This window comes from Jiangella sp. DSM 45060 (assembly GCF_900105175.1).
GTDB lineage: Bacteria > Actinomycetota > Actinomycetes > Jiangellales > Jiangellaceae > Jiangella.
Window position 1 is genome coordinate 1 of sequence record NZ_LT629771.1, and the last position, 55,188, is coordinate 55,188.

The 55,188-nt window shown below is 72.5% G+C and carries 58 protein-coding genes and 3 pseudogenes (1 of these 61 only partly in view); 42 read left to right on the forward strand and 19 right to left on the reverse strand.

Going from position 1 to position 55,188, the window contains the following annotated elements:
• A pseudogene (locus BLU82_RS00005) lies at positions 1-537 on the reverse strand (hypothetical protein); the annotation flags it as partial.
• Positions 538-796: 259 nt separating this feature from the next.
• Positions 797-1,661, reverse strand: a pseudogene (locus BLU82_RS00010) (A/G-specific adenine glycosylase).
• A 212-nt stretch (positions 1,662-1,873) separates the two neighbouring features.
• Here BLU82_RS00010 and BLU82_RS00015 point away from each other — a divergent pair.
• Entirely contained in the window at positions 1,874-3,100 is a 1,227-nt protein-coding gene (locus BLU82_RS00015) for a hypothetical protein (RefSeq protein ID WP_157740439.1), read from the forward strand.
• A 344-nt stretch (positions 3,101-3,444) separates the two neighbouring features.
• Here the strand turns inward: BLU82_RS00015 and BLU82_RS33865 are convergent, their stop codons facing one another.
• The 6 genes and pseudogenes from BLU82_RS33865 to BLU82_RS36200 form a co-directional block, all read right to left on the reverse strand.
• Positions 3,445-3,762, reverse strand: a complete 318-nt coding sequence (locus BLU82_RS33865) for a hypothetical protein (protein WP_157740440.1) — start codon at positions 3,760-3,762, stop codon at positions 3,445-3,447.
• A 247-nt stretch (positions 3,763-4,009) separates the two neighbouring features.
• Positions 4,010-5,232, reverse strand: a pseudogene (locus tag BLU82_RS00025) (IS256 family transposase).
• Positions 5,233-6,120: 888 nt separating this feature from the next.
• Complete coding sequence (gene disA, locus BLU82_RS00030; RefSeq protein WP_370246347.1) at positions 6,121-7,251, reverse strand: DNA integrity scanning diadenylate cyclase DisA; 1,131 nt, start codon at positions 7,249-7,251, stop codon at positions 6,121-6,123.
• A 120-nt stretch (positions 7,252-7,371) separates the two neighbouring features.
• Positions 7,372-8,763 (reverse strand): DNA repair protein RadA, encoded by a 1,392-nt coding sequence (radA, locus tag BLU82_RS00035; protein ID WP_092614061.1) that lies wholly within the window; start codon positions 8,761-8,763, stop codon positions 7,372-7,374.
• A 92-nt stretch (positions 8,764-8,855) separates the two neighbouring features.
• Positions 8,856-9,560, reverse strand: a complete 705-nt coding sequence (locus tag BLU82_RS00040) for a class I SAM-dependent methyltransferase (RefSeq protein WP_197682644.1) — start codon at positions 9,558-9,560, stop codon at positions 8,856-8,858.
• A gap of 125 nt (positions 9,561-9,685) precedes the next feature.
• Positions 9,686-11,191, reverse strand: a complete 1,506-nt coding sequence (locus BLU82_RS36200) for a pentapeptide repeat-containing protein (RefSeq protein WP_370246350.1) — start codon at positions 11,189-11,191, stop codon at positions 9,686-9,688.
• On the opposite strand from BLU82_RS36200, the gene BLU82_RS36205 reads away from it, so the two are divergent.
• Entirely contained in the window at positions 11,165-11,272 is a 108-nt protein-coding gene (locus BLU82_RS36205; RefSeq protein ID WP_370246349.1) for an LPXTG cell wall anchor domain-containing protein, read from the forward strand. The two genes, BLU82_RS36200 and BLU82_RS36205, sit on opposite strands and share 27 nt — an antisense overlap.
• A 116-nt stretch (positions 11,273-11,388) precedes the next feature.
• Here BLU82_RS36205 and BLU82_RS00050 read toward each other — a convergent pair whose 3' ends face one another.
• The gene (locus BLU82_RS00050) at positions 11,389-12,108 is read right to left on the reverse strand and encodes a hypothetical protein (RefSeq protein WP_092614066.1); all 720 of its coding nucleotides are present in this window, start codon (positions 12,106-12,108) and stop codon (positions 11,389-11,391) included.
• A 54-nt stretch (positions 12,109-12,162) separates the two neighbouring features.
• Between BLU82_RS00050 and BLU82_RS00055 the strand changes: the two genes are divergently transcribed.
• From BLU82_RS00055 to BLU82_RS00065, 3 genes are read left to right on the forward strand one after another with little or no spacing between them, the layout of a single operon-like run.
• Positions 12,163-13,122 (forward strand): Ppx/GppA phosphatase family protein, encoded by a 960-nt coding sequence (locus BLU82_RS00055; protein ID WP_092614068.1) that lies wholly within the window; start codon positions 12,163-12,165, stop codon positions 13,120-13,122.
• Positions 13,123-13,170: 48 nt separating this feature from the next.
• Entirely contained in the window at positions 13,171-13,965 is a 795-nt protein-coding gene (locus tag BLU82_RS00060; protein WP_092614070.1) for a D-alanyl-D-alanine carboxypeptidase family protein, read from the forward strand.
• 58 nt (positions 13,966-14,023) lie between these two features.
• On the forward strand, positions 14,024-14,884 hold the full coding sequence (locus tag BLU82_RS00065; protein ID WP_092614072.1) for a sugar phosphate isomerase/epimerase family protein: 861 nt from the start codon (positions 14,024-14,026) through the stop codon (positions 14,882-14,884).
• Positions 14,885-15,362: 478 nt separating this feature from the next.
• Here the strand turns inward: BLU82_RS00065 and BLU82_RS00070 are convergent, their stop codons facing one another.
• Both BLU82_RS00070 and BLU82_RS00075 read right to left on the reverse strand, forming a co-directional pair.
• Positions 15,363-16,592 carry an IS256 family transposase gene (locus BLU82_RS00070; RefSeq protein WP_092614075.1) on the reverse strand — a complete coding sequence of 410 codons (1,230 nt, stop codon included), beginning with the start codon at positions 16,590-16,592 and terminating at the stop codon, positions 15,363-15,365.
• Between the two features lie 283 nt (positions 16,593-16,875).
• Positions 16,876-17,352 (reverse strand): hypothetical protein, encoded by a 477-nt coding sequence (locus BLU82_RS00075; RefSeq protein WP_092614077.1) that lies wholly within the window; start codon positions 17,350-17,352, stop codon positions 16,876-16,878.
• Positions 17,353-17,659: 307 nt separating this feature from the next.
• Between BLU82_RS00075 and BLU82_RS00080 the strand changes: the two genes are divergently transcribed.
• The 10 genes from BLU82_RS00080 to BLU82_RS00125 all read left to right on the forward strand — a co-directional run bounded on the left by BLU82_RS00080 (position 17,660) and on the right by BLU82_RS00125 (position 25,546).
• Positions 17,660-18,274, forward strand: a complete 615-nt coding sequence (locus BLU82_RS00080) for a TetR family transcriptional regulator (RefSeq protein ID WP_092614079.1) — start codon at positions 17,660-17,662, stop codon at positions 18,272-18,274.
• A 59-nt stretch (positions 18,275-18,333) separates the two neighbouring features.
• A complete protein-coding gene (locus BLU82_RS00085; protein ID WP_092614081.1) occupies positions 18,334-19,062 on the forward strand; it encodes an ABC transporter ATP-binding protein in 729 nt (242 codons plus the stop codon).
• Positions 19,059-19,787 (forward strand): ABC transporter permease, encoded by a 729-nt coding sequence (locus BLU82_RS00090; protein WP_092614083.1) that lies wholly within the window; start codon positions 19,059-19,061, stop codon positions 19,785-19,787. Before BLU82_RS00085 ends, BLU82_RS00090 begins: the two co-directional genes overlap by 4 nt.
• Before the next feature lie 67 nt (positions 19,788-19,854).
• Positions 19,855-20,784, forward strand: coding sequence for a proline dehydrogenase family protein (locus BLU82_RS00095; protein WP_092614085.1), 930 nt, complete (start codon positions 19,855-19,857; stop codon positions 20,782-20,784).
• Positions 20,781-21,584 carry a pyrroline-5-carboxylate reductase gene (gene proC, locus BLU82_RS00100; RefSeq protein WP_092614087.1) on the forward strand — a complete coding sequence of 268 codons (804 nt, stop codon included), beginning with the start codon at positions 20,781-20,783 and terminating at the stop codon, positions 21,582-21,584. Before BLU82_RS00095 ends, proC begins: the two co-directional genes overlap by 4 nt.
• Before the next feature lie 2 nt (positions 21,585-21,586).
• Positions 21,587-22,765: an acetoin utilization protein AcuC gene (locus BLU82_RS00105; protein ID WP_092614089.1), complete on the forward strand. Its 1,179-nt coding sequence runs from the start codon at positions 21,587-21,589 to the stop codon at positions 22,763-22,765.
• 358 nt (positions 22,766-23,123) lie between these two features.
• On the forward strand, positions 23,124-23,342 hold the full coding sequence (locus BLU82_RS00110) for a helix-turn-helix domain-containing protein (protein WP_053206210.1): 219 nt from the start codon (positions 23,124-23,126) through the stop codon (positions 23,340-23,342).
• Between the two features lie 98 nt (positions 23,343-23,440).
• The gene (locus tag BLU82_RS00115) at positions 23,441-23,542 is read left to right on the forward strand and encodes a 30S ribosomal protein bS22 (RefSeq protein WP_074946526.1); all 102 of its coding nucleotides are present in this window, start codon (positions 23,441-23,443) and stop codon (positions 23,540-23,542) included.
• A 209-nt stretch (positions 23,543-23,751) separates the two neighbouring features.
• Positions 23,752-24,642, forward strand: coding sequence for an NAD-dependent epimerase/dehydratase family protein (locus BLU82_RS00120; protein ID WP_231947660.1), 891 nt, complete (start codon positions 23,752-23,754; stop codon positions 24,640-24,642).
• 49 nt (positions 24,643-24,691) lie between these two features.
• Positions 24,692-25,546 (forward strand): lysophospholipid acyltransferase family protein, encoded by an 855-nt coding sequence (locus tag BLU82_RS00125; protein ID WP_370246351.1) that lies wholly within the window; start codon positions 24,692-24,694, stop codon positions 25,544-25,546.
• Positions 25,547-25,724: 178 nt separating this feature from the next.
• Here BLU82_RS00125 and BLU82_RS00130 read toward each other — a convergent pair whose 3' ends face one another.
• Complete coding sequence (locus BLU82_RS00130) at positions 25,725-26,585, reverse strand: HAD family phosphatase (protein WP_092625219.1); 861 nt, start codon at positions 26,583-26,585, stop codon at positions 25,725-25,727.
• A gap of 136 nt (positions 26,586-26,721) precedes the next feature.
• Here BLU82_RS00130 and BLU82_RS00135 point away from each other — a divergent pair, with 136 nt between their 5' ends.
• From BLU82_RS00135 to ccsB, 17 genes are all read left to right on the forward strand, one after another.
• A complete protein-coding gene (locus BLU82_RS00135; RefSeq protein ID WP_092614093.1) occupies positions 26,722-26,973 on the forward strand; it encodes a glutaredoxin family protein in 252 nt (83 codons plus the stop codon).
• 137 nt (positions 26,974-27,110) lie between these two features.
• Entirely contained in the window at positions 27,111-27,845 is a 735-nt protein-coding gene (locus BLU82_RS00140) for a redox-sensing transcriptional repressor Rex (protein WP_092614095.1), read from the forward strand.
• Entirely contained in the window at positions 27,842-29,206 is a 1,365-nt protein-coding gene (locus BLU82_RS00145; RefSeq protein ID WP_092614097.1) for a glutamyl-tRNA reductase, read from the forward strand. The genes BLU82_RS00140 and BLU82_RS00145 overlap by 4 nt, the downstream gene beginning before the upstream one ends.
• On the forward strand, positions 29,203-30,147 hold the full coding sequence (gene hemC / locus BLU82_RS00150; protein ID WP_092614099.1) for a hydroxymethylbilane synthase: 945 nt from the start codon (positions 29,203-29,205) through the stop codon (positions 30,145-30,147). Before BLU82_RS00145 ends, hemC begins: the two co-directional genes overlap by 4 nt.
• Positions 30,125-31,762: a bifunctional uroporphyrinogen-III C-methyltransferase/uroporphyrinogen-III synthase gene (locus BLU82_RS00155; protein WP_092614101.1), complete on the forward strand. Its 1,638-nt coding sequence runs from the start codon at positions 30,125-30,127 to the stop codon at positions 31,760-31,762. The genes hemC and BLU82_RS00155 overlap by 23 nt, the downstream gene beginning before the upstream one ends.
• A 14-nt stretch (positions 31,763-31,776) precedes the next feature.
• Positions 31,777-32,760: a porphobilinogen synthase gene (gene hemB, locus BLU82_RS00160; protein WP_092614103.1), complete on the forward strand. Its 984-nt coding sequence runs from the start codon at positions 31,777-31,779 to the stop codon at positions 32,758-32,760.
• 61 nt (positions 32,761-32,821) lie between these two features.
• Positions 32,822-34,351 carry a sodium-dependent transporter gene (locus BLU82_RS00165; protein WP_092614105.1) on the forward strand — a complete coding sequence of 510 codons (1,530 nt, stop codon included), beginning with the start codon at positions 32,822-32,824 and terminating at the stop codon, positions 34,349-34,351.
• Positions 34,348-34,467 (forward strand): methionine/alanine import family NSS transporter small subunit, encoded by a 120-nt coding sequence (locus tag BLU82_RS00170; protein ID WP_092614107.1) that lies wholly within the window; start codon positions 34,348-34,350, stop codon positions 34,465-34,467. The genes BLU82_RS00165 and BLU82_RS00170 overlap by 4 nt, the downstream gene beginning before the upstream one ends.
• 67 nt (positions 34,468-34,534) lie before the next feature.
• Positions 34,535-34,981 (forward strand): Fur family transcriptional regulator, encoded by a 447-nt coding sequence (locus BLU82_RS00175; RefSeq protein WP_092614109.1) that lies wholly within the window; start codon positions 34,535-34,537, stop codon positions 34,979-34,981.
• On the forward strand, positions 34,978-36,426 hold the full coding sequence (locus BLU82_RS00180; protein ID WP_092614111.1) for a catalase: 1,449 nt from the start codon (positions 34,978-34,980) through the stop codon (positions 36,424-36,426). The genes BLU82_RS00175 and BLU82_RS00180 overlap by 4 nt, the downstream gene beginning before the upstream one ends.
• A 138-nt stretch (positions 36,427-36,564) precedes the next feature.
• Positions 36,565-38,100: a M28 family peptidase gene (locus BLU82_RS00185; RefSeq protein ID WP_092614113.1), complete on the forward strand. Its 1,536-nt coding sequence runs from the start codon at positions 36,565-36,567 to the stop codon at positions 38,098-38,100.
• Positions 38,101-38,178: 78 nt separating this feature from the next.
• Positions 38,179-39,489 carry a glutamate-1-semialdehyde 2,1-aminomutase gene (gene hemL, locus BLU82_RS00190; RefSeq protein WP_092614115.1) on the forward strand — a complete coding sequence of 437 codons (1,311 nt, stop codon included), beginning with the start codon at positions 38,179-38,181 and terminating at the stop codon, positions 39,487-39,489.
• Positions 39,486-40,133 carry a histidine phosphatase family protein gene (locus BLU82_RS00195; protein WP_092614117.1) on the forward strand — a complete coding sequence of 216 codons (648 nt, stop codon included), beginning with the start codon at positions 39,486-39,488 and terminating at the stop codon, positions 40,131-40,133. The genes hemL and BLU82_RS00195 overlap by 4 nt, the downstream gene beginning before the upstream one ends.
• Complete coding sequence (locus tag BLU82_RS00200; RefSeq protein ID WP_092614119.1) at positions 40,133-40,741, forward strand: TlpA disulfide reductase family protein; 609 nt, start codon at positions 40,133-40,135, stop codon at positions 40,739-40,741. Before BLU82_RS00195 ends, BLU82_RS00200 begins: the two co-directional genes overlap by 1 nt.
• Entirely contained in the window at positions 40,738-41,481 is a 744-nt protein-coding gene (locus tag BLU82_RS00205; RefSeq protein ID WP_092614121.1) for a cytochrome c biogenesis CcdA family protein, read from the forward strand. Before BLU82_RS00200 ends, BLU82_RS00205 begins: the two co-directional genes overlap by 4 nt.
• Before the next feature lie 13 nt (positions 41,482-41,494).
• Positions 41,495-43,102 carry a cytochrome c biogenesis protein ResB gene (locus tag BLU82_RS00210; RefSeq protein WP_092614123.1) on the forward strand — a complete coding sequence of 536 codons (1,608 nt, stop codon included), beginning with the start codon at positions 41,495-41,497 and terminating at the stop codon, positions 43,100-43,102.
• A complete protein-coding gene (gene ccsB, locus BLU82_RS00215; RefSeq protein ID WP_092614125.1) occupies positions 43,102-44,106 on the forward strand; it encodes a c-type cytochrome biogenesis protein CcsB in 1,005 nt (334 codons plus the stop codon). Before BLU82_RS00210 ends, ccsB begins: the two co-directional genes overlap by 1 nt.
• Positions 44,107-44,916: 810 nt before the next feature.
• Here ccsB and BLU82_RS00220 read toward each other — a convergent pair.
• Complete coding sequence (locus tag BLU82_RS00220) at positions 44,917-45,351, reverse strand: PLD nuclease N-terminal domain-containing protein (RefSeq protein ID WP_197682650.1); 435 nt, start codon at positions 45,349-45,351, stop codon at positions 44,917-44,919.
• 417 nt (positions 45,352-45,768) lie between these two features.
• On the opposite strand from BLU82_RS00220, the gene BLU82_RS00225 reads away from it, so the two are divergent.
• The 3 genes from BLU82_RS00225 to BLU82_RS00235 all read left to right on the forward strand — a co-directional run bounded on the left by BLU82_RS00225 (position 45,769) and on the right by BLU82_RS00235 (position 47,760).
• Complete coding sequence (locus tag BLU82_RS00225; protein ID WP_069114910.1) at positions 45,769-46,227, forward strand: Lrp/AsnC family transcriptional regulator; 459 nt, start codon at positions 45,769-45,771, stop codon at positions 46,225-46,227.
• A gap of 65 nt (positions 46,228-46,292) precedes the next feature.
• A complete protein-coding gene (locus BLU82_RS00230; protein WP_092614129.1) occupies positions 46,293-46,763 on the forward strand; it encodes a Dps family protein in 471 nt (156 codons plus the stop codon).
• 37 nt (positions 46,764-46,800) lie between these two features.
• On the forward strand, positions 46,801-47,760 hold the full coding sequence (locus BLU82_RS00235) for a threonine/serine dehydratase (RefSeq protein ID WP_092625221.1): 960 nt from the start codon (positions 46,801-46,803) through the stop codon (positions 47,758-47,760).
• Here BLU82_RS00235 and BLU82_RS00240 read toward each other — a convergent pair.
• Positions 47,747-48,133, reverse strand: a complete 387-nt coding sequence (locus BLU82_RS00240; protein ID WP_092614131.1) for a rhodanese-like domain-containing protein — start codon at positions 48,131-48,133, stop codon at positions 47,747-47,749. The two genes, BLU82_RS00235 and BLU82_RS00240, sit on opposite strands and share 14 nt — an antisense overlap.
• A gap of 95 nt (positions 48,134-48,228) precedes the next feature.
• Here BLU82_RS00240 and BLU82_RS00245 point away from each other — a divergent pair, with 95 nt between their 5' ends.
• The gene (locus tag BLU82_RS00245; protein WP_092614133.1) at positions 48,229-48,747 is read left to right on the forward strand and encodes an Lrp/AsnC family transcriptional regulator; all 519 of its coding nucleotides are present in this window, start codon (positions 48,229-48,231) and stop codon (positions 48,745-48,747) included.
• Here the strand turns inward: BLU82_RS00245 and BLU82_RS00250 are convergent.
• Positions 48,690-49,712, reverse strand: a complete 1,023-nt coding sequence (locus tag BLU82_RS00250) for an LLM class F420-dependent oxidoreductase (protein ID WP_092614135.1) — start codon at positions 49,710-49,712, stop codon at positions 48,690-48,692. The two genes, BLU82_RS00245 and BLU82_RS00250, sit on opposite strands and share 58 nt — an antisense overlap.
• Before the next feature lie 88 nt (positions 49,713-49,800).
• On the opposite strand from BLU82_RS00250, the gene BLU82_RS00255 reads away from it, so the two are divergent.
• From BLU82_RS00255 to BLU82_RS33870, 5 genes are all read left to right on the forward strand, one after another.
• Positions 49,801-50,208, forward strand: a complete 408-nt coding sequence (locus BLU82_RS00255; RefSeq protein ID WP_092614137.1) for a DUF3806 domain-containing protein — start codon at positions 49,801-49,803, stop codon at positions 50,206-50,208.
• On the forward strand, positions 50,205-50,606 hold the full coding sequence (locus tag BLU82_RS00260; RefSeq protein ID WP_092614139.1) for a cytidine deaminase: 402 nt from the start codon (positions 50,205-50,207) through the stop codon (positions 50,604-50,606). The genes BLU82_RS00255 and BLU82_RS00260 overlap by 4 nt, the downstream gene beginning before the upstream one ends.
• Positions 50,607-50,823: 217 nt before the next feature.
• Positions 50,824-51,117 carry a DUF4229 domain-containing protein gene (locus tag BLU82_RS00265; protein WP_092614141.1) on the forward strand — a complete coding sequence of 98 codons (294 nt, stop codon included), beginning with the start codon at positions 50,824-50,826 and terminating at the stop codon, positions 51,115-51,117.
• Between the two features lie 61 nt (positions 51,118-51,178).
• The gene (locus BLU82_RS00270; RefSeq protein WP_092614143.1) at positions 51,179-51,409 is read left to right on the forward strand and encodes a hypothetical protein; all 231 of its coding nucleotides are present in this window, start codon (positions 51,179-51,181) and stop codon (positions 51,407-51,409) included.
• A 107-nt stretch (positions 51,410-51,516) separates the two neighbouring features.
• Positions 51,517-51,690 (forward strand): hypothetical protein, encoded by a 174-nt coding sequence (locus BLU82_RS33870; protein WP_157740442.1) that lies wholly within the window; start codon positions 51,517-51,519, stop codon positions 51,688-51,690.
• 100 nt (positions 51,691-51,790) lie between these two features.
• Here BLU82_RS33870 and BLU82_RS00275 read toward each other — a convergent pair whose 3' ends face one another.
• Both BLU82_RS00275 and menE read right to left on the reverse strand, forming a co-directional pair.
• Positions 51,791-52,666, reverse strand: a complete 876-nt coding sequence (locus BLU82_RS00275) for a 1,4-dihydroxy-2-naphthoate polyprenyltransferase (protein ID WP_092614145.1) — start codon at positions 52,664-52,666, stop codon at positions 51,791-51,793.
• Complete coding sequence (gene menE, locus BLU82_RS00280; RefSeq protein ID WP_092614148.1) at positions 52,666-53,850, reverse strand: o-succinylbenzoate--CoA ligase; 1,185 nt, start codon at positions 53,848-53,850, stop codon at positions 52,666-52,668. Before menE ends, BLU82_RS00275 begins: the two co-directional genes overlap by 1 nt.
• An 84-nt stretch (positions 53,851-53,934) precedes the next feature.
• Here menE and BLU82_RS00285 point away from each other — a divergent pair, with 84 nt between their 5' ends.
• The gene (locus tag BLU82_RS00285; RefSeq protein ID WP_092614150.1) at positions 53,935-54,459 is read left to right on the forward strand and encodes a hypothetical protein; all 525 of its coding nucleotides are present in this window, start codon (positions 53,935-53,937) and stop codon (positions 54,457-54,459) included.
• 24 nt (positions 54,460-54,483) lie between these two features.
• Here the strand turns inward: BLU82_RS00285 and BLU82_RS00290 are convergent, their stop codons facing one another.
• Both BLU82_RS00290 and BLU82_RS00295 read right to left on the reverse strand, forming a co-directional pair.
• Positions 54,484-54,825 carry a hypothetical protein gene (locus tag BLU82_RS00290; protein WP_092614152.1) on the reverse strand — a complete coding sequence of 114 codons (342 nt, stop codon included), beginning with the start codon at positions 54,823-54,825 and terminating at the stop codon, positions 54,484-54,486.
• Positions 54,826-54,854: 29 nt separating this feature from the next.
• Positions 54,855-55,188, reverse strand: partial view of a 1,4-dihydroxy-2-naphthoyl-CoA synthase gene (locus BLU82_RS00295; protein ID WP_370246264.1) — the final stretch only. The gene runs 587 nt beyond the window's last position; the window shows 334 of its 921 coding nt (coding positions 588-921); its start codon lies off the right edge, out of view; the stop codon is at positions 54,855-54,857.

Below are 55,188 nucleotides of genomic sequence, written 5' to 3' on the forward strand. Positions count from 1 at the left end.
TCGCGGTGATCTTCGCGGCCTCGCGGGCGGCGTTCGTGCTTCCGGCGGCGGCGACGCGCCCTGGCGCCGGGGAACTGCGTCGCCGGGGCCGGCATGCGGGCGACCGATGCCGGTCTCCTGGTCGGTGCTGATGATCAGTGGCGGCCCGCCGTCCTCCGTCGCCGTCTGCTGGAGGCCGTTGGAGAGCTTGCGCGACCTGCCGCGGGTTGGCGACGTTGCCTGACCAGGCGAAGTAGATGACGCCGCCGAGGTGGTACTTCTCCCACCACGTCCAGCGGGGGTGTCGACGCCGTAGGCGGCCTGGTTACTGGTCCGCTGCGCGTCGGTGACGGTGTGCGCGTCGGCCCCGTACACCTGCACCACGAACAGCTGGCCGACCTTCTCCTCCAGCGTCATGCCGTCCAACTGGGCGGCCACCCACTCCTCTCCCTCGTCGTCCGCGGCCGCCGGCGCGGCCAGCGTCGGGGCGGCGATCAGCGCGGCGGCGGTCGTGGCCGCGGCGACACGTAACAGGCTGCGACGGTGCATCCGGGGCATGCGGGCCTCCCGAGTGGGATGGGCGGTTGCCGTTTTCAGCGAGCCGGCTTGTGGCGGAACGTAGCGAAATGATTACCGCCGGTCAAGAGTGGTCACGCCCCGACGTCGTCCCGTTCGTCGTGCGGCGGGTGCTGCGCCCGGCTCCGCTTCGCGGCGGTGAAGCATGACGCGCGCGCTCCTGACACCGGCTCCGCACCCGCCGCCGCCTTCTCATGGCGCGCTCGTGGCGCCGGCTCCGCGTCCCTTCCCTCGCGCCCGCTCAGTCCGTCGGGCTGGAGGCGGGGAGGCGGTAGCGGTTGCCCGCCAAGGGCTCGACGAGGCCGTCGGAGACCAGGGCGTCGAGGGCGCGTTCGCGCTGCACGGCTCGGCCCACGCCGCGTCCAGCAGGCGCTTGGGCACCGGGCCGTCCGAGTCGCGCAGGATCGCCATCAGCCGGCCGCGGACCTGGCGGTCGGTGCCGTGCCATGCCTGGCCGCGGCGCGGGGGGCCGTCGTCCGGAGGAGAGCCGGCGAGGCGCCATGCGCAGGAGGCGGCCAGGGGGCACGAGGAGCATCGCGGCGAGCGCGCCGTGCAGACCAGCGCCCCGAGCTCCATGACGGCGACGGCCCAGCGCGGCGCGGTCTCGGCGTCCGGGACGAGGTCCAGCGCCATGCGCCGCTCGGCCGCCGTGGGCGCCGGCGGGTACTGGGTCCCGGCGACGGCGCGGGCGAACACGCGCCGGACGTTGGTGTCGAGGACGGCGTGCCGGGCGCCGAACGCGAACGATGCGACGGCGGCGGCCGTGTAGTCGCCGATGCCGGGCAGGGCGATGAGCTCGTCGTAGCTGGACGGCACCGCGCCACCGTGCCGGTCGACGATCGCGGCGGAGGCCGCGTGCAACCGCAGCGCCCGCCGCGGATACCCGAGCCGCCCCCAGGCGCGGATCGCCTCGCCGGCTCCTCGGCGGCGAGGTCGGCCGGCCGGGGCCACCGTCGCATCCAGGCCTGCCACCGGCTCGACCCGGACGACCGGCGTCTGCTGGAGCATGATCTCGCTCACGAGCACGCCCCACGGCGTCCGGTCCGGCGCGCCCACGGAAGGTCGCGGGCGTGCGCGGAGTACCAGGAGAGGACGGCGGCGTGCATCAGCGCCGAGTCTAAACGCCTCCGGCCGGCCGGTCGTAAAGGGTCGAAAAGGACATTCGAAAAATCATCCGATGACGTTCCGTCATTGGTCGTTGACTCATGATCACTCTCGTAGTTAGCGTCTCTCGCGCGTGATCATCTCATTGCGCACGGATAAATCCGGACTCTGTTCTCATCGAGGCCGGAATTGGGTAAGTGGAGAAGGAGCAAGCATGACTCTGGAAGCGACTGACCGGCGGCGTGTGCGTCGTGGTGCGGTCAAGGTGGCAGCGGGTGTGGCCGGCGCTGCGCTGGCCTGCTCGGCCGCCGGACTGCAGGCACAGGCCGCCGAGTCCGGCCAGGCCTCCGGGCCGGACCAGCGCTCCGGCGAGTTCAGGATCGCGGCGGACGGCTACTACGCCACCGCTCAGGTGCGGACCGGCGCGCAGGCGCCGATCCCGGTGCAGGTGCCGGAGCTCGACGCGCACGTGACCGTCGGGCAGATCGAGTCCGAGGCCAACTCGGCCGGCGTCGAGGGCGAGGACGAGGGCGTCTTCTCCCGGGCGTTCGGCACCATCGCCAGCATCGGCGGCGCGGGCGCCGAGTTCGACGTCCCGTACCTGGTCGAGCAGGTCGCGCTGCCGGAGGAGGCCGAGTCGGCGACGTACGGCCTGCACGAGCTCGAGGTCCCGATCCTCGGCAACCTCGACGCGATCTCCGGCGAGGTCAAGGCCAACTGGAACGACGACCTCGTCACCGAGGGCGGCGAGGGCGGCGTGCTGACGTCGCTGTACTCCGGCGTCGGCGAGGTCGACCTGATCGACGTCGCGGACCTGGGCGCGGTGACGGAGCTGCTGCCGATCGAGCTGCCGGCCGGCAGCCCGGTCGTCACGGTCGGCGCCGGCCAGCTGCTGCAGGAGACCGGCACCTTCCCGAAGGAGGACGGTTCCCTGGGTGCGTACGCCGAGGTCAGCGGCCGGTTCGCCGACCTGAGCGTGCTGGGTGGTGCGGCCAACGGCGGCATCTCGCTCGGCTTCGCGGGCTCCGACGACGGCGAGACGCCGAACGCGTGGGGCCGGCTGGAGGCGACCGGCGAGCCGGGCGGCGCGGCGTTCGACTACGAGCTGCCGGCCCTCGAGCTGCACGTCGGCGACAACGACGTCGTCCACGTCGAGCCGGGCTTCGACGAGACGTTCGACCTGGGCGGCCTGTCGGTGAACCTGAACTTCGCCGACTACCGCGACTCCGACACCGTCCTCGCCGAGGACGGCACGGTCGCGTCCGCGTCGGGCGGCGGCCTGTCGGTGCGCGTGACGGTCAGCGTCCCGGTGCCGGTCGTCGGCGACGTCGAGGTGGCCAGCGCCGAGGTCGGCCTGCTGAGCTTCCCCGAGCTGAGCGTCGAGGTGCCGCAGGGCGGCATCACCGGCGGCGCCGCCGCGGAGGCCGCGCGCTCGCTGTGAGACCTGGCACGGCGGCTCCACCCGTCGCCGTGACTGGAGAATGAGAATGACCTCGTGGGTCCGGTCCCTTCGTGAGAGGCGGCCGGGCCCACGAGTCCGTCTGCGGCAGAATGCGGCGGATGACGACGCTGCTGCTGGTCCACGGCGGGCTCTGGGAAGCGGGCATGGACGCCGACGCGTTCTGGCGGCGCCCCGGCGTCGTCGATGCGCTGGAGGACCGCGGGTTCGACGTCCTCGCGCCGGACCGGCCGGTGCACGCGGCGTCCTGGGCGGACGAGGCGGAGCACCTGGCCCGGGCGCTGCCGACGGGCCCATGCACCGTCGTCGCCGGGTCGAACGGCTGCTCAGCGGCGGTGCGGGCTGGCGCTGGCCGTCCGGACGCGGTCGCCCGGCTGCTGCTCGCCTGGCCCGCGACGGCGGGCGATCCCGCCGTCGACGCCCGGACGGCGGCCGCCCTCACGGCGTCGGGCGCCGCGCCGGAGGTCGTCGCGGGGCTGCTGGCCGGCGACACGCTGCGCGGCGTGACCGACGCGCGCGCTCGCCGGGCTGACGGCGCCGCTCGGGTTGCTGCCGGCCGAGCCGGAGAACCCGTTCCACCAGCGGCGGACGGTGGACGCGCTGGCAGGACTGGTTCCGGGCGCGACCGTGCTGCCCGGGTGCACCGAGCCGCCCCGCCCGGACTTCGCCGCCGACCTCGGCCGGTGCGCCGACGCGATGGCGGCGTTCGCCCGCTGACGCGCCTGGCGCCGGGGTGGGCTGACGTGGTGGCGGTTGTTCGCGCGGAGTGCGGTCCCCGCCCGGCTGGGAGGGCTTCCCACCCTACGGGCGGGCACTGACAGTCGCCGTTCGACGGTGACGTCCCGCTGGGTGGTGGAGTTCTTCGACCACTGTGCGGGGTCAGTGTGCTGATCATGCCGTCATGAGTTCGGGTTTGGCCACCTCCTTGTTGGTTGCCGGCGCGTTGAGCAGGGCCATGGAGGTTTCGGAGAGGTAGCGGCGTTCGGCGGTGACTTGCCATTCGTCGTGGGCCTCCACGAGGACCGATCCGGCCAGGCGGAGCAGGGCGGCGGGGTTGGGGAACACTCCGACGACGTCGGTGCGGCGTTTGACCTCCTTGTTCAGCCGTTCCAGCGGGTTGGTGGACCAGATCTTCTTCCAGTGGCTGATCGGGAACGTGGTGAACGCGAGGAGATCGTCCTTGGCGTCGCGCAGCATCTGTTCGACCTTGGGTAGTTGCCGGCCGAGCATGGTGGCGATGACGTCGAACTGCTCGTGCACGTGCTCGGCGTCGGGCTGGGCGAAGATCGTGCGGATCGCCGCGGCCACCATCTCGGCGTTGCCCTTGGGGACCTGGGCGAGCACGTTGCGTAGGAAGTGCACCCGGCAGCGCTGCCAGGCCGCGCCGATCAGCACCGAGGCGATGGCGTGCTTGAGGCCGGTGTGGGCGTCGGAGATGACCAGCTGGACACCGCCCAGCCCGCGGGCCTTCAACGAGCGCAGGAACGCGGTCCAGAACGCGCCGTCCTCGCTGTCGCCGACGTCGAACCCGAGCACCTCGCGCCGCCCGTCGGCGGTGACGCCGGTAGCGATGACCGCCTGGGACACCACGCGGCGGTTCACCCGGGCCTTGCAGTAGGTCGCGTCGAGGAACACGTACGGATAGGTCGTCTCGCCCAGCGACCGGTCCCGGAACGCACCCACTTCTTCGTCGAGATCGGCGCAGATCCGCGACACCTCCGACTTGGAGATCCCGCTGTCCGCGCCCAGCGCCTTGACCAGGTCATCGACCTTGCGGGTCACCCCATGCAGATACGCCTCCATGACCGCGAACAGGGCCTGGTCCACCGCCCGGCGCCGCTCCAACAGCGACGGGAAGAACGACCCCGTGCGCAGCTTCGGGATCCGCAACTCCAGATCCCCCGCGGTCGTGGTCAGGACCCTGGGTCGCGAGCCGTTGCGCTGCGCGGTCCGCTCCGCGCTGCGCTCCCACGGGCCAGCACCGATCACCGCCGTCGCCTCGGCATCGATCAACGCCTGATACATCCCTGCGCCGCGGTACGGACCCGATCATCCACATCAGCGGCCCGCATCACCTCGAGCACCTCAAGTAGGGCAGCATGGTCCAAGGCCATCGTGCGTCGTGTCCTTCCGTGAGTTCCATCGCTAGGTCTCACTGACCGTCGCACGATGGCCGCCCAACACCACCGTCGACACGACGACGCTCAAGCGGGCCACGAACTCCACCACTCCACGGGACGCCACCCGTTCGACCAGCGCCAGGGCGGCCGGAGGCGCGAGGCGAGGGGCGGCGACGGGTGGTGGCGCGTGGGCCACCCGAACGACGGCGTGCGCTGAAGTGCTGGCGGCGGTTCGCGCTGAGTGCGGTCCCCGCCCGGCTGGGAGGGCTTCCCACCCTATGGGCGGGCACTGACAGTCGCGGTTCGCGTGGCGCCCGGACGGCCGGCGGCGCGAGGTGGCGGGCGGTGACGGCGCGGCCCGCTGTTCGCGCGGTGTTCGGTCCCCGCCCGGCTGGGAGGGCTTCCCACCCTATGGGCGGGCGCTGACAGTCGCGGTTCGCGTGGCGCCTGGACGGCCGGCGGCGCGAGGTGGCGGGCGGTGACGGCGCGGCCCGCTGTTCGCGCGGTGTTCGGTTCCCGCCCGGCTGGGAGGGCTTCCCACCCTATGGGCGGGCGCTGACAGTCGCGGTTCGCGTGGCGCCTGGACGGCCGGCGGCGCGAGGTGGCGGGCGGTGACGGCGCGGCCCGCTGTTCGCGCGGAGTGCGGTTCCCGCCCGGCTGGGAGGGCTTCCCACCCTATGGGCGGGCGCTGACAGTCGCGGTTCGCGTGGCGCCTGGACGGCCGGCGGCGCGAGGTGGCGGGCGGTGACGGCACGGCCCGCTGTTCGCGCGGTGTTCGGTCCCCGCCCGGCTGGGAGGGCTTCCCACCCTACGGGCGGGCACTGACAGTCGCCGTTCGGCAGGCGCCGGGAGCGGCGGGCGGCGACCCGACGCGACCGCGCGTCAGACGTAGCGTTCGAGGATGCTGGACTCGGCCAGCCGGGACAGTCCCTCGCGGACGCTGCGGGCGCGGGACTCGCCCACGCCCTCGACGGCTTGGAGGTCGTCGACGCTGGCGGCGAGCAGTTTCTGCAGGCCGCCGAAGTGCTCGACCAGGCGGTCGATGACGCTGTCGGGGAGCCGCGGCACGCGCGCCAGCAGCCGGAACCCGCGTGGGCTCACCGCGGCGTCGAGCTGCTCGCCACCGCCGGGGAAGCCGAGCGCCCGGGCCACCGCGCCGAGGTCGAGCAGCTCGGTGCCGGACAGGGTGTCGAGCGCGCTGATGGCCTCGCCGAGGCTGCGCTTGCGGCGTCCGGACGGTGCCGGCAGGTAGTCGCGGATGACCAGCTCGCGGTCGGAGTCGACGCCGGCGACCAGTTCGTCGAGCTGCAGGCTGAGCAGCCGGCCGTCGGTGCCCAACTCGACGACGTAGCCGTCGATCTCGACCGAGATGCGCCGCACCATCTCGAGTCGCTGCGCCACCGAGACGACGTCGCGGACGGTGACGAGGTCCTCGATCTCCAGCGCCGACAGCGTGCCGGACACTTCGTCGAGGCGCAGCTTGTACCGCTCGAGCGTGGCCGGCGCCTGGTTGGCGCGCGACAGGATCTGCCCGGCGTCCTCGAGCACGTAACGGATGTCGTCGACGTAGATGGCGACGATGCGCATGGACTGGCTGACCGAGATGACCGGGAAGCCGGTCTGCTTGGCCACCCGCTCCGCGGTGCGGTGCCGGGTGCCGGACTCCGTCGTCGGGATGGACGGGTCGGGCACCAGCTGGGTGGCGCACTTGAGGATCTTCGTGCAGTCGCGGTCGACGACGATGGCGCCGTCCATCTTCGCCAGCTCGCGCAGCCGGGTGGCGCTGAACTCGACGTCGAGGCTGAAACCGCCGGTGGACATGGCCTCGATGGTCTTGTCGTAGCCGAGCACGACCAGGGCGCCGGTGCGGCCGCGCAGGATGCGCTCGAGGCCCTCGCGCAGGTTGGTGCCGGGCGCGACGGCTGCGAGAGCCAGGCGCAGTTTCGCGTCGGCGCCGGCTCGATCGATGCCTTGCACGTGACCCCTGTCGTGACCCGGACGGCTTGTCGTGATGAACAGTGTACGGTCGCGCGGCGCCGGCCCGGGGAGGGTGCGGCAACGACGCTGGATAGAACAGTCTAGGGCGTGATGTGCCGGTGCGCGGCGACGTTCACGTCAATACCACGCAACGATTCAGGTGCGCTGGGGCGAATCCGCAGCCAACCGGGCATCGCGGCCCGTCGCCGCCAGCGCCTGCCCGACGTCGGTGACCTCGACGACGCGGATGCCGCCGGGCACCGGGCCGGGGTCGGCGGGCACCAGGGCTGTGGTGAATCCCATGCGCTCGGCCTCGGCCAGCCGGCGGTTCAGGCCGGACACACGGCGGATCTCGCCGGCCAGCCCGACCTCGCCGAGCGCCGTGAGCCCGGCCGGCAACGGCGTGCCGATGGCGGCGCTGGCGACGGCGAGCAGCAGCGCGAGGTCGGTGGACGGCTCGGACAGCTTCGCGCCGCCGACGGTGGACGTGTAGACGTCGCTGTTGCTGAGCTTCACCTGGCCACGGCGCTCCAGGACGGCCAGCACCATGGCCACCCGGGAGGAGTCGAGCCCGCTGTTCGCCCGCCGGGGCGAGGCCAGCGCCGACGTGGCCACCAGTGCCTGCACCTCGCCCAGCAGCGGCCGCCGGCCCTCCAGCGTCACCGTGATGCAGGTGCCGGGGACGGGCGTGGCGTGCCGGCTCAGGAACAGCCCGGTGGGGTCGGCCAGCGACGAGATGCCGGTGTCGGTGAGGTCGAAGCAGCCGACCTCGTCGGCCGGGCCGAACCGGTTCTTCACCGTGCGCACCAGCCGCAGCCGCGAGTGCCGGTCGCCCTCGAACTGCAGCACGACGTCGACCAGGTGCTCCAGCACCCGCGGCCCCGCGATGCTGCCGTCCTTGGTGACATGGCCGACCAGGATCGTCGCGATGCCGCGGTCCTTCGCCACCCGGATCAGCGACGCCGCCACCTCGCGGACCTGCGTGACGCCGCCCGCCGCACCGTCGACGGCCGGGCTGGACACCGTCTGCACCGAGTCGAGCACCAGCAGCGTCGGCTGCACCTCGTCGATGTGCCCGAGCACGGCTGACAGGTCGGTCTCGGCGGCCAGGTACAGGTGGTCGGCGACCGCGCCGATGCGCTCGGCCCGCAGCCGCACCTGCGCCGCGGACTCCTCGCCGGTGACGTAGAGCGCCTGGCCCGCCTCGTGCGCCCACCGCGCCGTGACGTCGAGCAGCAGCGTCGACTTGCCGACACCCGGCTCGCCGGCCAGCAGGATGACGGCGCCCTGGACCAGCCCGCCGCCCAGCGCGCGGTCGAACTCGCCGACGCCGGTGGGCCGGGACCGGGCCGCCTCGATGGCGACGGAGCCGATGGGCCGGGCCGCCTCGGTGACCGGGCCGGCCGCCGTGACCCCGGCCTTCGCCGCGCCCGCCTGCTCGACCGTGCCCCACGCCTGGCACTCACCGCACCGGCCGACCCACTTCGCGGTGGTCCAGCCGCACTCGGAGCACCGGAACGCCGGGGCCGTCGCTTTCGCCTTCGCCATGTGATGAACCGTAGACGGCGCCACCGACAACGCTGTGGAGCTGGGGGCGTGAGGAGGGGCGGGGTGCTGCGCCGGCTCCGCCTCCGCCGCTGTCAGAAGCGGCGCCAGAAGAGGTTGACGGCGTAGTCGACGGAGGCGCCGTCGTGCTCGGCGAGGATGGCGTCGGCGTTCGCCGGGTCGAACTCGATCCGCACGACGGCCTCGAACGCCGCGCGGTCGGGCAGCTCCCAGCGCATCGTCAGCGGCTCGCGGTGCCAGCCCTGCCGGGCCCAGAACCGCTCGACCGCCTGTGCGTCGTACTTCGGCAGCGCGGTGCGGAACCAGCGGCCGAACGTCGAGCGCGTCGCGTCGTTGTCGATGACGAACGCGGTGCCGCCGCGCCGCACGACCCGGGCCAGCTCGGCCAGGCCCGGCTCGCAGCCCGGGCCGAAGAAGTAGGCCCAGCGGGCGTGCACGACGTCGACGGAGGCGGTCGGGAGCGGCAGCTGCTGGGCCGTGCCGCGCCGGACGGTGATGCGGGAGCGCACCGCTGCCGGCAGCGCCGCGACGCGCTGCTGGGCCCGGCGCACCAGCGGCGGGTGCGGCTCGACGCCGACGACGCGGCGGGCGGACGCGGCGAAGCGCGGGAGGTGGTACCCGGCACCGCAGCCGACGTCGAGCAGTTCCAGCCCGGCCCAGTCGTGCAGGCGCAGCATGGCGGCCTCGATGACACCGCCGGGATCGACGCCGCGGTTCTCGATCTCGTAGACGTCGGGATGGTGCCAGATGTTCGGACTCGGGATCACGTCGCGGCGCACAGATCAATCATTGCAGACGCTCAGGTCGAATTCGGACAGAAAGGGATTTAAGAAAGCACTGTCACCGGTATGTCACCTAGAAGATTGACCTTTTGTAGAGTACCTTGACACCCCTGGCCAGGGCGTCAAATGTACTCCCTGGCGGGCACCCAGAAAACAGGTTGCCTGGGAAACACCTTTCGAATGATTTGAGGAGAATTGTGTTGAAGACAGTGCTGCGTGGCGCCGTTGTGGCCGGCGCTGCGCTCGCCGCCTGTTTCGCCCTGAGCGTGCCGGCGGCCACGGCCGAGGAGGGCAAGGGGGTTGAGCTCCCCAACGAGATCACCAGTGTCGAAGAGGCCGACGGCCTGCTCGACAACCTCGGCCTCGGTGACATCGAGGTGGGCAACAGCATCTGCGCGCTGCCCTGGCTCTGGCAGGGCCCGTTCAACATCTTCGTGGGCGGCCAGGAGGCCTACTACGAGGCCTGCAACGGCAACACCGGCATCGCCATCGGTGACGGGATCAACGTCCTGAACCACGGCGCCGACTCGTACGGCGATGGCATCAACGTCCTCAATAACGCCTGCGCGGCGCCCTGGCTCTGGCAGGGTCCGGCGAACGGCGCGACGGAGGACCAGGCCGCCTACTACGTGGTCTGCAACACCGAGGAGACCACGTACGGCGACGGCATCAACGTGCTCAACGGCGCGTGCGCGCTGCCGTGGCTGTGGCAGGGCCCGGCGAACGTGTTCGTCGAGGGCCAGGAGGCCACCTACGTCGCGTGCAACAGCGACGGCACCACCTACGGTGACGGCCTCAACGTCGGCAACAACGTCTGTGCGCTGCCGTGGCTGTGGCAGGGCCCGGTCAACGGGTTCAGCGACGGCCAGTCCGCGCACTACGCCGCCTGCAACAACGACGGCACGCTGACCGGCGACGGTGTCAACCTGCTGAACAACGCCTGCGCCGCGCCGTGGCTGTGGCAGGGTCCGATCAACGCGGTGCTGGGCTCGCAGTCGGCCCACTACACCGCCTGCAGCGGCGCCGACGCGCCGTCGACGGACCTCCTCAGCAGCCTCGTCTCGGGCGAGGGTGACGGTGGCAGCATCGACATCCTCAACGACGCGTGCGGCGCGCCGTGGCTGTGGCAGGGCCCGCTGAACGCGCTGATCGGCAGCCAGGAGGCCTACTACCAGGCCTGCGACTACCGCGCAGAGGCGGAGACCGAGGTCGACGGCACTGAGGTCGACGGGACCGAGGTCGACGGGACCGAGGTCGACGGGACCGAGGTCGACGGCACTGAGGTCGACGGCACTGAGGTCGACGGCACTGAGGTCGACGGCACTGAGGTCGACGGCACTGAGGTCGACGGCACTGAGGTCGACGGGACCGAGGTCGACGGCACTGAGGTCGACGGCACTGAGGTCGACGGCACTGAGGTCGACGGGACCGAGGTCGACGGGACCGAGGTCGACGGGACCGAGGTCGACGGCACTGAGGTCGACGGCACTGAGGTCGACGGCACTGAGGTCGACGGCACCGAGACCGACGGCACCGAGACCGACGGCTCGGAGGACGGTGCCGCTGACGGTGCCGCCGACGGCTCCGGCGACGGCGAGGCGCTGCCGGACACCGGCGCGTCGAGCCAGCTGCTGGTCGTCGGCGCCGGCCTGCTGCTCGCCGGTGCGGCCGCCGCGTTCGCGGTGAACCGCCGCCAGGTCCAGCAGTAGCGGCAACTCCCCTGCAGAGGCCGCCGGCCCGGATGACGACGTCCGGGCTCGGCGGCCTCTTGCTGTACGGCGTCAGCGCGCCGCGATGGCCGGGTGCAGCACCAGCGCGGTCCCTGTCAGGGTGTCGCGCGCGCCGCTGTCGCAGGGTGGGTCAGCAGCGGTAGCTGGGCGGCGAGGAACGCCTCGCAGTGCTCGGCCAGTTGCTCGTACGCCTTGTCACCGATGAGCGCCCGCAGCTCCGGCTCGTTCGACCGGTACACCGGCTCGCGCCCGACGTGCGCCTCGGTGGCCATCGTGCAGTACCACGTCATGTCGTGGCCGCCGGCGCCCCATCCGGCGCGGTCGTACTCACCGATGGAGATCTCGAGGTACGACGTGCCGTCGGGCCGTTCGGCCTCGCGGTAGGAGCGCCGGATCGGCAGCTGCCAGCACACGTCGGGCTTGGTCTCGAGCGGGTGCTGCCCGTTCGCCAGCGCGTACGCGTGCAGCGCGCAACCCGTGCCGCCGGCGAACCCGGGCCGGTTCAGGAACACGCACGCGCCGTCGACGACGCGGGTCTTGCGCTCGCCCTCGTCGTCGGTCTCGACGATGCCGCCGCGCAGGCCCTCGTCGCGCAGCTGCCACGTCTCGGGACCCAGCCGGTTGGCGTACCCGCGCACGCGCTTCTCGTCGTCCTCGTCGGAGAAGTGGGCGCCGTGCGTGCAGCAGCCGTCGTCGGGACGGTCGGCGTAGATACCGGGGCAGCCCTGCCCGAAGATGCACGTCCACCGGGACGTCAGCCAGGTGAGGTCGCAGCGCAGCACCTGGCCGTCGTCGGCCGGATCGGTGAATTCCACCCAGGCTCGCGCTCCGTGTGTCCGCAGCTCCACCCCACGAGTATCGTCGTTTTCGTGCGCATGGGTGTGCTCGACGTCGGTTCCAACACCGTCCATCTGCTGTTGGTCGACGCGCACAGGGGTGCGCGTCCGCTGCCGGCGTACAAGCAGAAGACCGACCTGCGGCTGGTCGAACTGCTCGACGACTCCGGGTCCATCGGCAAGGAAGGCGCCAAACAGCTGGTGCAGAGCTGCCGCGAGGCGGTCGAGGCGGCCGAGGACAAGGGCGCCACGTCCATGCTGGCGTTCGCGACGTCGGCGCTGCGCGAGGCCGTCAACGGGACCGCCGTCCTCGACCGCGTGCGCGACGAAGCCGGTGTCGACCTGCAGATCCTGTCCGGCGAGGACGAGGCGCGGCTGACGTTCCTGGCGGTGCGGCGCTGGTACGGCTGGTCGGCGGGGCGGCTGCTGAGCCTCGACATCGGCGGCGGCTCGCTGGAACTGGCCGCCGGCGGCGACGAGGATCCCGACGTCGCCGTGTCGCTGCCGCTGGGCGCCGCCCGGCTCACCCGCGACTGGTTCACCGGCGACCCGCCCGACAAGGACGAGGTGCGGGCGCTGCGGCGGCACGTGCGGGCCGAGGTCGCGTCGATCATCGGTGACGTCAACCGGTACGGCGAGCGCGACCGCGCGGTCGCGTCGAGCAAGACGTTCCGGTCGCTGGCCCGGGCCGCCGGCGCCGCGCCGTCCGGCGAGGGCCCGTACGTCCGGCGCACACTCAGCCGCTCTGACGTGCAGGATCTGGCGAAGAAGCTGGCCTCCATGACGGCCGCCGAGCGGGCCAAGCTGCCCGGTGTCTCGTCCGGGCGGGCGGGGCAGCTGCTGGCCGGCGCCATCGTCGCCGACGCCGCGCTCGACCTGTTCGAGATCGACGAGGTCGACGTCTGCCCGTGGGCGTTGCGCGAGGGCGTCATTCTGCGCCGGCTGGACCAGATCGAGGGGGGCACCTTCGGCGAATCGGACGTATCGGGTTAGAGTCGTCTGGCTGTTACCGTCTCGTGATCTTCCGGAGGACCGCCGCTCGTGCCCCACGCTCGCCACAAGCGGCGCCGTCCTGGCCGTCTCAGCCGTCTCGTCCTGCCCGTCGCGGGTGCGGGCGCGGCCGCCGGAGCCGCTGTCGGTGCGACGGCGTTCTCGTCGGCGCCGCCTCCGGTGGCCGCCGTCTCGCCGGTCTCACCGGCCCCGTTCGACGTCGACGAGCTGCGCCAGGAGGCCGCGGCCGGACCGGACCGCGGTGACAACGCCGCGCCGTCCCCGCTGGCCGGCAGCGGCACGCCGTCCACCCCCGCCCCGACTCCGTCGGTGACCGCCGCGCCGACGCCGTCGCCCACGACCGTCCCGCCCACCCCGTCGCCCACACCCACGCCGGCCGGGTTCCCGCCGATCGCCGGCTGCGACGCCACCATCCCCGGCGACGACGTCGGCAACGGCGAGCTCGGCGACGAGCACCTGTGCGGCATCGGCAGCGGCCAGCGGCTGCGTCCCGACGCCGCCGCCTCCTTCGTCGCGCTCGACGCGTTCTACCGGGCCGAGACCGGCGAGGGCCTGATCCCCTGCGTCACCGATTCCTACCGCAGCTACGAGGCCCAGGTCGACGTCGCCGACCGCAAGCCCGGCCTGGCCGCAAGACCCGGCACCAGCGAGCACGGCTGGGGCCTCGCCGTCGACGTCGGCTGCGGCGCCAACTCCTTCGACGGCGCCCTCTACGCCTGGCTCGACGACAACGCCGGCGACTTCGGCTGGGAGAACCCCGGCTGGGCCCAGCCCGGAGGCAGCACGCCCGAGCCTTGGCATTGGGAGTTCACACCTGCGTCCTGAACCCGCGGGGCCGCTTACTCTTGGGAGCGTGTCCGAACTGCGCCAGAGTGCCTCCGGGGTGCTGCGCGTCCCCGAGGCGCCGGTGGGGCTGTCCACTGCTGCCACGTATCCGCAGGGGGCGGCCACGGCGTTCGAGATGGCCGCGTCGCTCGGGTACGACGGCGTCGAGGTCATGGTGTGGACCGACCCGGTCAGCCAGGACATCGACCAGATCGAGCAACTGGCCGAGCGCTACGGCCTGCCGGTGCTGTCCGTGCACGCGCCGTGCCTGCTCATCACCCAGCGGGTGTGGTCGCCCGACCCCACGGTGCGGCTGACGAAGTCCCTCGAGGCGGCCCGCCGCCTCGGCGCCTCCACCGTCGTCGTCCATCCGCCGTTCCGGTGGCAGCGCGAGTACGCCCGCGGCTTCGTCGAGCTGGTCGACCGCCTGGAGGACGAGTTCGGCATCGCCGTCGCGGTCGAGAACATGTACCCGTGGCGCGCCGCCGGCCGCGAGGTCGCCGCCTACGCGCCCGACTGGGACCCCACCGACGAGTCGTACCGGCACATCACCCTCGATCTCTCCCACGCCGCCGTCGCCGGGCAGGACTCCCTGGTGCTGTCCGAGTCGATCGGTGACCGCCTCGCGCACGTGCACATGACCGACGGCACCGGCTCGGCCCGCGACGAGCACCTGATCCCGGGCCGCGGCAACCAGCCGTGCTCGGCGGTGCTGGAGCGGCTGGCCTTCATCGAGTGGTCCGGGTCGGTGATCCTCGAGGTGAGCACCCGGCGGGCCCGCAACCTGGCCGAGCGCGAGGCCGACCTCGCCGAGGCGCTGGCCTTCACCCGCCTCAATCTCGCCGCCTCCGTGGAGACGGCCTTCGCGGTCGGCCCCGACGGTACGGCGGAACTGGTCGCCCGCGGCGAGGCGAGCTAGGCGGCTGGGCTTCGGGGCGACCCGTCCGCTGGCGGGGTCGTGCCGGAACGCGCGCATGTCCTGCGCGTAGGGGCGGGGACCGCGGTCCTCGCGGCCCACTCCGGGCCGTCTCGCGCGTGGGCACGTCGAGCACCGAGTAGCCCCCGAGCTGCGTGGTCTGCGGAGACGTCCCCTCGGTCATCGTGCCGTCCCGAGGTTGTCGGTGCCCGCCCGTAGGGTGGGCCCCACCCGGGCCGGGAGGGGTCTACCTACCACTGCGCAAGCGACGCGACGCTTGCGCGGCGCCGACGTTGAACCCGCGCCACTTCCACGCCCCGTCGGCTGCTCGGCGACGTGCCCTGGCTCTCGCCATGATCATCCAGGATGTGGTGTGCTATCACGCCGCAACACCTGGATGATCTTGAGTGAAGAGCGGCCAGGGTGACGTCCCGCTGAGAGGTGGAGTTCTTCGACCACTGTGCGGGGTCAGTGGGTTAGATCATGCCGTCATGAGTTCGGGTTTGGCCACCTCCTTGGTGGTGGGTGTGGTGAGTAGCGCCATGGAGGCTTCGGAGAGGTAGCGGCGTTCGGCGGCGACCTGCCATTCATCGTGGGCCTCCACCAGGACAGCGCCGGCCAGGCGGAGCAGGGCGGCGGGGTTGGGGAACACTCCGACGACGTCGGTGCGGCGTTTGACCTCCTTGTTCAGCCGTTCCAGCGGGTTGGTGGACCAGATCTTCTTCCAGTGACTGATCGGGAACGCGGTGAACGCGAGGAGATCGTCGCTGGCGTCGCGCAGCATCTGTTCGACCTTGGGTAGTTGCCGGCCGAGCATGGTGGCGATGACGTCGAACTGCTCGTGCACGTGCTCGGCGTCGGGCTGGGCGAAGATCGTGCGGATCGCCGCGGCCACCATCTCGGCGTTGCCCTTGGGGACCTGGGCGAGCACGTTGCGTAGGAAGTGCACCCGGCAGCGCTGCCAGGCCGCCCCGAGCAGGACCGAGGCGATGGCGTGCTTGAGGCCGGTGTGGGCGTCGGAGATGACCAGCTGGACACCGCCCAGCCCGCGGGCCTTCAACGAGCGCAGGAACGCGGTCCAGAACGCGCCGTCCTCGCTGTCACCGACGTCGAATCCGAGCACCTCGCGGCGCCCGTCGGCGGTGACGCCGGTGGCGATGACCACCGCCTGGGACACCACGCGGCGGTTCACCCGAGCCTTGCAGTAGGTGGCGTCGAGGAACACGTACGGATAGGCCTGATCGGCCAGCGACCGGTCCCGGAAGCTGGAGACCTCGGCGTCGAGGTCGGCGCAGATCCGCGACACCTCCGACTTGGAGATCCCGCTGTCCGCGCCCAGCGCCTTGACCAGGTCGTCGACCTTGCGGGTCGACACCCCGTGCAGGTAGGCCTCCATGATCACGGCGAACAACGCCTGGTCGACTCGGCGGCGCCGCTCCAACAGGGAGGGGAAGAACGACCCGGTGCGCAACTTGGGAATGCGCAACTCCAGATCCCCGGCCGTGGTCGACAGGGTCCGCGGTCGCGAGCCGTTGCGGTGCGCGGTCCGATCCGCGCTGCGTTCCCACGGACCGGCGCCGATCACCGCCGTCGCCTCGGCCTCGATCAACGCCTGATACATCGCCTGCGCCGCGGTGCGAACCCGATCGTCCACGTCAGCGGCCCGCATCGCCTCGAGCACCTCAAGTAGGGCAGCATGGTCCAAGGCCATCGTGCGTTCGTGTCCTCTCGTGAGAATCCCTAGTCAGGTCTCACTGACCGTCGCACGATGGCCGCCCTACGCCACCGTCGACACGACGACGCTCAAGCGGGCCGGGAACTCCACCACGCCAAGGGACGTCACCGCCCGGCGAACCCAAAAGACCAAAGAAACGACGAAAGGCGCCGAGGGCCGATGCCCCCGACGCGAGTCGCGATGCGAGAAAACCGAGCAGCACGGGGGAGATTGCCGCAGGAGAAGCTGACAATCTCCGTCCCGTGCCCTCAGCCCAGAGTCAGCCCTGCGGCAGCAGCTGCGTGCCCTCGGGGAGCAGCTCCAGGAGCTCGGTCTCGGTGAGGTCCTCGGGGGCGACACCCTCGGGCAGCAGGCTCTCCAGCTGCTCCTGGACGTCGGCCGGGATCTCCTCGGAGCCGTTGCAGGCCGCGTAGTCGCCGGCCTGGCTGCCCAGCAGGACGTTGAACGGGCCCTGCCAGAACCACGGCAGGATGCACGCGTTGTCGGCGATGCTGCTGCCCTCGGTGTCCTCGGACGCTCCGTTGCAGGCCGAGTACGAGCCGTACTGGTCCTCGACCATGAAGTTGACCGGGCCCTGCCAGAACCACGGCAGGATGCAGGCGTTGTTCAGGATGTCGATCTCCGGCAGGGAGTCGGCACCCGGAACCTCCGGAGCCGCGGAGGCCGTGGCCCCGATGCCCATGGAGGCTGCGAACGCCACACCAGCGACGAGGGCGCCGCGCAGTACGTTCTTCACCAGAATACTCCTTGAATGATCACGCGTTGTGTTGCGGTCGGTTGGTGCTTGATGCGCATCAGCACGAAAGCTTTGACTGGCGGGCGGTCTATGTCAAGCGTGTTGTCGGAGAGTCACCCGATTGGTGTGACTGGTCGCCGCATACCCCTCCTGTACAGGAGGTTCATGGTGGTGATGGCACATTTCCACCGAGTTTTCGACACTTCGCGCACATCACCGAAAGAATGCGACAACACGGCACATGTCAGGTGTGTGACGGAGTCGGCGGCGGGCGCTGGGCGGCGCCGCCGGATAGGATGCCGGAATTGTGGGAAAGGTTCTTCGAGGTCGGTCGGGACGTCGTCGAGGCGCGCCCGACACCAGGGGAGAGATCCTCGCCGCCGCGCGCCAGGTGTTCGGTGAGCGCGGGTACGACGGCGCCAGCGTGCGCGCCATCGCGGCGGCGGCAGAGGTCGACCCGGCGCTCGTCCATCACTACTTCGGGACCAAGGAGAAGCTCTTCCTGGCCGCGATGGACATCCCGTTCGACCCGTCGATCATCGCCGACGCTGTCACCGACGAGACCAGCGGCGAGGGCATCGGGGAGCGGGCCATCCGCACGTTCCTCGGCGTCTGGAGTCAGCCGGCCAGCCGGGCGCCGATTCTCGCGCTGCTCCGCTCCGCCATGCAGCACGAGGCCGCGGCCCGGCTGATGCGCCAGTTCGTCACCCGCGCCATCCTCGGCCGCGTGCTCGTCGCCTTCGAGGGCGTGCCGAACGGTGCGCTGCGGGCCGAGGCCATGGTGTCGCAGCTCATCGGCCTGGCGATCACCCGCTACGTGGTCAAGCTGGAGCCCATCGCCTCGGTGCCGGACGAGGAGTTGGTGCGGCTGATCGCCCCGGTGCTGCAGCGCTACTACGACGGCGCCTTCGAGCAGGACTGACCCACCCGAAAACCCCCTGACGCTTGACGCGGCTCGTTCACGGTCGCATTATTCATCACATGATGAATTCCGCTGTGCGGATCCGCGGACTGCGGGTCGTCCGCGGCCCGCTCACCGTCCTCGACGACTTCGACCTGGACATCCGCGCCGGCAGCGTGACCGGCCTGCTCGGCCCGTCCGGGTCCGGGAAGTCGACGCTGATGCGCGCGATCGTGGGGGTGCAGAAGGTCGCCGGCGGGACGGTCGAGGTCCTCGGCCAGCCGGCCGGCGCCAAGGTGCTGCGCGACCGCGTCGCCTACGTCACCCAGGCGCCCAGCGTCTACGCCGACCTGACGGTCCGGCAGAACCTGCGCTACTACGCACGCGTCCTCGGCGCTCCGGCGAGCGACGTCGACCGCGCGATCGAGCAGGTCGACCTCGGCACGCACGCCGACCACCTGGTCGGGCGGTTGTCCGGCGGGCAGGAGTCGCGCGTCTCGCTGGCGACGGCGCTGCTCGGCTCGCCGGAGCTGCTGGTGCTCGACGAACCGACGGTGGGGCTCGACCCGGTGCTGCGGGTGCAGCTGTGGGAGCTGTTCAACCGGCTCGCCGCCGACGGCGCCACGCTGCTGGTGTCCAGCCACGTGATGGACGAGGCCGAGCGGTGCGAGCGGCTGGTGCTGCTGCGCGACGGACGGCTGCTGGCCGACGACACGCTTGCCGGCCTGCTGGCCCGCACCGGCGCCGCCGACGCCGAGGGGGCGTTCCTCGAACTGGTGGAGAAGGCGGAGCAGGAGGTGTCGTCATGACCCCGCGGATCACCCTGGCCACGGCCGCGCGCGTGCTGTCGCAGCTGCGCCACGACCCGCGCACGATCGCGCTGATGCTGGTGGTCCCCAGCCTGCTGCTGGCGCTGTTGTGGTGGATCTACGACGGCGGAGTCGTGTTCGACCGCATCGGCCCGGCGCTGCTGGCGATCTTCCCGTTCCTGGTGATGTTCCTGGTGACGTCGATCGCGACGCTGCGGGAGCGGACGTCGGGGACGCTTGAGCGGCTGCTGTCGATGCCGACCGGCAAGCTCGACTTCCTGGCCGGCTACGCCGTGGCGTTCGGGCTGGTGGCGCTGGTGCAGGCGCTGATCACGGCGTCGGTGGCGATCGGCCTGCTCGACCTCAACACCGCCGGTCCGGCCTGGCTGCTGATCGCCGTCGCGGTGTTCGACGCGCTGCTGGGTGTGGCGCTCGGGCTGTTCGTCAGCGCCTTCGCGTCGACGGAGTTCCAGGTCGTCCAGTTCATGCCGGCGCTGATCGTCCCGCAGTTCCTGCTCTGCGGGCTGCTGGTGCCGCGTGACGAGCTGCCGGACGTGCTGAGCGCCATCTCCGACGTGCTGCCGCTGTCGTACGCCGTCGACGCGATGAGCGAGGTGCAGTCCAACGTCGACCCGCAGGTGTGGGGTCAGATCGGCGTCGTTCTCGGGTTCTCGGTGGCGCTGCTGGCACTCGGCGCGGCCACGTTGCGTCGCCGCACTCCCTGATCGCTGGTGCCGTACGCTGGCGGGGTCCGCCTACCGTGAAGGAGAGGGCACCGCCTTGGCAGGAACGATGGTGCGTTCGGCGTTGCTGGGCGCGTCGCGCAGCGAGCGGCTGCGGCACACCGTCGAGCGCATCCCGCTGACCCGCAACGTCGTCGCCCGGTACGTCGCCGGCGCCGAGCAGAGCGATGCCGTGCGAGTGGCCGGTGAGCTGGCCGGCGAGGGGCTCGCCGTCACCATCGACCACCTGGGCGAGCCCACCCACGACCGCGCCCACGCCACCCGCATCGCGCAGACCTACGTCGCGCTGCTCGAGGCGCTGCACAAGGCCGAGCTCACCCCCGACGTCGAGGTGTCGGTGACGCTGTCGGCGATCGGCCGGACGCTGCCGGCCGACGGCGCCGCCATCGCGCTGGAGAACGCGCAGCAGATCTGCCAGGCCGCCGCCGATGCCGGCACCACGGTGACGCTGGACATGGAGGACCACACCACCACCGACGCCACGCTGGACGTCCTGCGCGAGCTGCGCGCCGACTTCCCGAGCGTCGGCGCGGTGCTGCAGGCCCAGCTCAAGCGCACCGAGTCCGACTGCCGCGACCTCGCCCACGAGGGCTCCCGGGTGCGGCTGTGCAAGGGCGCCTACGACGAGCCCGAGACCGTCGCCTTCCGCGACCGCGGCGAGGTCGACCGCTCGTACGTGCGCTGCATGAAGGTGCTGTTCGCCGGCGCCGGCTACCCGATGATCGCCACCCACGACGCCCGGCTGGTCGAGATCGCCGGGTCGCTGGCCGCCCGGCACCGCCGCGAGCAGGGCAGCTACGAGTACCAGATGCTCTACGGCCTGCGCTCGCGCGAACAGCTCCGGCTGGTCCGGGCCGGCGAGCGGGTCCGCGTGTACGTCCCGTACGGCCCGGAGTGGTACGCCTATCTGGTCCGCCGGCTGGCCGAACGGCCGGCCAACCTCGGTTTCCTCCTGCGATCGGTGGCGAGTTCCAAATGACGGTGGCGCTGCTCGGGGCCGGCGTGATGGGCGAGGCGCTGCTCGCCGGCATCCTGCAGGGACGGCCCGCGTCCGATCTCCTGGTCGGTGAGAAGCGGCCGGAGCGCGCGGCCGAGCTGACCGAGCGGTACGGCGTCGAGGTGGTCGGCAACGCCGAGGCCGTGCGCCGGGCCGGCACCGTCCTGCTCGTGGTGAAGCCGCACGACGTCGGCCCGCTGCTCGACGACGTCGCCGCCGAGGCCCGGCCCGGGCAGTTGTTCGTCTCGCTGGCGGCCGGCATCACGACGGCGTTCGTCGAGGCGCGGCTGCCCGACGGCGTCGCCGTCGTGCGGGTCATGCCGAACACCCCGGCGCTGGTCGGCGAGGGCATGGCCGCCATCTCGCCGGGCACGCACAGCGGCGACGAGCAGTTGCGCGAGGCCGAGGAGCTGCTGCGCTCCACCGGCCGCGTCACGCGGGTGCCCGAGTCGCAGCAGGACGCCGTCACCGCCGTCTCCGGCTCCGGCCCGGCGTACGTGTTCTACGTGGCCGAGTCGATGATCGAGGGCGGCGTCCACCTGGGCCTGACCCGCGCCACGGCCACCGAGCTGGTCGTGCAGACGCTGGCCGGCTCGGCCGCGCTGCTGCGCGACTCCGGCGAGCACCCGACGGTGCTGCGCGAGCGGGTCACCTCGCCCGGCGGCACCACGGCGGCAGCGCTGCGCCAGTTGGAGGACGGCAAGGTCCGCGCCGACTTCCTCGCCGCGCTCGAGGCCGCCCGCGACCGCTCCCGCGCGCTGTCGTCCGGCGAGCCGGCCTGACCATGCACACCGTGCACGTCGCCTGGTCCGACGCCCTGACCGGCTACGACTTCGGCCAGGGGCACCCGCTCAACCCGGTGCGCGTCGACCTCACCATCCGGCTGGCCCGCGCGCTGGGCGTGCTCGACGGCGACGGCGTGCATGTCGAGGAGCCCGAGCCGGCCGACGACGCCACGCTGCGCACCGTGCACACACCCGGCTACCTCGACGCGGTCAAGGCGGCCAGCATCGATCCCAGCACCGTCGACCTCGTGCACGGCCTCGGCACCACCGACGACCCCTGCTTCGCCGGCATGCACGACGCCAGCGCGCTGGTGGCCGGCGGGACGGTCGCGGCGGCCCGGGCGGTCTGGGAAGGACGCGCGCGGCACGGCGTCAACGTCGCGGGCGGGCTGCACCACGCCATGCCGTCCAGCGCGTCCGGGTTCTGCGTCTACAACGACCCCGCGCTGGGCATCCGGGCGCTGCTCGACGCCGGCGCCGAGCGGGTCGCCTACGTCGACGTCGACGTCCACCACGGCGACGGCGTGCAGGCCGTCTTCTACGACGACCCCCGAGTGCTGACGATCAGCCTGCACGAGTCGCCGCGCACGCTGTTCCCGGGCACCGGATTCCCCAGCGAGACCGGCGGCCCCGGTGCCGAGGGCAGCGCCGTCAACGTCGCCCTGCCCCCGGGCACCGGCGACGCCGGCTGGCTGCGCGCCTTCCACGCCGTCGTGCCGCCGCTGCTGCGCGCCTGGCAGCCGCAGGTGCTGTTCACCCAGCACGGCTGCGACAGCCACCTCGACGACCCCCTGGCCCACCTGGCGCTGACGCTGGACGGCCAGCGCGAGTCCTACCGCGTCCTGCACGACCTCGCGCACGAGCTCTGCGACGGCCGCTGGGTCGCTACCGGCGGCGGTGGGTACGCCCTCATCGACGTCGTGCCCCGGGCCTGGACGCACCTGCTGGCCATCGCCGCCGAGCGTCCCATCGACCCCGCGACCGAGACGCCGCCGGCCTGGCGGACGCACGTCCAGGCCCGCTACCACCACACGGCGCCGCGGCGCATGACCGACGGCGGCACCTCCGCGCACACGGACTGGTCCTCGGGCTACGACCCGGCCAGCCCCCTCGACCGCGCCATCCACGCCACCCGCCTCGCCGTCTTCCCCGCCCACGCCCTCGACCCCACCTACTGACAGAGGGAAAGGGCGAGAAGCGATACGCCCCGGGTCGGAACGCCCGAGGGAGCGACCGATGCGCGCCCGCACCTGTCAGCGAAGAGAGCCGGTGGGTGGGGGATGCCGGCAGGGGTAGGCGCGGGCGTCCGAGCGAGGAACGAGCGAGGCGGGCGGGGCCGGCATCCCCCACCCACCGGCGGACCGCGCCAGGAACGAAGCAGCGGAAAGGTCACAAGAGAGGACCAAAACACGTCCAAACCCGGATCACTTCTCGATCCCCTTTCCCATCCGTCACATCCGCCACTACCATCAAGCAACACGTAGCCGAAGACGCGCGTCCAACCCATGGGCGCCGCCGGCACGTCGCGGAGGAGCGATGACGACCAACGGGCCCGAAGCACCACTCGGAGAGGTGCGATTCCTCACTGTCGCCGAGGTGGCGACGGCGATGAGGGTGTCGAAGATGACGGTGTATCGCCTCGTCCACGCGGGCACGCTGCCGGCCGTGCAGGTGGGCCGGTCGTTCCGCATCCCTGAGAGCGCGGTGCACGAGTACCTGCGCGACTCCTACGTCCGGGGTATGGAAGCCGGCTGACGCCGCATCCGATTGGACGACGCCCCCGGTCAGCCGGGTACGCTTGGCCGGTCGCGCGGCTGTCGCGCGTTCAGTCGACCTGCGAGTGAGGTTGCCCTGTGGGCTCTGTGATCAAGAAGCGCCGCAAGCGGATGGCGAAGAAGAAGCACCGCAAGCTCCTGCGCAGGACGCGCGTGCAGCGTCGCCGCATGGGCAAGTAAGTCACTCCGGCGGCCGTGCGGGGGTGGTGTCTCGCGCGGCCGTGCTCCAGGGGAGAGCAGGACACGAGTGTCCAAAGTCGTCATGGTGGTGGGGTCGCCCGGTATCTGGGCGCCCGGCTGGCCGAACGCCTCGCCGACGAGGCGGGGTCGACCGCGTCGTCGGCGTCGATCTCGTCGAGCCGACGCAGAGCATCGGCGGGGCCGAGTTCGTGCGCGCCGACATCCGCACGTCCGACATCGGCCGGGCCATCGACCGGGTCGCGCCCGACACCGTCGTGCACATGAACATCCTCGCGACGCGCGCCGACGCCGGTGGGCGCACGCCGCAGAAGGAGATCAACGTCATCGGCACCATGCAGCTGCTGGCGGCGTGCCAGCGCTCGCGGTCGGTGCGCAAGGTGGTCGTGAAGTCGTCGACGACGGTGTACGGCTCGGGTCCGCAGTCGCCGGCGCTGTTCGCCGAGGACATGGTGGCGGGCACGCACTCGCGGCGCGGGTACGAGAAGGACGCCGGCGAGGTCGAGGCGTACGTGCGCGGGTTCTCCCGGCGCCGGCCCGACGTCGGCGTCACCATCCTGCGGTTCGCGAACGTGCTGGGCCCGCAGATCCGCACCGGCCTGTCCGAGTACTTCGTGCTGCCGGTGGTGCCCGTGGTGCTGGGCCGCGATCCGCGGTTCCAGCTGGTGCACGAGCTCGACTGCGTCGAGGCGCTGCGGGTGGCCACGGTCGAGCACCGGCCGGGCATCTTCAACGTGGCCGGCGACGGCTTCCTGGTGCTGAGCCAGGCGCTGCGGCGGGCCGGCCGGCCCGCGCTGCCGCTGCCCACGCTGGGCTCACCGCTGGTCGGCGGGGTCCTCAAACGCAGCGGCGTCGTCGACATGGACTCCGCGCTGGTGCGATTCCTCACCTTCGGCCGCGGCGTCGACACCACCCGCATGCGCACCCAGCTGAAGTTCGACCCCGTCTACGACACGGTCGCGACGTTCGACGCCTTCGCCGACGCGCGCACCCGCGGCGGGCTGCTCGACCGCGACCGCATCCGCGCCGTCGAGCACACCGTCCGCGGCGTCCTGACGGGGGAGGACGCTCGTGGCCGATAGCCCGTTGCCGGGTCTGCTGGACCGCGTCGCGACCGCCGCCGGCCGGGCTCTGCGCGACCGCCTGGGCATCGACGGCGAACGCCTGGACCACCTGGTCGCGTTCGCCGGGCGCCGGCTGACCGGCGAGTTCGAGGTCGACCCGTTCGGCTTCGACCCCGAGCTGACCGAGACCGTGCTGCTGCCCGCGCTGCGGCCGTTGTACAAGCACTGGTTCCGGGTCGAGGTGCGCGGCATCGAGAACATCCCGGAGACCGGCGCGGCGCTGGTCGCGGCCAACCACTCCGGTACGTTGCCGGTCGACTCCTTGATGACCCAGCTGGCCGTGCACGACACCCACCCGAAGGCCCGGTACCTGCGCGCGCTCGGCGCCACGCTGGTGTTCCAGCTGCCGGTCGTGGCCGACCTCGCCCGCAAGAGCGGCACCACCCTCGCCTGCACCGAGGACGTCGAGGCGCTGCTGGGCAGCGGCGAGCTGGTCGGCGTCTGGCCCGAGGGCTTCAAGGGCGTCGGCAAACCGTTCTCGCAGCGCTACAAGTTGCAGCGGTTCGGCCGCGGCGGGTTCGTGTCCGCGGCGCTGCGCACCAAGGCGCCGATCATCCCGTGCTCGATCGTCGGGGCCGAGGAGATCTACCCGATGATCGGCAACGCCGAGTCGCTGGCCCGGCTGCTCGGCCTGCCGTACTTCCCGCTGACGCCGACGTTCCCCTGGCTCGGCGCGCTCGGGCTGGTGCCGCTGCCGTCGAAGTGGATCATCGAGTTCGGCGAGCCCATCCGCACCGACGACTACCCGCCCGGCGCCGCCGACGACCCCATGGTGGTGTTCGAGCTGACCGACCAGGTGCGCGACACCATCCAGGCGACGCTCACCGAGCTGCTCGAGTTGCGCGGTCCCGCGTTCGGGTGAGGGTCGGCACCGAGCTCCGCTGTGGGTCGGAGGTGCCGGTGGGTGCTGCGCCGGCTCCGCACCCACCGGCACCTCCTCCTGGCCGCTCGCGACGCTCTGTCCGCGCCCGCCAGCGCTGGTCAGGCGGCTCTACGTCTGCCCGCCCGGCCACGCATCTGGGCTGGGTGTGGGATGGGGGTCAGCGGCGTTTGCGGGCGGCGACGATGCCGACGGCGGCTCCTGCGACGGCGCCGGTGCCGGCCGCGATGCCCAGCGTGGTGTTGCGGCGCCGGGCGCGGTAATCGCGGATGCGCCAGTCGTGCTTGCGGGCGTGCCGGCGCAGCTTGCGGTCCGGGTTCACCGCGCACGGGAAGCCGACCAGCGAGAGCATGGGGATGTCGTTCGCGGAGTCGCTGTAGGCGGAGCACCGGCTCAGGTCGAGGTCCTCGCGCTCGGCCAGCGACCTGACGGCGGCCGCCTTGTCGGCGCCGTGCAGGAGGTCGCCGACCAGCCGGCCGGTGTAGGTGCCGCCGACGTGCTCGGCGACGGTGCCCAGGGCGCCGGTGAGGCCGAGCCGCCGGGCGATGATCGTCGCCACCTCGACCGGCGCCGCCGTCACCAGCCACACCCGCTGGCCCTGGTCGATGTGCAGCTGCGCGATCGCCTGGGTGCCGGGCCAGATCTTGTCGGCCATCAGCTCCTCGAAGATCTCCTCGCCGACGCGGGACAGCTCCTCGACCGACCGGCCGGCGATGAACGACAGCGCCGCCGCCCGTGCCTCGAGGATGTGGTCGGGGTCCTCGGCGCCGAGCGCGAACTGCAGCTGCTGCCGTCCGAACCGGAGGATGTCGCTGGTGCGCAGCAGCCCGCGCTGGTGCATGCCGCGGGCCAGGTAGAAGATCGAGGCGCCGCGCAGGACGGTGTTGTCGAGATCGAAGAAGGCGGCGGCGCGCGCGTCGGACGGCAGCTCGATGCCGGCGATCGCCTCGGCGGCGCTGGCGGCGACGTCGGCCCGCGCCCGTTCCGACGCGGCCCCGGTCCGTTCCCTGCGCAAGCGCATGGTCGCCAAGAGTAGCGGCGCGCCGCCTCCGGCGGAGGTCGTCGGGCGGGTCGCCGTAGGGTGGCTTTGCCATGAGCGCCAAGAGGCGCCGATGCGTATGGGTGCTCATTGCAAGGCGAGCGGAAGGGAACCCTCCATGAGCGAACCGCCGCGGGTGCTGCTGCTCGGCCGACCGGGCTGCCACCTGTGTGACGAGGCTCGCACCGTCGTCGACGCGGTCTGTGCCGAGCTGGGTGTCGGCTGGGAGGAGCGCAGCATCGTCGGGGACCCCGAGCTGGAGCGGCGCTACGGCGAGCAGATCCCCGTGACGTTCGTCGACGGTGCTCAGCACGACTTCTGGCGGGTCGACGCCGACCGGCTCCGACGCGCTCTCACCGGCGGGTTATAGAACATCCAGCCCAGAACAGCAACTTTGTGCACACGTTCACAAGCGTCTAGGCTGGGGCGCATCGTAAGTCCTGCCGGTTCGGGTTCGTCACCCGGCCCCCGGATGTCGCCTTCCGTGCCGGCCTACCGGGGAGTGTCGTGACCCGAAACAGCCGTCCGTCGTCCGCACCGACACCAGCCGCGGCGTCGCAGCGCGGTGTGCCGGAGGCGACGGTCGCGCGGTTGCCCCTCTACCTGCGGGCGCTCACCACCCTGGCCGAGCGGGGCGTAGCGACGGTGTCGTCCGAGGAACTGGCGGCGTCTGCCGGGGTCAACTCCGCCAAGCTGCGCAAGGACCTCTCCTACCTGGGCTCCTACGGCACCCGCGGCGTCGGCTACGAGGTCGACTTCCTGCGCCACCAGATCACCCGCGAGATCGGCCTCACCCAGGACTGGGCCGTCGTCATCGTCGGCATCGGCAACCTCGGCCACGCCCTGGCCAACTACGGCGGGTTCGCGTCCCGCGGCTTCCGCATCGCCGCGCTGGTCGACGCCGATCCCACCCGGCTCGGCGAGGAGGTGGCCGGCCTCAACGTCCGGCACGCCGACGAGCTCGAGCAGATCGTCGACGACCTCGGCATCGCCATCGGCGTCGTCGCCACCCCGGCTCGGGCCGCGCAGCTGGTCTGCGACCGCCTCGTCGCGGCCGGCGTCACCAGCATCCTGAACTTCGCGCCGGCCATCGTGCAGGTGCCCGAAGGCGTCGACCTCCGCAAGGTCGACCTCTCCACCGAACTGCAGATCCTCGCCTACCACGAACAGCGCAAGAACGGCGCCGCGCTGGCCCTGACCGCCGAGCAGGCGGCCGAGCTGGCCGAGGCGGTGAACGGATGAGCGTGCTGGCCATCGGTGTCTCGCACCGTAGCGCGCCGGTCGAGGTGCTGGAGTCCGTCGCGCTCGACCGCCCCGCGGTCGGAAAGCTGCTCGACGAGGTGCCGTCGTCGCACCAGATCGCCGAGGCCGTCGTCGTCGCCACCTGCAACCGCCTCGAGCTGTACCTCGACACCGCCACCTTCCACGGCGGCGTCGAAGAGGCGAGCGCCCTGCTGTCGCAGCACACCGGCGCGCCGATCGAGCTGCTCACCCCGTACCTCTACGTGCACTACGGCGACCGCGCGGTGTCGCACCTGTTCCACGTGGTCAGCGGCCTCGACTCCATGGTGGTCGGCGAGACGCAGATCCTCGGCCAGGTGCGCGACGCGTTCCGGCTCGCGCAGACCTCCGGCGCCACCGGCCGGGTGCTGACAGAGCTGTTCCAGACGGCGCTGCGGGTCGGCAAGCGGGCGCACGCCGAGACCGGCATCGACGCCGCCGGCCGCTCGCTGGTGACGCTCGGGCTGGCCCGGGTGCTGCCGGCGGTCGCCGCCGAGGGCTGGTCGTCCGGCCGGGTCGGCGGCGCGTCCTGGCGCGAGCTGCTGACGGGCACGTCCGCGCTGGTCCTCGGCGCCGGGTCGATGGCGGCGCTGGCCGCGGCCACGCTGCAGCGCGAGGGCGTCGACGTCGTCGTCGCCAACCGCACGCAGGAGAACGGCGTCCGGATGGCCGAGGCGGTCGGCGGCCGGGCCGTGCCGATGACGGCGCTGCCGCAGGTGCTGCGCGAGGTCGACCTCGTCATCTCGTGCACCGGCGCGGCCGGCGTCGTGCTGCCGTTCGAGGCCGTCGAGGCGGCGGTCGCGGGCCGCGGCGGGCGCACGCTTGGCATCGTCGACCTCGCCCTGCCGCGCGATGTCGACGCCGGCGTGGCCGAGCTGCCCGGCGTCGTGCTGGCCGACCTCGCCCGGCTCAGCGAGGCCGCCGACGACGACGTCGCCGACGCCAGCACCATGGCCGGCGACGTCTCCGCCGTCCGTTCGATCGTCACCGACGAGGTGGCCGCGTTCGCCACCGCCCAGCGCGCCGCCCAGGTGGCGCCCACCGTCGTCGCGCTGCGCAGCATGGCCGACGACGTCGTCGACGCCGAACTCACCCGCATGGCCGGCCGGCTGCCCGACCTCGACGAGCGCACCCGCGCCGAGATCGCCCGCACCGTCCGCCGGGTGGTCGAGAAGCTGCTGCACCAGCCGACGGTGCGGGTCAAGGAGCTGGCCGCGCAGCCCGACGGCGCGTCCTACGAGGCCGCGCTGCGCGAGCTGTTCGCGCTGGACCGCCGGTCCATCGACGCCGTCGCCAAGCCTGACGGGACGGTGTCCACATGACGACGACTCCGCTGCGGCTGGGCACCCGCCGCAGCGCCCTCGCGATGGCCCAGGCCCGGTACGTGGCCGGCCGCCTCGACGCGCTCGGGCACGACGTCGAGCTGGTCGAGATCACCACCAAGGGTGACGTGTCGACGGCGCCGCTCGACCGCATCGGCGGCACCGGGGTGTTCGTCGCCGCGCTGCGCGAGGCGCTGCTCGACGGCCGCGTCGACCTCGCCGTCCACTCGCTCAAGGACCTCCCGACGGCGCCGGCCGACGGCCTCGTGCTGGCGGCGGTCCCGGAGCGCGAGGACCCCCGCGACGTTCTCTGCGCCCGCGACGGCCTCAAGCTGTCCGACCTCCCCGTCGGAGCGCGCGTCGGCACCGGGTCACCGCGGCGCGAGGCGCAGCTGCGCGCGCTCGGGCTGGGCATCGAGATCGTCGGCCTGCGCGGCAACGTCGACACCCGCCTGGGCAAGGTCACCGACGGCGTGCTCGACGCCGTCGTGCTGGCCCGGGCCGGGCTGTCGCGGCTGGGCCGGCTCGACTCCGTCACCGAGGTGCTCGACCCGATGCAGGTATTGCCGGCGCCGGGTCAGGGCGCGCTCGGCATCGAGTGCCGCACCGCCGACACCGCCCTGGTCGAGGCGCTGGGCGCGCTCGACGACCCCGCTGCCAGGGCGGCGGTCACCGCAGAACGGACCCTCCTCGCCGTGCTCGAGGCCGGTTGTACGGCGCCCGTGGGCGCCTACGCCGAGGCGGCAGAGGGAGATAGTGGCCTCGAGCTGTACGTCCGGGCCGTCGTGGCAGCACGCGACGGCTCAGTGAGTATCCGCAAGTCAGCCACCGGATCCCTCGGGGGGGCGGAGCAGATCGGGCGCGACCTCGCGCACGAGCTTCTCGCCGACGGGGCCGGGGCAGTCGTCGACGCCGCTGGTGCGGCGTCGAAGGAGGAATAGAGTCGTGACCACTCCGCGAGGCGCGCAGAAGCGCGCCGCAGAAGGTGGCGTCGCATTCGTCGGCGCCGGTCCCGGCGATCCGGGGCTGCTCACCCTACGGGCGGTCGAGGTGCTCGGTGGGGCCGACGTCGTCGTCATCGACGAGCCGGCGCACCGTTCGATGCTCGCTTACGCTCCCGGCATCGTCGAGATCGTCGACGTCAGCGTCGACGACGAAGGCGTCACCCTGACGGCGTCCGCGCGCGGGCGCCGTGTCGTCCAGGCCGCCAAGGGGGGCCGGCGGGTCGTCCGCCTCCTCGGCGGTGACCCGTTCACCCATGCCACCGGCGCCGACGAAGCGCTCGCGTGCGCCAAGGCCGGCATCGCGTTCGAGGTGGTCGCGGGCGTTGCCACGGCCACGTCCGTCGCGGCCCACGCCGGCATCCCGCTGGTCACCGGCCGTCGCCGCAGCGTCGAGATCTTCGACGTCGGCGGCAAGATCGACCTGCGGTCCTGTACGGCCGACACCGTCCTGCTGACCGGCGTCACCGAGCAGCTCGGCCTGCTCGCCGACGCGCTGGTCGACGCCGGCCGGGTGCCGTCCACGCCGATGGCCGTCGTGACGTCCGGCAGCACCGTCGAGCAGCAGACCGTCGTGTCGACGCTCGGCGCCATCGTGGCCGACGTCCGCGCGGCCAAGATCGAGGGCCCGTTCGTCGTCATCGTCGGCGACACCATCGAGCACCGCGACTCCCTGTCGTGGTTCGAGACGAAGGCGCTGTTCGGCTGGCGCGTCCTGGTGCCGCGCACCAAGGAGCAGGCCGGGGTGCTGTCGACGGCGCTGCGCCGCTCCGGCGCGGTCCCCGAGGAGGTCCCGACGATCTCCGTCGAGCCGCCGCGCAACCCGCAGCAGATCGACAAGGCCGTCCGCGGCATGGTCGAGGGCCGCTACGAGTGGATCGCGTTCACCTCGGTCAACGCGTTGCGCGCGGTCAAGGAGAAGCTGACGGCGTACGGCCTCGACGCTCGCGCGCTGTCCGGCCTCAAGGTCGCCGCCGTGGGTGAGAAGACGGCCGAGGCGCTGCGCTCGTGGGGCATCGAGCCCGATCTCGTCCCGTCCGGCGAGCAGTCCGCGGTCGGCCTGCTGAACGACTGGCCGCCGTACGACGAGGTGCTCGACCCGATCAACCGAGTGTTCCTGCCGCGCGCCGACATCGCGACGGAGACGCTGGCCGCCGGCCTGACGGACATGGGCTGGGAGGTCGACGACGTCACCGCGTACCGCACGGTGCGCGCGGCGCCGCCGCCGGCCGAGACCCGCGACGCCATCAAGACCGGCAAGTTCGACGCGGTCGCGTTCACGTCGTCGTCGACGGTGCGCAACCTCGTCGGCATCGCCGGCAAGCCGCATTCGTCCACCGTCGTGGCCTGCATCGGCCCGGCGACGGCGAAGACCGCCGAGGAGCACGGCCTGCGGGTCGACGTCCTGGCGCCCGAGCCGTCCATCGAGGCGCTGGCCGACGCGCTGGCGCAGTTCGGCCTGACTCGCCGGCTGGCGATGGTCGAGGCCGGCGAGCCGGTGCTGAAGCCGTCGCAGCGGCGCCGGGCCTCCGCCCGTCGCAAGAGCGCCCAGTAGGAGAGGACACCGGCATGGGCTACCCGCAGATCCGGCCGCGCCGGCTGCGCACCACGCCGGCCATGCGCCGGCTCGTCGCCGAGACGTCGCTGGAGCCGCGCCACCTGGTGCTGCCGATGTTCGTCCGCGAGGGCGCCACCGAGCCGCGGCCGATCTCGTCCATGCCGGGCGTCGTGCAGCACACCATGGAGTCGCTGCGCAAGGCCTCGCTGGAGGCGGCCGAGGCCGGGGTCGGCGGGCTGATGCTGTTCGCGATCCCAGAGCGGAAGGACGCCGTCGGCTCCGGCGGCGTCGACCCGAAGGGCCCGCTCAACGCGGCGATCCGCGAGGTCGTCGCCGAGGTGGGCGACGCGACCGTCGTCATGGCCGACCTCTGCATCGACGAGTTCACCGACCACGGCCACTGCGGCGTGCTGGCGCCCGACGGCTCCGTCGACAACGACGCGACGCTCGAGGTGTACGGCCGCATGGCCGTCGCCCAGGCTGAGGCCGGCGTGCACGTCGTCGGGCCGAGCGGCATGATGGACGGCCAGGTCGGCGCCGCCCGTGCGGCGCTCGACGCGGCCGGGCACACCGACGTCGCGATCCTGGCCTACGCCGCCAAGTACGCGTCCGCCTTCTTCGGCCCGTTCCGCGAGGCCGTCGAGTCGTCGCTGACCGGCGACCGCATGACGTACCAGCAGGATCCCGCGAACGGGCTGGAGGCGTTGCGCGAGACCGCCCTCGACGTCGACGAGGGCGCCGACATGGTCATGGTCAAGCCGGCCATGTCCTATCTCGACGTGCTCGCCCGGGTCCGTGACCTCGTCGACGTCCCGGTCGCGGCCTACCAGATCTCCGGCGAGTACGCGATGATCCAGGCCGCCGCCGAGCGCGGCTGGATCGACCGCGACCGCGCCGTCATGGAAGCGCTGACGTCCATCCGCCGGGCCGGCGCGGACATCGTGCTCTCCTACTGGGCGGTCGAGGCCGCCCACTGGCTGCGCGCCGCTCGCTGACATTCACACTGTCGCACCCGGCCGGTAAGGTCAGCTGTCACAACCGGGTCGAGGAGTGACAGTGCATCGCGAACGGGAGCAGTGGGGCAGCCGGGCCGGCTTCCTGCTGGCGGCCATCGGCTCGGCCGTCGGCCTGGGCAACATCTGGCGGTTCCCCTACGTCGCCTACGACAACGGCGGTGGCGCGTTCCTGCTGCCCTACTTGGTGGCGCTGCTCACCGCGGGCATTCCGCTGTTGGTGCTCGAGTACGCCATCGGCCACCGCTACCACGGCTCGCCGCCGCTGGCGTTCCGGCGCATCCACAAGCGGGCCGGCGTGCTCGGCTGGTGGCAGGTCGCCATCTGCGTGGTCATCGCCGCCTACTACGCCGTCATCATCGCCTGGGCGGCCCGCTACATCGGGTTCTCGGTCGGCCAGGACTGGGGCGACGACCCCGAGGCGTTCCTGCTGGGCGAGTTCCTCGAGGTCGGCGAGCCGGGCGCCATCACGTCGTACGTGTCCGGCGTGTTCTGGCCGCTCGTCGCGGTCTGGGCGTTCGTGCTGGTCGTGCTGGCGCTCGGGGTGCGGCGCGGCATCGAGCGGGCCAACCGCGTGTTCATCCCGCTGCTGGTCGTGTTGTTCCTCATCCTGGTCGGCCGGGCGCTCTTCCTCGACGGCGCCGCGCTGGGCCTCGACGCGCTGTTCTCGCCCGACTGGGACGCCATCACCGACGGCAGCGTGTGGGTGGCCGCATACGGGCAGATCTTCTTCTCGCTGTCGGTCGGCTTCGGCATCATGATCACCTACGCCTCGCACCTGCACCGCCGGTCCGACCTCACCGGGTCGGCGCTGGTGGCGGGCTTCGCGAACAGCTCGTTCGAGATCCTGGCCGGCATCGGTGTCTTCGCCACGCTGGGCTTCATGGCCGCCTCGTCCGGGGTCGCCGTCGACGAGGTGGCGCAGTCGGGCGTGGGCCTCGCGTTCATCGCCTTCCCGCAGATCATCTCGACCCTCACCAGCGGCGCCGGGCTGTTCGGCGTGTTGTTCTTCGCCTCGCTGGTCATCGCCGGCGTCACGTCGCTCATCAGCATCGTGCAGGTGGTGGTGTCGGCCACCCAGGACCGCACCGGCATGCGCCGCGTCCCCGCGGTCCTGACGGTCGGCGGCGGCATCGCGCTGATCTCGATCCTGATCTTCCCGACCGCGCAGGGCCTGCACTACCTCGACGTCGCCGACCACTTCATCAACCAGTACGGCATCGTCCTCGCCGCGTTCGTCGTCGTGGTGGTCGTGGCGTGGGGCCTGCGGCTGCTGCCGTCGCTGCGGGCGCACGCGAACCTCACGTCCACGGTCCGGCTCGGCGTGTGGTGGCAGGTGGCGCTCGGCGTCGTCACCCCGGTCATGCTCGGCTGGATGCTCTGGGACAGCCTGCGCCAGGAGTTCGACGAGAACTACGCGGGCTACTCCGACGGCTTCCTGCTCGCGGTGGGCTGGGGCGTCGCCATCGGCGCCGTCGTGGTGGGCGTGCTGCTGTCGCTGTTCCCCTGGCGCGGGCGCGACACCTTCGTCCCGGCCGAACTCGAGACCGTCGGCGGAGGGGAGCGGGCATGAGCGCCGGAGCGGTCGTCATGCTGATCGTGGCCATCGTCATCGTCTGGGGCGGCCTGCTGGCCAGCCTCGTGCACCTGCGCCGGCACCCCGACGTCGGACCGCCCGAAACCGACTGATCGGGAGCAACACCCTGGAATCAGACGCTTACTTGACTGATTCCAGAAAAGCGTCGAGGATCGGATCATGCCCACCGACGAGCAGCTCCGCGACGACGCCGCGGTGCGGCTGCGTGCGGCCGGGCTGCGGGTCACCGCGCCCCGCGTGGGCGTGCTCGTCGCCCTCGAGCGCGAGTCGCACGCCGACGCCGACACCGTCGCGCGGCACGTGCGCGGTTCGCTCGGCGCCGTCTCCACCCAGGCCGTGTACGACGTCCTGCACGCGCTGACCGAGGCGGGGCTGCTGCGCCGCATCGAGCCGGCCGGGTCGGCGGCGCGCTACGAGACCCGCGTCGGCGACAACCACCACCACATGATCTGCCGGGGCTGCGGCGTCATCGCCGACGTCGACTGCTCCGGGGCGGCGCCGTGCCTGGCGCCCGAGCACACGCACGGCTTCGTCCTCGACGAAGCCGAGGTGACCTTCTGGGGGCTCTGCCCCGCCTGTCAATCAGCGAACGAGGAGAATGCATGAGCTCTACGCCGCACTCGACCACGAACTCCGGCGCCCCGGTGGCCAGCGACGCCCACTCGCTGACGGTCGGGCCGGACGGGCCGATCGTGCTGCACGACCACTACCTGGTCGAGAAGCTGGCCCAGTTCAACCGCGAGCGGGTCCCCGAGCGCGTGGTGCACGCCAAGGGCGGCGGCGCGTTCGGCGTCCTCGAGGTCACCGAGGACGTCAGCCAGTTCACCAAGGCGGCGCTGTTCCAGCCGGGCGCCCGCACGGAGGCGCTGGCGCGGTTCTCGTCCGTCGCCGGCGAGCAGGGCAGCCCCGACACCTGGCGCGACCCCCGCGGCTTCGCGCTGAAGTTCTACTCGACCGAGGGCAACTACGACCTCGTCGGCAACAACACCCCGGTGTTCTTCCTGCGCGACACCATCAAGTTCCCCGACTTCATCCGCTCGCAGAAGCGGCTGCCGGGCTCCAACCTGCGCGACCACGACATGCAGTGGGACTTCTGGACGCTGTCGCCCGAGAGCGCGCACCAGGTCACGTGGCTGATGGGCGACCGCGGGCTGCCGCGCACGTGGCGCAACATGGACGGCTTCGGCTCGCACACGTACCAGTGGATCAACGCCGGCGGCGAGCGGTTCTGGGTGAAGTACCACTTCCGCACCGACCAGGGCCACGAGTTCCTGAGCCAGGCCGACGCCGACCGCATCGCCGGTGAGGACGCCGACCACCACATCCGCGACCTCTACGAGGCCATCGCTCGCGGCGACGCCCCCTCGTGGACGGTGCACGTGCAGGTCATGCCGTACGCCGACGCCGCGAGCTACCGGTTCAACCCGTTCGACCTCACGAAGGTGTGGCCGAAGGCCGACTACCCGCTGATCAAGGTCGGCACGCTGCGACTCGACCGCAACCCGGAGAACTACTTCGCGCAGATCGAGCAGGCCGCGTTCGAGCCGAGCAACTTCGTGCCCGGCATCGCCGCGAGCCCCGACAAGATGCTGCTCGGCCGCATCTTCTCCTACGCCGACGCGCACCGGTACCGCATCGGCACCAACTACGCGCAGCTGCCGGTCAACGCGCCGAAGAACGAGGTCAACTCGTACGCGAAGGACGGCGCCATGCGGTTCTCCTACGCGTCGCCGGAGCGCCCGGTGTACGCCCCGAACAGCCACGGCGGCCCGGCGGCCGAGCCGTCGCTGGTCGGCGACGCCGGCTGGGAGTCCGACGGCGAGATGGTGCGCGCCGCGGCCACCCTGCACGCCGAGGACGACGACTTCGGCCAGGCCGGCACGCTGGTGCGCGAGGTCCTCGACGACGCCGCCCGCGACCGCCTGGTCGCGAACATCGCCGGTCACGTGTCCAACGTGACCACCGACGAGCTGCGGCAGCGCGTCTACGCCTACTGGCGCAGCGTCGACGAGACGCTCGGCAAGCGGGTCGAGGCGGCCGTCGGCAGCTGACCCATCCCGCCGCACCCCCTGCGGCCGCGAATCCGTGCGGCCGCAGGGGGTTCCGCATGTCACGAGGCAGGCGTAGCCTCCACCTCCAGAACGGGGTTCCGCAGGACCCTCCAGGACACCACGCACTGGGGAGCCGAGATGAGGCGGAACGCAGCATGCGCCGTGGCAGCCGCGGCGGCGATCGTACTGGTCACCGCGCCGTTGGCGGGGGCGGCCAAGCCGACTGACAGCACCGATCTGCGCAACGCCGTGACGGCGGGCGGGATCATGGAGCACCTGGAGGCCTTCCAGGACATCGCCGACGCGAACGGCGGCACCCGGGCGTCCGGCACGCCCGGCTACGATGCGTCGCTGGCGTACGTCCAGGACCAGCTGGAGGCGGCCGGGTACCAGACGACGGTGCAGCCGTTCCTGTTCGACACGTTCGAGGAGCTGGCGGCGCCGACGTTCGAGCGCGTCGCACCCGACCCCGTCACGTACGCCGAGGGCGACGACTTCCTCACCATGGAGTACTCCGGCAGCGGCGACGTCACCGGCACGCTGGTGCCGACCACCGACGTGCTCATCCCGCCGCCGGCGCAGCCCGGGTCCAGCAGCGGCTGCGAGCCCGCCGACTTCGTCCCGGCGTCGGCCACCGAGCCGCAGGTCGCGCTGATCCAACGCGGGACCTGCGACTTCACCGTGAAAGCGGTCAACGCACAGGCCGCCGGCTACGACGCCGTCGTGATCTTCAACGAGGGCCAGGAGGGCCGGACCGAGGCCGTCTCGGGCACGCTCGGCGCCGACACGGAGGCCACGATCCCGGTGCTCGGTGCGAGCTTCGGCGTCGGCGCCGACCTCTACGCGCGCACCCAGGCGGGGCCGGTGACGGTGCACGTCGAGACCTCGACGCTGATCACTCACGACGTGCCGACGGCGAACCTGCTGGCCACCACCGGAGAGGGGCGCGGTGACCGGCAGGTCGTCGTCGGCGCGCACCTCGACTCCGTCTCCGCCGGCGAGGGCATCAACGACAACGGGTCCGGGTCGGCGCAGAACCTCGAGATCGCCCTGCAGCTGGCCGAGCTGGATGTCACGCCGCGCAACCAGATCGTGTTCGCGTGGTGGGGCGCCGAGGAGTCCGGGCTGATCGGCTCGCAGTTCTACGTCGACTCGCTGACCCCGCGCCAGGTCAAGGACACCGCGGTGAACCTGAACTTCGACATGGTCGGGTCGCCGAACTACGTGCGGTTCGTCTACGACGGCGACGCGTCCGACACCGACTCGCTCGGCTCGACCGGGTCGGGCGTCGTCGAGGACGTGTTCACCGACTACTTCGCCGGTCAGGGCCTCGAGAGCGAGCCGACGGCGTTCGACGGGCGGTCCGACTACGACGCCTTCATCAGCGTCGGGATCCCGGCCGGCGGCCTGTTCACCGGAGCGGAGGGCGTCAAGACGGCCGAGGAGGCGGCGGTCTACGGCGGCACTGCGGGTGTCGCGTACGACCCCTGCTACCACCAGGAGTGCGACGACATCGACAACCTGTCGCAGCAGGCGCTGGACGAGATGTCCGACGCCGCGGCGCACGCCACGCTGACCTTCGCCATGACGACGTCGGCCATCGAGGGGACCGGCAAGGGCACCGCCACCGGCCAGTCGGAGTCGCTGTTCCTCGGGTCGCACCTGCGGCGCTGAGACGGCCTCGGGAGAGGGCGGCCCGGACGTCGTGGGGGCGGCGTTCGGGCTGCTCGGGCCACTTGCGAGAATGACGCGGTGACCAACGACGACGTGCCGCGCAGTGCGGAGCTCTTCGACCGTGCGCGGGCCGTCACGCCCGGCGGGGTGAACTCGCCGGTGCGGGCGTTCCGCGCCGTCGGCGGGACACCCCGGTTCATGCAGCGTGCCACCGGACCCTACCTCTACGACGCCGACGGCCGCGAGTACGTCGACCTCGTCGGCTCGTGGGGGCCGATGATCCTCGGCCACGCCCACCCGGCGGTGGTCGAGGCGGTCCGCGCTCAGGTCGCGCTCGGCACGTCCTACGGCACGCCCACCCAGCCCGAGGTCGAGCTGGCCGAAGAGATCGTCGCCCGCACCAGCGTCGAGCAGGTCCGGCTGGTCTCCAGCGGCACCGAGGCCACCATGAGCGCCATCCGGCTGGCCCGCGGCGCCACCGGGCGCAGCAAGGTCGTGAAGTTCGCCGGCCACTACCACGGGCACGTCGACGCGCTGCTGGCGGCGGCCGGCAGCGGTGTTGCCACGTTCGCGCTGCCCGACACCCCCGGCGTCACGGGCGCCAGCGCCGGCGACACCATCGTCCTCCCGTACAACGACGCCGGCGCGGTCAAGGCCGCGTTCGCCGAGCACGGCGCCGAGATCGCCTGCGTCATCGCCGAGGCCGCGGCCGGCAACATGGGCGCCGTCGCACCGGCCGACGGCTTCAACGCGTTCCTCCGCGACACCGCGCACGAGCACGGCGCGCTGCTCGTCCTCGACGAGGTCATGACCGGCTTCCGGGTGTCGCGGTCCGGCTGGCACGGCCTCGACGGCGTCACGCCCGATCTCACGACGTTCGGCAAGGTCATGGGCGGCGGCTTCCCGGCCGCCGCGTTCGGCGGGTCGGCCGAGGTCATGGAGCTGCTCGCGCCGGCCGGGCCGGTGTACCAGGCCGGCACGCTGTCCGGGAACCCGGTCGCCACGACGGCCGGGCTGGCCACCCTGCGGCTGGCCGACGCCCAGGTGTACGCGCACCTCGACGCCACGGCGCGGCGCATCGGCGCGCTGGCCGGCGAGGCGCTGACGGCGGCCGGCGTGCCGCACCGCGTGCAGTACGCCGGCAACCTGTTCAGCGTCTTCTTCGCCCCCGACGACGGCCCGATCACCGACTTCGCCGCCGCCAAGCGCACCAGCACGGCGCGGTTCGGCGCGTTCTTCCACTCCATGCTCGAGTCCGGTGTGTACCTGCCGCCGTCGGCGTTCGAGGCGTGGTTCGTCAGCGCCGCGCACGACGCCCGCGCCGTCGACCGCATCGCCCAAGCGCTGCCCGCGGCCGCGGCGGCCGCGGCGGGGGTGGACGCCGCATGAGCGAGCTCACGCGGGTGCACCTGCTGCGCCACGGCGAGGTGCACAACCCGTCGAAGGTGCTCTACGGCCGGCTGTCCGGCTACCACCTGTCCGACCTCGGCCGGGCCATGGCCGATCGGGTCGCCGCCGCCGTCGCCGACCGCGACATCACGCTGCTGGTCAGCTCGCCGCTCGAGCGCGCGCGCGAGACCGCCGCGCCGCTCGCCGAGACGCTCGGCCTCGACGTCCGCATCGACGACCGCCTGCTCGAGGCGCTCAACGTCTTCGAGGGCCTGACGTTCGGCGTCGGCGACGGCTCGCTGCGCCACGCCCGGCACTGGCGGCACCTGCGCAACCCGTTCACGCCGTCGTGGGGCGAGCCGTACCGCGACATCGCCGCCCGCATGCTGGCCGCCATGAGCGACGCCCGCCGCGACGCCGCCGGCCACGAGGTCGTCATGGTGTCGCACCAGCTGCCGATCTGGACGGCACGCAGCTTCATCGAGGGCCGCCGGCTCTGGCACGATCCACGCCGGCGCGAGTGCTCGCTGGCCAGCCTCACCACCGTCACGTACGAGAACGACACCATCGTCTCGGTCGCCTACAGCGAGCCGGCCGGCGACCTGCTGCCGCGGGTCGGCAAGCCGTTCACGGCGGGTGCCTGATGCGCCGCCCGCTCGTGCTCGCGGCGGTGGCGGTGCTCGCCCTCGCCGGCTGCTCCGACGGCCAGGTCGAGCGCAGCGACAACGGCAACCAGGCCGGCTACATCGCCGGCGACGGCACCATCAGCATCTTCGACCCGGCCGAGCGCGACACCGCGCCCGAGTTCGGCGGCGAACTGCTCGACGGCGGCGACTTCCAGCTGGCCGACCAGCTCGGTGAGGTCGTCGTCCTGAACATCTGGGGCTCGTGGTGCCCGCCGTGCCGCAAGGAGGCGCCCGACCTCCAGGCCTCCTACGAGGCGCTCGGCCCGCAGGGCGTGCAGTTCGTCGGCGTCAACGTCCGCGAGCCCAACGGCCAGCGGCCGGCGCAGCAGTTCGAGGACGAGTACGGCATCACCTACCCGAGCGTCTACGACCCCAAGGGCGACGCGCTGCTGGCGTTCCGCGACACCGTCCCGCCGAAGGCCATCCCGAGCACGCTGGTCATCGACCGCGAAGGTCGCATCGCGGCGCGCATCCTCGGCGCCATCGGCGAGGCGTCGCTCACCGACATCGTCGGCGAGATCGCGGGCGAGACCCCCGCGGCGGAAGGCACCGCTGAGTCACCGTGAGCTCCTTCGGCGACACCGTCCTGACCGGTTCGCTGGCACTGGCCGTGCCGGTGGCGGCGCTGGCCGGACTCGTCTCGTTCCTGTCGCCGTGCGTGCTGCCGCTGGTCCCCGGCTACCTGGGCTACGTCACCGGGCTGTCCGGCGCGGAGCTGGCGTCCGGGCGGCGCGGCCGGCTGCTGGCCGGGGTGCTGCTGTTCATCCTTGGCTTCAGCGTGGTGTTCGTGTCGTACGGGCTGCTCTTCGGCGGGCTGGGCTCGCTGCTGCTGGAGCAGGGCGAGATCATCATGCGGGTGCTCGGCGTCGTGACGATCGGGCTCGGCCTGCTGTTCGCCGGCTGGCTGCCGGGGCTGTCCCGCGACTGGCACACCGGCGCGAGCCCGGCGGTCGGCCTGGCCGGGGCGCCGCTGCTGGGCGCCGTGTTCGGCGTCGGCTGGACGCCCTGCATGGGGCCCACTCTGGCGGCCGTCCAGGCGCTGGCCTTCACCGAGGCCAGCGCCGGCCGCGGCGCGCTGCTGTCGTTCGCCTACTGCCTGGGGCTGGGCATCCCGTTCCTGCTGGCCGCGCTGGCCTACCAGCGGGCGACGCGGTGGTTCCAGTGGGTGCGCCGGCACCAGCAGGCGTTCATGCGGGCCGGCGGGATCATGCTGATCGTGCTCGGCGTCCTGCTGGTCACGGGGCTGTGGAACGAGCTGATGACGTCGATGCAGGGCTGGATCGGCGGCTTCGAGGTGGCGGTGTAGAGATGGGCACACGATGACGACGCAGATGGACACCCGTCCGCCGGTGGACAACCGGCCGCCGCCGCTGAACGGGCTGGAGCTGGCCCGCTGGGCGTGGCGGCAGCTGACCTCCATGCGGGTGGCGCTGATCCTGCTGTTCCTGCTGGCCGTCGCCGCCATTCCGGGCTCGATCATCCCGCAGAGCGACGTCAACCCGCTCAACGTCCGCGACTTCCGCGCCCGCAACCCCACGCTGTCCGAGTGGTACGACCGCCTCGGCCTGTTCGACGTCTACTCCGCGCCTTGGTTTGCCGCCATCTACATCGCGCTCATGGTGTCGCTGGTCGGCTGCATCCTGCCGCGCCTGTGGCAGCACTGGAAAGCGGTCCGGGCGCAGCCGCCGAAGGCGCCGAAACGGCTCACGCGGATGCCGGCGTACCGCAAGGTCGAGGTCGACGCGACCCCCGACGAGGTGCTCGCGGTGGCCCGTGCCGAGCTGCGGTCGCGGCGGTTCCGGCTGCGCCGTCCGGCCGAGGGCGAGGCCGACTCCGTCGCGGCCGAGACCGGCCACCTGCGCGAGACCGGCAACCTGCTGTTCCACCTGTCCGTCGTGGTGGTGCTGCTGGCGGTCGCGCTGGGCGGGCTGTTCAGCTACCGGGCGACGGTGCTGGTGCCCGAGGGCACGGGCTTCTCCAACCAGGTCATCCAGTTCGACAGCCTGTCCGCCGGCGCGCTGTTCGACACCGGCGACCTCCCGCCGTTCTCCATGGACGTCGACGAGTTCCGCATGGAGTTCATCGAGGCCGGCAACCAGATCGGCCAGCCGTCGGAGTACGAGGCGACGGTGACGGTGGTGCCCGAGCCGGGTGCGGATCCCGAGACGCACACCATCCGCGTCAACGAGCCGCTGAACATCGACGGCACCTCGATCCACATCATCAACCCCGGCTACGCCCCCGCGTTCACCGTCCGCGCGGCCGACGGCGAGACGATCCTCGCCGAGGGACCGGTGCCGTTCCTGCCCGAGGACAGCAGCTTCACGTCCACCGGCGTCGTCAAGGTCGAGGTGCCGCCGCAGTACGGCGACGACATCGGCATCCAGGGCAGCTTCCTGCCCACCGCCTACCTCGACCAGAACGGCCCGCGGTCGATCTTCCCGGGCGCCCGCAACCCCGAGATGTACCTGACCGCGTGGCACGGCGACCTCGGACTCGACGACGGCCAGCCGCAGTCGGTGTACCGCCTCGACACCACCGACATGGAGCAGTACGAGGCCGACGGCGAGCCGTTCCGGTCCCGCCTGGCCATCGGCGACACCGCCCAGCTGCCCGACGGCCGCTACATCACCTTCGACGGCTACGTGACCTGGGTGAACCTGCAGATCGGCCGCAACTCCGGCCGCGAGTTGGCGCTCGTCGGCGGTGTGCTCGCGGTGGTCGGGCTGATGGGCTCGCTGTACGTGCGGCGGCGCCGGGCCTGGGTGCGCGCGAGCGTCGGACCCGAGGGGCGTACCGTGGTCGAGGTCGCGGGGCTGCACCGGGCCGAGGGCTCGGCGGGCGACCGCCTCGCCGACGAGATCGGTGCCATCACTGATGGGCTGTTGCTGCGCCTGGGCGGCGCGGAAGGAAAGAGGGAAGACTGATGGACCTCGATGCCGTCGCCGAGTGGAGCCGCTACGTCGTCGTCGTGGCCACCCTCGGGTACCTGGCGTCCTGGCTGGCCTTCTGTGCCGAGGCCGGCATCCACAGCCGTCGCCGCCGCGCGGTGACCACGGCCGCCGCCTCCGACCGCGAGCTGGTCGGCGTCGCGTCGTCCGCTGCCGCCGACGCGCCCGCGGATTCGCCGGCGGGGCCGCCGGCCGGGGCGTCCGGTCCCGGCGACGCCGAGCTGGTGCAGCGCGCCGACCGTCTGGGCGGCATCGGCCGCGGGCTGTTCGGCCTGGCCACGCTGGTGCTCGCCGTCGGCGTCACCATGCGCGGCCTGGGCACCGAGCGGGCGCCGTGGGCGAACATGTACGAGTTCTCCATCACCGGCGCGCTGGTCGCCTCGATCGTCTTCCTCGTCCTCGCCCGCACCGTCGTCGGCCGCGTCGTCGCCGTCTGGGCCGTCCTGCTGATCTTCATGACCGTCGGCCTCGCCGCCACGTTCCTCTACGTGTCGCCCGGCCCGGTGCAGCCGGCGCTGCAGTCGTACTGGCTGATCATCCACGTCGGCTGCGCCGTCATCGCGTTCGGCCTGTTCACCGTCGGCGCCGTCGTCAGCGCCCTGCAGATCGTGTCCGAGCGGGCCGCCGACCGCGGCCGCACCACCGGCTTCGGCGCCTCCCTCCCCGACTCCGTCGCGCTCGACCGGCTCGGCTACCGGCTCACCGCCATCGCGTTCCCGATCTGGACGTTCGGCCCGCTCATCCTCGGCGCCATCTGGGCCGAGGTGTCGTGGGGCCGGTACTGGGGCTGGGACCCCAAGGAGGTCTGGGCGCTCATCACCTGGCTGGCGTACGCGGCCTACCTGCACGCCCGCGCCACGGCCGGCTGGAAAGGCTCGAAGGCCTCGGTGGTCGCGCTCGTCGGGTACGGCACGGTGCTGTTCAGCTACTTCGGCGTGAACATCCTCTTCAACGGCCTGCACTCGTACGGCGGCCTCTGACGGGCCGCCCCTGGCGGTGTTGTTGCTGCGGGGGTGACGGTGGCGCCAACAGTTGGCGTCTGTGTCACCACGTGCGGCGGGCATCCGGGGCCCGGCGTTCCGATGGGGCTGGCGGGGGTCCGGCTCGGGCCGCTTCGCGGGCGGGGGTTGGCCTTGCCGCGCCGCTGCCCCCCGGCGGTGTTGTTGCCGCGGGGGTGAGGGTGGTGTCACCTGTTGGCGTCTGTGTCACCACGTGCGGCGGGTACCCGGGGCCCGGCGTTCCGATGGGGCTGGCGGGGGTCCGGCTCGGGCCGCTTCGCGGGCGGGGGTTGGCCTTGCCGCGCCGCTGCCCCCCGGCGGTGTTGTTGCCGCGGGGGTGAGGGTGGTGTCACCTGTTGGCGTCTGTGTCACCGCGTGCGGCGGGCATCCGGGGCCCGGCGTTCCGATGGGGCGGGCGGGGGTCCGGCTCGGGCCGCTCCGCGGGCGGGGGTTGGCCTTGCCGCGCCGCTGCCCCCCCCGGCTGTGTTGTTGCCGCGGGGGTGACGGTGGTGTCACCTGTTGGCGTCTGTGTCACCGCGTGCGGCGGGCATCCGGGGCCCGGCGTTCCGATGGGGCTGGCGGGGGTCCGGCTCGGGCCGCCTCGCGGCGGGGGTCGGCCTTGCCGCGCCGGTGGCCCCCGGCGGTGTTGTTGCCGCGGGGGTGACGGTGGTGTCACCTGTTGGCGTCTGTGTCACCACGTGCGGCGGGCATCCGGGGCCCGGCCGCCGATGGGGCTGGCGGGGGTCCGGCTCGGGTCGCCTCGCGGGCGGCGCGCCCGACGACCCCCGATGACTAGCGGGAGTCGTCCTCGTCGTCGGTGTGCTGGCGGGCTTCGTCCTCGCGCTTGCGGGCCTCGGCCTGGCGGCGGGCCTCGGCCTCTTCGGCGGCCCGCGCCGCCTCGGCGTCCTTCTTGCGCTGGATCTCGTCCTCGCGCCGGCGGAGGTCGGCCTCCCACTGGTTGAGCATCTGCTCGTGCTTGGTGTCGATGTCGCGCAGGTGCCGCAGGAACTCGGGGTCGTCGTCGGGGGCGAGGGGACGCGGGGGCGGCCCGGTGGGGCGCTGCGGGCGGGCCCGCTCCTTACCGAGGACCAGCCAGAGAATGGGTCCGATCAGCGGGATGAGCACGATGATGGCCACCCAGGCGACCCGGTTCAGCGACCGGAACCGGGTGGAGTCGGTCTGCAGGCAGTCGATCAGCGCATAGACGAGCAGCGCTATGGCGACCACGATTGGTAGTACCCGACCCACCGTGCGACCTCCCCGGTCGAGCTGTGTTCCTTTCCACCAGCCTAGGTGCTGCGCCGGGCGCGACGCACCCCGGACCGGATTCCGCTTGTCCGGGCAAGCGGAATCCGGTCCGGAACGCGGGTCAGGAGAAGAGCCGGCGGCGCGTGCGGTGGCCGGCGCGGAGGGCGGCTGCCTGGCGCGCCTTCTCCGCCTCCCGACGCAGGTCGTCGATGCGGGTCTGGGCGTACTCCAAGCCGTACAACGTCACTCCCTGTGATGAATTTTGAACAAATCAAAGGCAGCAAGCCACCTTCTGCCTATGATTCTAAGTCACAGGGGGGTCACGGGACCATCTCGAACCGGGTGATCCCCACCACGTTGGCGGCGTGCTCCGGGGCGCTGCGAGGATGGAGCGCCATGGACACCGTCGATACGAGTCTTGTCGCGGCGTTGCGGGCCAACGGCCGGGCGTCGTACGCGGAGCTGGGCCGGCTGGTGGGGCTGTCCGGGCCGAGCGTCCAGGAGCGGGTGCGCCGGCTCGAGGACCGCGGGGTCATCACCGGCTACCGCGCCACCGTCGAGCCGTCGGCGCTGGGGCTGGGGCTCACGGCGCTGATCGGGCTGGTGCTGTCCGACTCCGCCGGTCACGAGGAGGTCGGCGCCCGGCTGGAGGACGTCGCGGAGGTCGAGGACTGCTGGTTCATCGCCGGCGACGAGGCGTACATGCTCAAGGTCCGGGTCGCCGACGTCGAGGGGCTGGAGCGGCTGCTGGGCCGTCTGGTCCGCATCGAGGGGGTCGCGCGCACCCGCACCACGCTGGTCATCTCGACGCGGTTCGAGGACCGCCAGGTCGAGCCGGAGCTGGTCGGCAGCTGACGCACCCGGTGAAACTCCGCGGATCGGTTACGGACACCAGGAGAGCCGAACCGAGGAGGTCCACCATGACGCCGATCAACAGCCCACTCGCCGACGACGCCCACAAGGTCGTGACGGAGGCCCTGCGTGACGCCCTCGTCGACCTGATCGACCTCTCGCTTGCCGGCAAGCAGGCGCACTGGAACGTCACCGGGCCGCGTTTCCGCACCATCCACTTCCAGCTCGACGAGGTCGTCGACACCGCGCGGAAGCACGCCGACATCGTGGCCGAGCGGTCGGTGACGGTCGGCAGCCCGGCCGACGGCCGCGCCGAGACCGTCGCCCGCGACTCCCAGCTGACCCGGCTCGAGGCCGGCTGGGTGCGCGACGACGACGTGGTGACGACGTTCGTCGGGCTGTACGACGGCGTCATCGCCCGCATGCGCCAGCGCGCCCACGACATCGAGGACGCCGATCCCGTCAGCAACAACATCCTGCTCGACGTCGTCGAGGAGCTGGAGAAGCAGTACTGGATGTGGCAGGCCGAGCGGGCCTGACGACCGCGCGCCGGGTGCGTAGGCGATGATGCTGCGCATGGATGACGCACCCGGCCTGGTCGGTCTCGACGACATCCGCGCGGCGGCCCGGCGGCTGGACGGCGTCGCCGTCCGCACGCCGCTGGTCCCGGCCGCGTGGTCCGGTGGCGACCTGTGGCTGAAGCCGGAGGGCCTGCAGGCCACCGGCGCGTTCAAGCTGCGTGGCGCGTTCAACGCCGTCGCGCTGCTCGACGGCGACGCGCGCGGGCGCGGCGTCGTCACGCACTCCAGCGGCAACCACGCGCAGGCGCTGGCGTGGGCGGCCCGCGAGCAGGGCATCGCCGCCACCGTCGTCATGCCCGACGCCGCCGCGCCGGTGAAGGTCGCCGCGACGCGGGCGCTCGGCGCCGAGGTCGTCATGGTGCCGCCGCCCGAGCGCGACAGCCGGGTCCGCGAGCTGATCGCCGAGCGCGGCCTGACGTTCGTCTCGCCGTTCGACGACGCCAGGGTCATCGCGGGCGGCGGCACGGTCGGCCTGGAGATCGCCGAGGACCGCCCCGACGCCGGCACCGTCCTCGTCCCGGTGGGCGGCGGCGGCCTGATCTCGGGCATCGGCGTCGCGGTGAAGGCGCTGGCGCCCGGCACCCGCGTCGTTGGCGTCGAGCCCGAGCTGGCCGCCGACGCCCGCGACAGCCTGGCTCGCGGCGAACGCGTCGCCTGGGACCCGGCCGACACCTACCGCACCATCGCCGACGGCGTCCGGCTGCCGGTCATCGGCGAGCTGACGTGGGAGCACATCCGCCGCCACGTCGACGAGATCGTGACCGTCCCGGAGGACGCGATCCTGGCCGCGATGCGGCTGCTGGCCGTGCGCGGGCGGATCGTGTCCGAGCCGACGGGAGCGCTGACAACCGCGGCGTTCCTGGCCGAGCCGGCCCGGTTCGGGCGCGCGGTGGCGGTGGTGTCCGGCGGCAACGCCGATCCCGCGCTGCTGGCCCGCGTGCTCACGTCGCCTTGAGCGTGAACCCCTCGTCCAGCCAGCCGGTGACGCCGCCGATCATCTTGCGCACCGGGCGGCCGAGCCGGGCCAGCCGGAGCGCGGCCTTGTCGGCGCCGTTGCAGTGCGGCCCGGCGCAGTAGACGACGAACTCGGCGTCGGCCGGCCAGTGGGCGAGGTTGCGCTCGACGATGCGCCCGTGCGGCAGGTTGACGGCGCCGGGCACGTGGCCCGCGGCGTAGAGCTCCGGGCCGCGGACGTCGAGCAGCACGAAGTCGGCGGTGCCGGTCGTCAGCGCGTGGTGCACGTCCCAGCAGTCGGTCTCGAACGCGAGCAGGGCGGCGAAGTGCGCGGCGGCGTCGGCCGGCGGCGCGGGCGGGATCATCGTCGTCATGGCATCGACGCTACGGCGGCCGTGGCGAGTTGCGGCAGGGGCGATCGGGGGTCGCCGGCGGCGATCGGGCGGGGAAAGCCCGGTATCGTCGCGGCATGGCCGACGATTCCGCCGCCGCCCTCGACCGCGTCGACTGGCAGCTGCTCGAGCACCTCCAGCGCGACGGCCGCGTCGCGGTCGCCGAGCTGGCCCGTCGCGTCAACCTCGGGCCCAGCGCGACCGCCGACCGCATCCGCCGGCTCACCGACCTCGGCGTCATCGCCGGCTTCCGGGCCGAGCTCGACCTCGAGCGCATCGGCTACACCGTCATCGCCTACGTGCGGCTGCGCTACCCGTCCGGCAACTACCGCGCCCTGCACGCAGAGCTGGACCGCACCCAGGAACTGCTGGAGTGCCACCACGTCACCGGCGACGACTGCTTCGTGCTGAAGGTGGCCGCGCGGTCCATGCGCCACCTCGAGGAGCTGGCCGGCCGGCTGGCCACCCTCGGCAGCGTCACGACCTCCGTCGTGTACTCGTCGCCGCTGGTGTCGAGGGTGATCAGCCGGCCGGACGCTCAGCCGAGTGCCGGAATGACCTCGCGCTCGAACAGCTCGACGCCGCTGAGGTCGTAGGCCGCCTCCGGGAAGTAGCCGATGGCGTAGCTCATGCCCTTGTCCTGGTACTGCCTGATCGCGTCGGCGACCTGCTCGGGCGTGCCGGCGGTCGGGTTCTCGCGGTACGGCCGCATCTTCTGCGCCACGACGTCGGGCGTCATGAACCGGCCGTAGATCTCCTCGACGCGGGCCAGCTTGGCGTCGACCTCGGCCTGGTCGGCGCCGATGACGACGTTGAAGTTCATCGAGCGGGTGATGGAGTCGTAGTCGGTGCCGAGGTCGCGGCAGTGCCCCGCCAGCACCTCGGACTTGTGCTGGAACACCTCGGGCGTGCCGCTGAAGTTGGTGTACGCCGTGTAGCTGCGCGAGCCGGTGTACGTCGCGCCGCGGGCGTGCTTGGCCGCGATGCGCAGCGTCACCTTCTCGCCGCCGCCGGCGATCCACAGCGGGATGCCGTCCTCCTGCAGCGGCAGCGGCCGGCAGATCGCGCCGTCGACCTGGTAGTGCTCGCCGGCCAGCGTCGCGACCCCGTTCGTCCACGCCTGCCGCATGATGTCGACGCCCTCGTCGAGCATGGCCAGCCGGACGCCGGCGCGCGGGAAGCCGAACCCGAAGGCGCGCCACTCGTGCTCGTACCAGCCCGCGCCGATGCCCATCTCGACCCGCCCGCCCGACACGACGTCCGCCGTCGCGGCGACCTTCGCCAGGTAGGCCGGGTTGCGGTAGGCCATGCACGTGCACATCTGGCCCAGCCGCACGCGCTGCGTCGCCGCGCCGAACGCCGCCATCAGCGTCCACGCCTCGTGGGTGGCCTCCTCGGTCGGCACCGGGGTGGTGTGGAAGTGGTCGTAGACCCAGATCGACTCCCACGGCCCCGCGTCGGCGTGCTGAGCGACGCGCAGCATCGTCTCCCAGTGACTCTTGGGAGCGATGTCGACGAGGTCCAGCCGCCAGCCCTGGGGGACGAAGAGCCCGAACTTCATGGGGGAAGAAGTCATGGGGCTCACCGTAGGACAAGGCGGTGAACGTTCGGAGACGAGCCTCCGCTTTCGTCATGGGTAGGCTGCCACGATGGTGGAGATCACCGACCTGAACGACGCGGAGCGGGCGTGGGTCGCTGAGACCCTGGCCGCGCTCGGCCGGTCCGACGGCGACATCGTCGCGCTGGGCGCGGCCTACGACGCGGCGTTGCGTGGCTGGACGTCGGTGTCGCCGGACGAGCGGCCCGACCCGAACGACCTGATCAACCGGCTGGGCATCGGGTTCGGCGAGCACGTGCGCCGGCAGACCGGGCTGGCCTGGGTCATCGCGGCCGACGAGCACGGCACCGAGCTGGCGCTGCACGGGCAGCCCGGCGACGTCCTGCTGTATCCGGCGAACCTCGTGGCCAAGCGCTGGGTGGCCGGCGAGACCGGGGTACTGCCCGAGCTCGCGGCCACGCTGATCGAGCAGGTCGTGCGGATCAAGGAGCGGGCGTGAACGACGACGAGCTGATCGCGTCGGCCGCCGGGTACCTCAACCCCCGCCACGTCGGCGACCGGCTGATCGGCGACGTCGCGTCGACGCTGGTGACCGACCGGGGCCACGCGTACCACGGCGTCTGCATCGACACCCCGTCCGGCACCGGGTTCTGCGCCGAGCACAGCGCCATCGCCGCCATGGTGACCGGCGGCGAGGAGCGCATCGCCGCCATCGTCGCGGTGTGGCGCGACGACGACGGCGCGCTGTACGTGCTGCCGCCGTGCGGGCGGTGCCGCGAGTTCGTCCGTCAGCTGCACCCGGACAACCTCGACACGCGCGTGGTGCTGGGACGGGACCGCGCGGCGCCGCTGCGCGACCTGCTGCCGGCGCACGAGTGGCCCGCGCCGCTGGACTGACGTCGCGCTGGCGGTTGACGCTCGAACACCTGTTCGATAGTGTCTACCCATGGTCCTTCCGAACACCACACCGGCGGCCGGCCACGGGCAGCGGCCGAGCCGCCCCTCCAGGCCACCACCCTCCCCGGGGTGATCGGCAGGGGCCGTCGCCCGGGCTTCCCCCGACCCGCGGGCGGCGGCCCTGCCGATCGCCGGGCGGCGTAGAATCCGTCACGTCATGGCCGTTCTCCGTTACACCCTGTTGCGCGCGCTGGTCTTCGTCATCATCGCGGCGCTGCTCTGGCTCGTCGGCTTGCGCGGGCTGGTGCTCGTGGCCCTCGGGCTCGTCCTCTCCGGGCTGGTCAGCTTCTTCGTGCTGCGCGGCAGTCGCGACCAGGTGTCCATCGCCTGGGACCGGCGCCTGCGCACCATCCGCGAGCGCACCGCCGCCGAGGACGCGTGGGACGACGAGCAGCGCGCTCGCACCGACGCGGACGTCGACGCCGAAGGCCGCCCGCCGCGCGACGCCTAGCCCGTCACCGGCGAGGGCAGCCCGGCGCGTGCGAACGCGTCCGGCTGGGTACGTGCGCCTCATGACCGACGATCGCCGCACGAAACCCGGTGCCACTCCAGGTGAGGACCCGCGCGACATCGACAAGGAACGCCTCGGCGACGCCGCGCTCGACGAGATGGACGCCTATGAGGGCGTCGTGCACCAGCAGAACGCCACCGGCAAGCAGGGTCTCACGTCCGACGCCAAGGGCCGTGACCTGCACGAACTCGACGACGCCGCCGACGTCCCCAAGCTCCGGGACGAGAGCTGACCGCACAGCGAGAAAAAATCTTGACAGGGCGCGTCATGATCCGGTCGTCCCCCTGTCTTGTGGGTCAGACGGCACCGCGAGGTGCCGTCCTCACACAGGAGGTTCCCATGATGACCGACGAATACGAGCGCGCTGCCGAAGACGCCAAGCAGGCCAAGCGGGGCCGGCACCGCGGCGAGAGCCAGTCGCTGCTGCAGGATCTGCGTCAGGCCATCCTGGCGCGCGTCCCCACTGAGGACCGCGGCTACACCGGCCCGCGCCGCGCCCGCCGGCACGCCTGAGGGTGCGCGCGGGAGCATCCACACCGTTACCCGACCCGCGGACGGCCGCAACCAGCGGTCCCGCCCGACCCCGACCCGGCCCGGCGCGTGGGCGAACCCCTCAGCCCACCGCCAGGCCGACGGTCAGCAGGACCGCGAAGGCCAGCTCGGTCATCCCGGTCCGCTTGAGCACCGGGATGAGGTCCCGGCCCGTCGCCCGCCGGATCACCGGCCGGGCGGTCACCACGGCCAGTGGGACGCACAGCAGCGTGAGGGCGCCCCACGGCCGTCCGGTGACGGCCAGCGCCGCCACGATGAGGAACGGCGCCGTCATCAGCAGCACGTAGAGCATGCGGCTGCGCTGCTCGCCGAGCGTCACCGCCAGCGTCCGCTTGCCGCTCACCGTGTCGGTGCCGATGTCGCGGATGTTGTTGACCAGCAGCAGCGCGCACGCCAGGCAGCCGATCGCCACCGCCGACACCAGCGACGTCCACGTCAGCCGGTCGGCCTGCACGTACGTCGTCCCGGCGACGGCCACCAGCCCGAAGAACACGAACACCGAGATCTCGCCGAGCCCGCGGTAGCCGTACGGGTTCCGGCCGCCGGTGTAGTACCAGGCCGCCGCGATGGCGAGCGCGCCGACGGCGAACAGCCACCAGTGCCCCGACCACGCCACCAGCACGGCACCGGTCACCCCGGCCGCCACGAAGCTCCACAGCGCCGCCGCCTTCACCGCCGCCGGCCGCGCCGCGCCGGACCCGACCAGCCGGAACGGCCCCACCCGGTGCTCGTCGGTGCCGCGGATGCCGTCGGAGTAGTCGTTCGCGTAGTTGACGCCGATCTGCAGCGCCAGCGCGACCACCAGCGCCAGCAGCGCCTTGCCCAGGTGTGCCGCGTCGGCGGTCGCCGCGGCGCCCGTGCCCACCAATACTGGGGCGACGGCGGCCGGCAGGGTCCGCGGGCGGGCGCCCTCGACCCACTGCCCGAGCGTCGCCATCAGGCGTCCGCCAGTCCCAGCCGGGCCGCGAGCCCGCGGCGATCGGTCTTCCCGCCCGGCAGGGTGGGCAGCGCATCGAGCACGTGCAGCTCCTTGGGTGCGTAGGCGACGGGGTGTCGCTCGCGGACGTGGGCGCGGATGTCGTCGAGGGACGGGGGCCGCTCGGCGTCGGCGGGCACGACGGCGACGACGACCCGCTCGCCCCACTCGGTGTCGGGGACGGCGATGCTGAGCGCCTCGGCGACGTCCGGGTGCGACGCGACGGCGAGGTCGACGGCGTCGAGCGGGACGTTCTCGCCCCCGGACACCGCGACGTCGTCGGCCCGGCCGATCACCGTCAGCGTGCCGTCGTCGCCGAGCCGGCCGAGGTCGGACGTGGTGAAGGCGCCGTCGGCGAAGTCGTGGGCGAGGTCGGGACGCAGGCGGTAGCCGTGGGCCAGCATCGGGCCGGCCAGCCGGATGCGTCCGCCGTCAGCGAGCTCGACCCGTATGCCGTCGAGCGGGACGCCGTCGTAGACGCAGCCGCCGCAGGTCTCCGTCATGCCGTAGGTGGTGACGACCTCGACGCCGGCCTTGCGGGCGCGGTCGAGCAGCGCGTCGTCGGCCGCGGCGCCGCCGACCAGCACGCCGTGGTAGCCCGTCAGCGCGGCCAGCGGCGCCCCGCCGGCGTCGAGCAGCTGGCTGAGCTGGCGCGGCACCAGCGCGGTGTACCGGCGTCCGCTGCCGGCGAAGACCTGGACGCTGGCGGCGGCGAACAGCTCGGGGTCGAAGCCGCCGCTGAGGTCGGCCGCCACCGGCTCCGTCCCCGCGACGACCGACCGGGCCAGCACCATGAGCCCGGCGATGTGGGTGGCCGGCAGCGCGAGCAGCCAACGGCCGGGCCCGCCGAGCCGCTCCAGCGTCGCCTCGGCCGACGCCCGGACGGCGGTGGCGCTCAGCAGCGCACCCTTCGGCCGCCCCGTCGACCCCGACGTCGGCACGATGAACGCGACGTCCGGCTCCAGCGCGCGGTGCGGCGCGAACTCCGCGATCAGCTCGTCGCGTACCGCCGCCGGCGACGACGGCAGCGGCAGTAGCGCATCGCCCCCGGCCAGCGCCCCCGCGACGGCGGGCAGCAGCCGCGGCACCACGGCGGGCCGCAGCGGCACCTCGACGGTGATGAGGGAGCGGTTGGGCTTCTGCATCGCCCCACCACCCTAGATCCCCGACGCCGCCGACCGGCGGCGGCCTGACGAGTGCCGGTCCGGGTCGCGTGGAACACTCGGCGGATGGCGAGAGTCCTCCTCGACGCGACCGTCCGCACCGACTACGGGCAGTTCGATCTCCTCTGGTCTGCCGACATCGGGTTCGACGGAGACTTCGACCGGGTCTTCGCCGGTCAGGCGAACGGACTCGCGGGCGCCGCTTCGCCCGGCGGTCTGTACCTGCACCTCGCCCGCCGGTCGGGTGGCTCGCCCGTGCGGATCGTGGCGCACGCGAGCGCCCCGCCGGCCGCTGCCGACGAGTGGGACGACGTCGTCGAGGTGTCCGTCGCCGTGCCGCCGGGTTCGTCGCCCCGATGGTCCACCTGGGCGGGTGAGGCGAGCGGGCCGCTCGATCTGGCTCCGGGCGAGTACCGGGTGCGCGTGAGTGCCCGGGGCCGCGACGCCGGAGCGGCCGGCGAACTCGCCGAGGGCCCGGTCGACTTCTACCTCGTCGACCTGTGGCCCGACCCGGCACGGCCCGACGAGGTGCTCCGGTCGCGGAGTGCGAACGCGGAGTTCTGGCACCGCCAGCTCGGCGGCCGGCGCTGACCCTGCCCGGCGCACAGCCCGCCGTCAGCGGTACTCGGCGACGACCTCGATCAGGCCGACGATGTGCTGGTTGAACTCCTCGAGATCCTCGGCCGGGATCCAGTACTCGAGAATCGTCTGCCCGCCGGCCTGCTGGACGTCGTACCGGTCGAGGAAGGTCTTCTCGACCTCGAACCGGGTCACGTACCCAGCGCCGCTCGCCTTGACGTTCCAGTCGCGGGCGATCCGGGTGGCGTAGTCCTCGTTGAGGACGGGGTAGAAGATCGGCTGGTCGGGCAGCCTCGGCGGCCATTCGCGCCAGCCCGAGGCTCGCACGAGCTCGAGCTCCTCGGGCCCAGTCGGGCGCCACAGCGTCACGGTCTGCACGGGAACATTCTCGCGTCCGGCGGATCGACTCAGAAGTACCAGGGGAAGGGCGACCAGTCCGGCGGCCGCTTCTGCAGGAACGCGTCGCGGCCCTCGACGGCCTCGTCGGTCATGTAGGCGAGCCGCGTCGCCTCGCCGGCGAAGACCTGCTGGCCGACCATGCCGTCGTCCACCGCGTTGAAGGCGAACTTGAGCATGCGCTGCGCCGTCGGGCTCTTGGCGTTGATCTTCGCCGCCCACTCCAGGGCCACGTCCTCGAGCGAGGCGTGCGGCACGACCGCGTTGACCATGCCCATGCGGTGGGCGTCGGCCGCCGAGTACTCGTCGCCGAGGAAGAAGATCTCGCGGGCGAACTTCTGGCCG

What these genes read in the sequence shown, in the direction of transcription:
- BLU82_RS00015 (WP_157740439.1), top strand. Translation starts at nt 1,874, where the DNA reads ATGACTCTGGAAGCGACTGACCGGCGGCGTGTGCGTCGTGGTGCGGTC.
- radA (WP_092614061.1), bottom strand. Translation starts at nt 8,763, where the DNA reads ATGGCGAAGGCGAAAGCGACGGCCCCGGCGTTCCGGTGCTCCGAGTGC.
- BLU82_RS00070 (WP_092614075.1), bottom strand. Translation starts at nt 16,592, where the DNA reads ATGGCCTTGGACCATGCTGCCCTACTTGAGGTGCTCGAGGCGATGCGG.
- BLU82_RS00085 (WP_092614081.1), top strand. Translation starts at nt 18,334, where the DNA reads ATGATGAATTCCGCTGTGCGGATCCGCGGACTGCGGGTCGTCCGCGGC.
- BLU82_RS00090 (WP_092614083.1), top strand. Translation starts at nt 19,059, where the DNA reads ATGACCCCGCGGATCACCCTGGCCACGGCCGCGCGCGTGCTGTCGCAG.
- BLU82_RS00095 (WP_092614085.1), top strand. Translation starts at nt 19,855, where the DNA reads ATGGTGCGTTCGGCGTTGCTGGGCGCGTCGCGCAGCGAGCGGCTGCGG.
- proC (WP_092614087.1), top strand. Translation starts at nt 20,781, where the DNA reads ATGACGGTGGCGCTGCTCGGGGCCGGCGTGATGGGCGAGGCGCTGCTC.
- BLU82_RS00105 (WP_092614089.1), top strand. Translation starts at nt 21,587, where the DNA reads ATGCACACCGTGCACGTCGCCTGGTCCGACGCCCTGACCGGCTACGAC.
- BLU82_RS00110 (WP_053206210.1), top strand. Translation starts at nt 23,124, where the DNA reads ATGACGACCAACGGGCCCGAAGCACCACTCGGAGAGGTGCGATTCCTC.
- BLU82_RS00130 (WP_092625219.1), bottom strand. Translation starts at nt 26,585, where the DNA reads ATGCGCTTGCGCAGGGAACGGACCGGGGCCGCGTCGGAACGGGCGCGG.
- BLU82_RS00135 (WP_092614093.1), top strand. Translation starts at nt 26,722, where the DNA reads ATGAGCGAACCGCCGCGGGTGCTGCTGCTCGGCCGACCGGGCTGCCAC.
- BLU82_RS00145 (WP_092614097.1), top strand. Translation starts at nt 27,842, where the DNA reads ATGAGCGTGCTGGCCATCGGTGTCTCGCACCGTAGCGCGCCGGTCGAG.
- hemC (WP_092614099.1), top strand. Translation starts at nt 29,203, where the DNA reads ATGACGACGACTCCGCTGCGGCTGGGCACCCGCCGCAGCGCCCTCGCG.
- hemB (WP_092614103.1), top strand. Translation starts at nt 31,777, where the DNA reads ATGGGCTACCCGCAGATCCGGCCGCGCCGGCTGCGCACCACGCCGGCC.
- BLU82_RS00170 (WP_092614107.1), top strand. Translation starts at nt 34,348, where the DNA reads ATGAGCGCCGGAGCGGTCGTCATGCTGATCGTGGCCATCGTCATCGTC.
- BLU82_RS00175 (WP_092614109.1), top strand. Translation starts at nt 34,535, where the DNA reads ATGCCCACCGACGAGCAGCTCCGCGACGACGCCGCGGTGCGGCTGCGT.
- BLU82_RS00180 (WP_092614111.1), top strand. Translation starts at nt 34,978, where the DNA reads ATGAGCTCTACGCCGCACTCGACCACGAACTCCGGCGCCCCGGTGGCC.
- BLU82_RS00185 (WP_092614113.1), top strand. Translation starts at nt 36,565, where the DNA reads ATGAGGCGGAACGCAGCATGCGCCGTGGCAGCCGCGGCGGCGATCGTA.
- BLU82_RS00195 (WP_092614117.1), top strand. Translation starts at nt 39,486, where the DNA reads ATGAGCGAGCTCACGCGGGTGCACCTGCTGCGCCACGGCGAGGTGCAC.
- BLU82_RS00200 (WP_092614119.1), top strand. Translation starts at nt 40,133, where the DNA reads ATGCGCCGCCCGCTCGTGCTCGCGGCGGTGGCGGTGCTCGCCCTCGCC.
- BLU82_RS00210 (WP_092614123.1), top strand. Translation starts at nt 41,495, where the DNA reads ATGACGACGCAGATGGACACCCGTCCGCCGGTGGACAACCGGCCGCCG.
- ccsB (WP_092614125.1), top strand. Translation starts at nt 43,102, where the DNA reads ATGGACCTCGATGCCGTCGCCGAGTGGAGCCGCTACGTCGTCGTCGTG.
- BLU82_RS00225 (WP_069114910.1), top strand. Translation starts at nt 45,769, where the DNA reads ATGGACACCGTCGATACGAGTCTTGTCGCGGCGTTGCGGGCCAACGGC.
- BLU82_RS00230 (WP_092614129.1), top strand. Translation starts at nt 46,293, where the DNA reads ATGACGCCGATCAACAGCCCACTCGCCGACGACGCCCACAAGGTCGTG.
- BLU82_RS00235 (WP_092625221.1), top strand. Translation starts at nt 46,801, where the DNA reads ATGGATGACGCACCCGGCCTGGTCGGTCTCGACGACATCCGCGCGGCG.
- BLU82_RS00240 (WP_092614131.1), bottom strand. Translation starts at nt 48,133, where the DNA reads ATGACGACGATGATCCCGCCCGCGCCGCCGGCCGACGCCGCCGCGCAC.
- BLU82_RS00245 (WP_092614133.1), top strand. Translation starts at nt 48,229, where the DNA reads ATGGCCGACGATTCCGCCGCCGCCCTCGACCGCGTCGACTGGCAGCTG.
- BLU82_RS00250 (WP_092614135.1), bottom strand. Translation starts at nt 49,712, where the DNA reads ATGAAGTTCGGGCTCTTCGTCCCCCAGGGCTGGCGGCTGGACCTCGTC.
- BLU82_RS00255 (WP_092614137.1), top strand. Translation starts at nt 49,801, where the DNA reads ATGGTGGAGATCACCGACCTGAACGACGCGGAGCGGGCGTGGGTCGCT.
- BLU82_RS00265 (WP_092614141.1), top strand. Translation starts at nt 50,824, where the DNA reads ATGGCCGTTCTCCGTTACACCCTGTTGCGCGCGCTGGTCTTCGTCATC.
- BLU82_RS00270 (WP_092614143.1), top strand. Translation starts at nt 51,179, where the DNA reads ATGACCGACGATCGCCGCACGAAACCCGGTGCCACTCCAGGTGAGGAC.
- BLU82_RS33870 (WP_157740442.1), top strand. Translation starts at nt 51,517, where the DNA reads ATGATGACCGACGAATACGAGCGCGCTGCCGAAGACGCCAAGCAGGCC.
- BLU82_RS00275 (WP_092614145.1), bottom strand. Translation starts at nt 52,666, where the DNA reads ATGGCGACGCTCGGGCAGTGGGTCGAGGGCGCCCGCCCGCGGACCCTG.
- menE (WP_092614148.1), bottom strand. Translation starts at nt 53,850, where the DNA reads ATGCAGAAGCCCAACCGCTCCCTCATCACCGTCGAGGTGCCGCTGCGG.
- BLU82_RS00285 (WP_092614150.1), top strand. Translation starts at nt 53,935, where the DNA reads ATGGCGAGAGTCCTCCTCGACGCGACCGTCCGCACCGACTACGGGCAG.